The following is a 56,421-nucleotide window of genomic DNA, read 5'->3' on the forward strand; positions in this document are numbered from 1 at the left end:
GGGCTTACGGGTACCGCGACGACGAATACTTCTTCCTCAAGATCCGCGCCGCGTTCCCCGGTAATCCTCGATGAACCAATTTTTTTGCTAGGCGATCGGGTCAAACTCATGGTGGCTGATGGCAATGCCAATGGTCAAAATTCGGTGGCCGTGCGTCCAGCTGACGACGATCCTGACGTAGAGCAGGGCGTTCCCGATGAAGAATGGAACTATGAGTATCCGAAGGGTGTGAAGCGGGGGCTGCAGTAATGAATATGAAATGTCCGGAGCTGATGTCGGTGGGCGGGTACTCAAACGACGCATGGGCAACAAGATATTGCAGCGTGACTGATCAATGAATGTCGTACCAGAAGACGCTGTATATCTCGCTGTTCTTTGATTGTGCGAACACTACTGATACAGGTGGCGAATGAAAAAGAATCGACTGAATGGGCTGGTTCTGGTGTTGCTAGTGCTTTTCGCGGGATGTACTGGCTTGCGAGCCGATGAGTCATCCACGGTCGAGATACCGAAGAGAGTTGAACTCAACAGCGGTGATTCCCATTCGATGAATTACACGCCGTGGTACATCCATACATTCTCGATTTCTGGGCCGAGGGGAACAAGAGTCGGCGGCGGAGGCGGGAACATGCCGCCGATGGATGAGGACGGTAGCCCAGGGCAGACCGGAGGAAAATGCTGTACGCGCTACCCGAGAGAATGGCAGGGGGATTTGCGAGTGACGGTGCGATGGGTGGTCGACAAGAAGATGGATGGTAAAACGCTGGGCTATTGGTACAAAGCCGAAAATGTTCGAATTGAACCATATATCACCGATCAGACTGCAGGTGTGTGGGCGATTTTCTTGCCCGGCGACCGAGTGAAGCTCGTAGTCGGCAACCCGAATGCGCGTGATCTTGCACCCAATGCAGGACCGCCTGCGGCTAGCGATCCTTACGTGGTACAGGGCGCGCTCGATGACGAATGGAATCGTTTGTATCGAAGGGGACCGAAGAAATGAATGTGCAATGGCCGGAACCAATGCCAGAGGGTGGACGTTTGAAGAGCCGGGAGGTAGATGATGCCTGGGCAACGGGATACTGTAGCGCGGTGGATCCATTAATGTCGTGTCAGCAGACCTTGCATATCTCATTGTTTTTTGATGGTACGAATAATAACGACGATGAGGAAAATGCGAGGTGGAGGGATTCAATTACAGATCATCATACCAACGTTGCGCGACTCTATAACGCAGCGTTGTATAAACCGAAAGGTGGTGTATACAAATATTACATTCCGGGTGTGGGCACCCCCTTTGAGAAGATCGGCGAGAAGACGTATTCGCAAGACGGAAAGGCACTTGCGAAGGGGTTCAACCAGCGATGTGTCTGGGCGTACACGCGCGTTCTTAATGCAGTTTGCGACGCAATCATCAGAAATCCAGTTTGGACGCTGATTCCGGACAGTGACGCAAAACTGCTGAGCAACATCGGTTCTTTCTGCGATAAAGCGACGTTCGACCTGTACTTCGATGATCGACTGGACATACTGCGGGATGCGCATGCCAACGCCAAAACGGAAAACACGATCAAGAAGATCTGGATCAACGCGATCGGTTTTTCCCGTGGCTCGGCTTCGGCCCGGGCATTCGTGAACAAGCTCGTCAACGAATGGGCGCCGCACGGCACGCTTGGGAAGCCGAAGGGAGGTCGAGCGCTGTCCTATCAGGTCAACTTCGTGGGACTGTTTGACACGGTCGCATCCGTAGGCTTGCCGGACTCGTTTCGCACGGCGCTGAATCTGGATGTCCTCGATGGGCATTCGCATTTCGCCAACAACGGTGGCCTGGCGATTCCCGACTCGGTTCGCAGTTGCGTCCACGCGTTCTCGATCCACGAGCAGCGCATGAGTTTTCCGCTTGACTCGATTCGTCAGGGCGATAGTTACACCGGCGGTGAAGTGCGTCGAGAGATCGCATATCCAGGCGTGCATTCCGACGTGGGAGGTGGATACGGGCCGGGAGAGCAGGGCAAGGGTTGCGATGAGCGCGGAAATGGCATGGATGAACGAAAGCTCAGCCAGATTGCTCTGCATGACATGTATATCGCAGCGCTTCGGTATGGCGTGCCGATGATGAAAGCCGACGTGTTGCTCAAAAGAGCGGACCTGTCGGAGGATTTCAAACTCCACGCCGACACCATCGCAGCGTTCAACGCCTGGCTGAAGACAACCCCCCCCCCGATCAGCAGCGTGGAGGAGGCCATGTCTTTCGGCATGTCACAGATGTTGAGCTGGCGTGCGTTGCGCGCGCAGTTCGCAATGGGCTCCTATGTTACGAACCAGGGTTTCTATAAGCGTGCACGGGAGGATCGACTGACGCCACGCAAGATGATGCAGGCAGTCGAGAAGGCCAAGTCGGACGATTCGCGCCTTCGGGAGTTGAACGCCAAGCGCAATAAGGCATTGATAGAGTTGTCTCGTGCGAAAACGAGCCAACCTTACCCGGAGCATATTCCTGCGGTAGATGCTGCACAGAAAGAAGTCGATGACGTCGATCTCGAGATTCAGACCCGGATGGAGGAGATATACGCGGAGATCGCCTACGCCGACGTCGCCGCGGACAAGCGCCCGCAGTCTGGCCGCCCAGGAGAAGGGGAAGGCGATATCACGGTCAACGACAAGACGGATTTGCTTCAGGGCGCGGAGGAAATGCGTTTGTTGGTGGCGCACCTGCACTCTGAACAGCGTGCACATCTGTCGGTCGATGTATCCGACGCGACGGTTATACCGCTGAGCCACGACGTGAATACCCAGCCGAAGCCGATTCTCTCGGTGCGGCACGCACGCCCCCTCGGCGATTCGTCCGGCGCGGCTTCGTCGGACGTTGATGCGCCGCGAATGTCGTTGGTAGACGTCGGCGTGATCAAGTTTCATGCAGCGCGTACTTCGTTGATGCAAACGTACAACGTTGCCGACGACGTGCTGCCTAAGCCGGTCGCGGAAGTGGAGTCGTTTCTGAAGAAACATACGTCTGAGCAGGCGTTCAATTCGTTACCCGAAGGGGCAGTCAAACTGTTCGACGACTACGTTCACGACAGCCGGTGCTGGTTCCGCGTGCCGTATTTCCACGAATACTCGCCTGGCGGATACGGATGGCCGCGCGTGGTGTTCGTCGGCAAGAAGCGCCTGTCCTGGCTCGGCCAGGATCCGCTTGCGGTCGCACTCCACATGTTCGATCGGGTAGAGACAGCGATTGCTTGACGTGGTTTCCGCGTCGCATGCGTGACCGAAGCAAATCTATTCGAAACAGCAATATCGGCAAGATACATGCAATCCCATATCAACGAGAGACACGTTCGTCTGTTCGCGCTGATAGATGGCGCGGCAGCGCCTGAACCACTGCAAGCAGTGCGCGAGCAAGCCGGCGTGGAGTGCATGAACGTCTATGAGGGGCTGCCCGAGGCAGAGTCGGGTTTGGCGTCGCTCTTTCTCATGCCCGTGCAGGACCCGGACGCGGCCTGGGTGACCGAGCTCGATCGCATCGATCGGCATTCGCCTTGCCTGTCGCTTGCCTGGGGGCGAGTTCCGATCGATCAATTGGCGGCTCATCTTCGCGCCTTCCTGTTTGCGGACATTGGAGACGGTGTGGCAGCCATGGTGAGGTTCTTCGATCCCCGTAACACCGGTGCGGTGTTCGACGTATGGGGTGAATCTATTCGCGACATTTTCATGGGGCCGATCGATCGATGGATGTATCGCGGCCGGCATGCGGACTGGCAGCATGTCGAGAACGATACGCTGCATGGCGCAAAAATCTGCCGATCCATCCTGATCGAACTCGAACAGGGGGATATCGATTCGTTGACCGCGCATACGGAGCCGGACGAATTGCTCGCGGTGATGATCGACGCTGGTTTGGTCGATGGCGCGCTTACCTATCTCGATCGACTCGCCGACTTCATGCCGCGCTATGAACGAGCGCTGCATTGGGGGTTGACTGAACCGTCCGACAAACTCGGCTTCTGCCGGAAAACGTACCTGTACGGAATGGAGTTCGACCGGAACCCGGAAATTGCAGAAGCGCTGGGCAAGCGGAAGCGGCTTGATAAGACGTTTCATTCGGCGATGGACGGCGTGCCATCCCACGTGTGGCGTGAACTGGTCCGCAATGGTCGTGCACGCGCCTGATCCGTTGGCAATATTTTCTCGCGAGAGAGCGAACAGTATGGCACTACAAATTATCGTCGTCGGTGACGCTACATCACACGGCGGACGCGTCGTGACCGGCTCTGAAACACATCAGATCGGGGACAAGGGAATCGCGCGTCTTTTCGATTTGGTCGATTGCCCAATGACGTATCCCGACGGACGCCCGCACGGCATCAACAAGATCGTCGAAGCCCATCCGACTTTCACGATCAATGGCAGGCGAGTCGCGCTGCACGGCCACCGGTCCGAATGCGGTTGCACGCTGATCGGTAGCGGTACGGCAAGCATTGGAGACTAAGGTATGGCAAGAGTGAGCGGACCCGTGGAGTCCACCGTGTTGGATGAGGAACCGGGCAATACCCCTGAATCGGCATCGTCCACAACTGTGAAAGAGGCGGTCAAAAATTCTGCTGCGCGTCCGGCGTCGTTGCGGGAGGGGCCACCGCCAGAGCCGTTTGTCGAACGACTGGCGGCAGTGAGCCGGGCGAAAAATCCATTGCTCGAAGCATCCCGCGTCCTGCTGCGCGCACAGGCCGACATGCCGGAGAAATTTGCATCGAAGAACGCGATCGCGTCGTTACGCGCGCTTCTCGAGCAGGAGGTTCGGGTATTCGAGCGGCTATGCGAGCAAGCCAATATCCGACGCGACCACATGATTGGCGCCCGATATTGCCTGTGCACGGCGCTGGACGAAACGGTAACGCAAACCGCATGGGGCAAGGCCGGTTCGTCGGGGATTGCATGGATCAAAGAGGGGCTGGCAACCACCTTCCACGGCGACCTCGATGGAGGCGACAAGGTCTACCTGCTGATCGGTCGCTTGCTCGAAGACCCTCACGAGCACCGAGACCTGCTCGAAGTGATTTACCGGATTCTCAGTCTCGGCTTCGAAGGGCGCTACCGCGGTGCGGCCGATGGCGCGCGCAAGCACGACGCGATTCGCCAGCGGCTCTACAACGTCATCACGTCGCAACGCGAACCCGTGCCACTGACGCTGTCTCCCCACTGGCAATCCAACGCAAAGGGCAAGCGTCCGTCGTTCTACGATTTCCCGGTGTGGATTACCGCAACTGTTCTATCGGTGGTCCTGCTCGGACTGTTCGGATGGTTCAAGTACGAACTGTTCAGTCGCAGCGCGGACGTCCAGAAGCGGATTGCCGACATCGCCCGCATGACGCCGCCGCCTGCACCGCCGCCGCAACTGCACCTCAAGCAGTTGCTCAAGGATGAAATCGCTACCGGCACCGTCAGTGTCGAAGAAGACGCTCGCCGCAGCGCCGTCACGTTCCGCGGCGACGCGATGTTCCGGCCCGGTGGCGCTTCGGTTCGGGCATCGATGAATCCGCTGATTGCGAAGATCGCGGCCGAGATCGCCAAGGTGCCGGGCAAGGTCACGGTTCTCGGCTATACGGACAACGTGCCGATTCGCAGTCGCCATTTCGCGTCGAATCAGGTGCTGTCGGAAGAGCGGGCCACCCAGGTCATGCAGATGCTGCAAGCCGCCGGGGTACAGACTAACCGCCTCGAAGCCGTCGGCAAGGGCGATGCGGATCCGGTCGGCGACAACCGCACCGCGCAGGGCCGCGCGCAAAACCGCCGCGTCGAGATCGACGTCGCACGATAAGCGAGATCCGTTTCCGGAATAACACATGAAGAAGTTCCAGTTCCTGTCGTTTTTGGCCTCGCGCCAGTTCCTCGCGTTCCTCGCACTGGTTGTCGTCTCACTGGTGATCTGGTTCGTCGGTCCGTTCTTCGCATTCGGCGGGCTCAAGCCGCTCGCCGGGGCCGGCGTGCGCGTGCTGATGATCGCGTTGCTGCTCGTCGGCGTGCTGCTCTGGCTCGTGGGGTGGTCGATCAGCATCGTATGTGCCGCGTTGCTTTGCTTGCTGATCTGGTACGCGGGGCCGCTGCTTTCGCTGGGGCACATGGCGCCGCTTGAATCGGCGTCGGCCCGGCTTACCGCGATCGCACTGGTGGCGGCCGTTTTCGTCCTCGTCGGAATGTTTCGCCTTTGGCAGAAAATGCGTGAAGACGATGCGTTCATGAAAAAGATGCTGCGTCTGGATCGCAAGAAGGAGGATCCGCTCGCAGCTTCCCGTCTTCGGAAAGTCGAAGGGGGTGTGACGAGCGCGCTCGCGCGCCTGAAATCGATGCGTACCGGTGCGCGCGGTCTCGGCAAGCTGTTCCAGGGCAAGCGCTATTTGTACGAGTTGCCCTGGTACATCACACTTGGTTCGCAAGGGTCCGGCAAGACCAGCATGCTGATGAACGGTGGGCTGGCGTTTCCAGTTGCCGAGCAGATGCAGCGCGCTGCCGGGAAACCTGCTGCCGATGCTGCCGCGGTGGACTGGTGGCTGACGAACGATGCGGTGCTGATCGACACGACCGGCTACTACACGCGTCATTGCACATCGATGGTCGGGGGTGCCGACGCACTCGTCGCTGAACCGAACAAGCCGGCCGCCGATGCATCCGGCAAGGATGCCGCCAACGTGTCGACGAGCACGGAACGTTCTGCCGGTGACACGCAACAGGACGCCCCCGGGAAGTCTGAAGCGGTCGCCGCCTCGAAATTGAGCGTCGATGTCGTTCCGAATCGTCCCGACGCGCGCGACCGTCCACAGGAGATCGATCGCGCGGAATGGCTCGGGTTTCTCGGCATATTGCGCCGGAACCGGCCACGCGCGCCGATCAACGGCGCTTTGCTGACGATCGACCTTGCGACGCTGGCAAGCGCGGATGAACAGGCACGCGTCGCCGAGGCTACCGCATTGCGCGCACGGCTGGCCGAGTTGAGACAGGAACTGGGCATCCGCTTCCCCGTGTACCTGATGGTCACGAAGATGGACCGCCTCGCGGGCTTTGCCGAGTACTTCGGGGCACTCACGTCGGAGGGGCGAGCGCAGGCATGGGGTTTCACGCTTCCATACGGCAAGGAAACGGTTGCGAAGGAAGGGCTGCGTGCGCGTTGTCACCACGAGCTCACCCAACTGGCGGAGCGGCTGAAGGGTTCGATCGATACGCATCTGCAGGATGAGTACGATTTGCACAAGCGGCGAAAGCTTGCCGCAGTGCCAGAGGAGTTTTCCGCGCTGCTCGGGCCGCTGCTCGACCTGATCGACCGGGTATTCCTTGATTCTCGCTACGACGACACCCAACTCCATTCGACGTTGCGCGGCGTGTACTTCACGAGTGCCCGGCAACGGGGCAGCGAGATCGTGGCGGAGCGCCATACGGTTGTTCAACGTCTTCTGTCGACTCAGGACCACGTCCCTGTCGCACCGGCGCGTGCCGAGGGCAATCAGGGGTTCTTCCTGCACGATCTCCTGACCCGTGTCGTGTTCGCGGAGGCGCATCTCGTGAGTCCCAACCTGCGTTGGGAATATCGCTACCGGCTCTTGCGCCTGATCGGTCATGCATTGGCGCTGATGTTGTTCGTATGGCTGGCGATTGGTTTGCGCGTGAGCTTCGGCAACAACAGCGACTATCTCGACACGATTGGCAGCAAGGTGCAGGCGCTAACCGCCCGCGTCACGACGTTGTACAAGACGCCCAAATTGCAAGCCGTGCCCGACACGCTGACGGAGGCGCGCAATCTGCCTGCTTTCCCGGGGCTCGACCTGTCCGATCCGGACAGCGCGTGGCGCTACGGTCTCTACACGCCGACGGACATTGCCGCTGAAAGTCGTCACACTTATGATGCGCTCGAAGACAATCTGCTGTTGCCGCAGATCGTGCATCGCCTGGAAGAGATTATGTCCGGTGCAATTGCCAACAAGGATCCGAAGGCGGCCTACGATGCGCTTCGCGTGTACCTGATGCTGTACGACAAGGCGAAGTTCAATGCAGGAGACGTCAAGGCATGGGTGCTCGACGACTGGGCGAAGACCGACAGCGCCGCTGCTTTTGGTGGAAGGGCGTCGATGATCGACCACGTGCAGCAGCTCTTCTCCGGCGAACGTGTCGTGCAGTCTCCGCTGATCCGCAACGACACTCTGGTACAGCAGACACGTGCCTTTCTTGACGGCAGCAATGCCACCGACCGCCTTTACCAGCGCGCGAAGGTGGCCATGCTCAAGGAAGCACCGGACGAGTTCACGTTGCTGCGCGCGGTCGGCCCGCAGGCCGGCACGGTGTTCACGCGTGCGAGCGACGCACCGTTGTCGCGCGGTGTGTCGGGTCTGTTCACGTTCGACGGTTATCGGAATCTGTTCGACAAGCGGCTGCCTGAGTTCGTGCAGATCGCGCGCGACGACGACGCATGGGTGATGGGGCGCTCGTACTTGGGCGAGGCTCAAAAAAAAACGGCTGAGATTGTAAGTAATACTGCCGGCGCGGACGATGCGTTGACCGACGCCGTTCGCCGCGAATACCTGATGGAGTACGCGCAGCAGTGGGAGGCGTTTCTAAACGATATCCGGACCGTGAGCGGCACGAGTCTCGCGTTCGATCTGAAGGTGCTGCGCAGCTTTGCGGCGCCCGATTCGCCGCTCGCACGTCTTGCCCGCGCTGCGGTACGCGAGACGACGCTTACGCAGCAATCGCTTGCGTCGAACGGTTCACTGCTGCAAAAGGCCGCCGATCAACTGAACCAGAAAGCCGACAAGGTGCTTGGAATTCGAGCATCGGAGCGTGTCGAGCGGGAACTCGTCGACAATCGTTTCGCGGCGTTGCGCGAGGTCGTAACGGGAAACGCGGATGCACAGCTTGATGCGCAATCGGCCGGCACCCAGGCGGACAAGACGGCACTGGACGGCGTCGCCAGCCTGCTGAACGACTATTACACGGCGCTTACCGTCGCTGATAACGCGCTGTCGAACAACAGCATGCCGCCGGCGAGCGACACGGCGGCAAAACTCAAGATGGCCGCGGATACGATGCCTGCGCCGTTCCGCGCAATCTTGCTCAAGCTTGCCGCCGATGGGTCGCGCGAGGTCAATCAGGGGATCGGTCAACTGCTATCGCGCCAGATGCAGGCGGTGGTCGGCGACGCCTGTCGACTGACGATCGAGGGAAACTACCCGTTTTCGCCCGACAGCAAGCGCGACGTCGGTATTGAGGACTTCACGCGCGTGTTCGCACAGGGCGGTGTGATCGACGATTTCTTCGTGAAGACGCTGGCACCGTTTGTCGATACGTCCGCAAAGCCATGGCGCTATCGAACGCTGCCGGGTGCGACGGAACCCGTGCAGGGGCCGAACCTCGAACCATTCGAGCATGCGAAGGCGATTCGCGACATCTTCTTCAACGATCCAGGCCACAAGCAGATGACGTGGAAGGCCGCCATCCGAATTCCGGAGCTTGCGCCGACGGTCATGAGCCTCTCGCTCGACATAGACGGACAGACCACGCTTTACCAGCATGGTCCGGTCGCACCCTTCACGGTTACGTGGCCAGGGCCGCGGGGCGGCGTCCACGCAGAGATCACGGCCAGTCCGCGCATCCGGCCGGACACGTCCACGATCTCGACTGACGGTCCGTGGGCATTGATGCGACTGCTTCAGAAAGGCCAGGTGGTCGGCGCGGCCACGCCGGGCCGCACAAGAGTCGCGTTCAGTTTTGACAGTCGTGAGGCGGTACTCGACATCGCGAGCGTTGGCGTTGTCGCGAATCCGTTGACGAGCGACGTGTTGAAGACATTCCGGTGCCCGACCTCGATGGCGATGTTCAAATTGCCGGATAGCGGCCCCCCGCCGGGATTGCCTCGGGGCATGTTGCCGATAAGCGCCGGAAGCGTTTCCCGTTGAATCGAAGAGGGGCGATCAAGATGAGTCTCTTAACAGCCGATTCGCGAAACCATGGCGGGGTCCTGGCGTCGCCATCTGTCGCTACCAGGCTCAAGATGGTGGAGCAGTCGGTCAACCCGCTGCTCGAGGCAGCGCGCACCCTGCTGGGCGCGTTGGCCGATAGGCCCGAAATTCTCGATGCCGATTCGGTTGCGCGGCGGCGGCGGTGGCTGGAGCATGAAATCCGGCTGTTTACGCGGATTTGCGGTGAACTCGACCTCCGACCGGAGCATGTCAGAAGCGCAAGCTATTGCCTGTGCTCGGCGCTCGATGAGTCTGCGATGCAAACGCGTTGGGGAAAAGGAGAGACAACCGGTGTCGAATGGCAAGTCAACGGACTGGCTACTGCGATGGGTCACGATCGTCAGGGCGGTGACCGTATATTCCAACTGATCGATGAGTCGTTACACAGCCCGCGCGAGAACCTCGATCTGATCGAGTTGTACCAGAACATACTCGATCTTGGATTTCGCGGGCGTTACCGATTCGAGCGTGACGGCCAGAAGCGCTTGAAGGTCATTCGTGAGCGCGTGCACGACGTGGTTGTGACGGGTGGGTTGGGCATGACCCACGTAACGGAGCCGGTCAGGCAAATGCGACGGACGGTCGATCCATGGGTGCGTCCCTTGGCTATGCGCCGGTCGTCGCGCATTCGGGCTGTTGTCGGTATGGCCGCTGCGTTGCTGTTGGGCGCTGCGGGATATGCCGTGGTGGGCCATTGGGCCGGATCGAGAGAGGTGCAACGCGTGTCGCCGTTTGACTCGCTGGCTCGCAATCTGGAACAGCGGCTCCGTGACGAAATCGCAGCAGGCAATGTCGAACTGATCCGGGATCCGGCGCGCAATACCTTGACGCTTCGCTTTGGCGGCATGTTTGTGCCGGGCGGTGTGGTGGTGGCGCCTTGGGGGGCTTCCGTCGTGGCCTCGGCCGGACGGGAAATCGCGGTGATGATCGAAGGCGCGGTTGTCCGCGTCGTGGGATATGCGGACAGCGCGCCGGCCAATTCGGCACGTCAGGTCTCCAACCAGGCGCTTTCCGAAGCGCGCGCGCGACATGTTGCCCGGATTCTAGCCGCGGCTGGCGTACCGGTGCCGAGCATCAACGTGGAAGGACGCGGAGATGCCGATGCATTGGCGGACAACAGTACCGAGTCGGGAAGGGCCAGGAATCGACGCGTCGAAGTGATCGTTTCGGAATAAGGCGGGAAAACGTCGCTCCGGCGGTTTTCCCCGACGAATACCATATGCCCCTCATTCCGGCAAATCCCACTGATTCGCATCCTGCTCGATCCCGCCCGTACTAAGCCCCTCGATCTTCTCCATCCTCTGCCGCGCCAGTTCGGGAAGCCGGTTCGTCACGCCGATCACCAGCGCTTCGGCGAGCGCCAGCGCCGGCACGTTGGTCTGCAGCATCGCGAACGGGCGCCCCTGGATCCGCAGCACGATCTCGGCGAACGCGCTGATCGGCGAGCGCCATTCGTCGGTGATCAGCAGCACGCGCACGCCGAGCTGGTGCGCGGCCTGCGCGAACCGGATGCTGTCCTTCTGATAGCGGCGAAAATCGAAAATGACCAGCACGTCGCCGGGCCCCATGTCGGTCAGCGACACCGACGCGAGATTCAGGTTCGGCTCGACGTACTGCACATGCGGGCGCGCATACGCGAGCGTGAACGAAAACAGCGACGCGAGCGGCGCGGTATAACGCCCGCCGCCGCAGAACACGCGGATTTCCGGATCGGCCAGCAGCGTCACCGCTTCGTCGAACGCCGCCGCGTCGAGTCCCTCGATCGTGGTGGCAAGCGATTGCGAGAGCCGCTGGAAGATCGCCGCATGGCTGTCGCGCATCCCCGATTCCGAGTGGAACGCATCCATCCGCGCGAGCGGCGAATTCATCGCGGTATCGATCTCGTCGTGCAGCGCCTGCTGGAACGACGAGTAGTTCGGGAAGCCGATTCGCACGACGAAGCGGAACACGGTCGGGTCGCTGACTTCGGCTTGCTTCGCGAAGCTCGCGATTGGCCCGAGCCCGAGGCTCGGATAGCGCTCCAGCAGCGCGTGCGCGACCTTCTGTTCCGACGGCGTGAAGCTATCCATCTGGGATAGCAGCAACGCCCTGATGCTTGTCCCCATCGGGCACTCCGGCTTGTTTTTATCTGAATGAATGACAAACGGCAGGCATGCGTCTGCCGGCGACGCCGTGCATGTTAGCCGATCGCCGCGCCGCGGACCGTGTGAGGCCACAGATTAGAGGGGCGCATCATTCGGGCCGTCAATCGGCTGATTATGTAATGTATTAAACATTATCGTTCGGAACCTTTCCATAAATTCATCGAGAATTCAGTAATTACCCTAGGTTTTGACATGAAAATGCCGATGCTATGATCGCGGCCTCGCCGGAATGTATGGTTTATTACATGCCGGATCAGCAGCGTCGTCCGGCCTTCCGAGTCGGTTGCGCATCCCGGTATGGCCCGGTCATTCGTCTGGAGGATTTCGTCATGAGGCGGCTCGTCGTACTCACCCTGTTGTCGGCCATCAGCGCAGGCGCGCTCGCCGCTTCGGAACCCGCGGTGGAAGCGAAGAACGGCATGGTCGTGTCGTCGCAGCACTTCGCGTCGCAGATCGGCGTCGACATCCTCAAGGAAGGCGGCAACGCGGTGGACGCCGCCGTGGCGGTCGGCTACGCGCAAGCGGTGACCAATCCGTGCTGCGGCAACATCGGCGGCGGCGGCTTCATGACCCTGCACCTGGCCGACGGCCGCGACCGCTTCATCAACTTCCGCGAGACCGCGCCGGCCGCGGCGTCGGCGAACATGTATCTCGATGCGAACGGCAACGTCATTCCGGACGACAGCCTGTACGGCTATCGCGCGGTCGGCGTGCCGGGCACGGTCGCGGGTCTCGACCTCGCGCAGCGCAAGTACGGCAAGCTGACGCGCAGGCAGGTGATGGAGCCGGCGATCCGGCTCGCGCGCGACGGCTTCGTGCTGACGCGCGGCGATACGGACATCCTCGACACGACGATCGAGCGCTTCAGGAAGGACCCGGAAGCCGCGCGCATCTTCCTGCGCCCGGACGGCACGCCGCTGCAGCCGGGCGACCGCCTGGTGCAGAAGGACCTGGCACGCACGCTCGAGCGCATCGCGGAGCAGGGCCCCGACGCGTTCTATCACGGCGAGATTCCGAAGGTCGTCGAAGCCGCGGCGAAGCGCGGCGGCGGGGTGATCACGGCGGCCGATTTCGCGTCGTATCGCGCGCAGGACATGGCGCCGCTGACCTGCACGTATCGCGGCTACGAGTTCGTGTCGGCGCCGCCGCCGAGCTCGGGCGGCGTGACCATGTGCGAGACGCTGAACGTGCTCGAAGGGTATGACCTGCGCAAGTTCGGCTACCAGTCGGCGTCGGTGGTCCACTACATGACCGAGGCGATGCGCCACGCGTACGAGGATCGCAACACGCTGCTGGGCGACCCGAACTTCATCGACAATCCGGTCGCCAAGCTGACGAGCAAGCAATATGCGGCCGAGATCCGCAAGCAGATCAGCGGTGACTTGGCGACGGCATCGGTCGACGTGCAGCCGGGTATCGGCGTGCACGAGAAGCCGGAGACGACCCACTACTCGATCATCGACCGCGACGGCAACGCGGTGTCGACCACGTACACCGTCAACGGCCGCTTCGGCGCCGTGGTGATCGCGCCGGGAACGGGCTTCTTCCTGAACGACGAGATGGACGACTTCACGGTCAAGGTCGGCGCGCAGAACCTGTTCGGCCTCGTGCAGGGCACGCGCAACTCGATCGCGCCGGGCAAGCGTCCGCTGTCGTCGATGGCGCCGACGATCGTGAAGAAGGACGGCAAGGTGTTCATGGTGGTCGGCTCGCCGGGCGGCTCGCGCATCATCACGATCACGCTGCAGACCGTGCTGAACGTGATCGACTACGGGATGACGCCGCAGGATGCGGTCGGTGCGCCGCGCATCCATCATCAATGGCTGCCGGACCAGGTCTATTACGAGACCCGTGGCCTGTCGCCCGACACGCTCGCGATCCTGCGCAACATGGGCTACAAGATGGTCGAGCAGACGCCGTGGGGCGCCGCCGAGCTGATCATGGTCGGCCTGCCCGGCACCGAGGCGGTGAGCCATCAGAGTTCCGGCAACGATTCGTCGGTGTCGGGCAACGTGCGCGTCGGCTACATCTACGGCGTCAACGATCCGCGCCGCCCGGCCGGTTCGGCGATCGGCTACTGACCTGAGCTGATTTGATCTGATTGCACCAGGCTGAACGGTTGCCCCGGCGTTCGCCATCGCGCGAGCGCCGGGGCAGCGACAGCGCGTCCGTTCGCGGACGTCCGCAGTATCGGGCGGGGCGGGTGCCCGGAATGCCGGGCCCGACCGACCCGCAATGCGCGCCGTGGCACGGCACTGACGCGCGCATTTTTTTTCATTCCTGCTCCGTGCATCGAGTTCCGTTATGAACAAACGAATGTCTGCGGCAGTCTGGATCCTGCTCGCGATGGCGGCCGGCATCTTCATCGGCTACATGATCTATACGCAGTTTCCGGACAAGCAGTCCGCGACCGAGATCGCCGGCTACATCTCCCTCGTGTCCGACGTGTTCCTGCGGTTGATCAAGATGGTGATCGGCCCGCTGGTGTTCTCGACGCTCGTCGTCGGCATCGCGCACATGGGCGACGCTTCGTCGGTGGGACGCGTGTTCGTGAAGGCGTTCGGCTGGTTCGTCACCGCGTCGCTGATCTCGCTGCTGCTCGGGCTGTTGATGGCGAACCTGCTGCGCCCGGGCGAGAACCTCGGCCTGCCACTGCCGGATATCGGCGCATCCGCGCATCTCGCGACCTCCAAGTTCACGCTGAAGGATTTCGTCAGCCACATGGTGCCGAAGTCGATCGCCGAGGCGATGGCGAACAACGAGATCCTGCAGATCGTCGTGTTCTCGATGTTCTTCGGCGTCGCGCTGTCGGCGCTCGGCGAGCGCGGCAAGATCCTCGTCGCCGCGATCGACCAGCTGGCGCACGTGATGCTGAAGATCACCGGTTACGTGATGAAGCTCGCGCCGCTCGCGGTGCTGGCGGCGATGGCCGCGACCGTCGCGGTCAACGGGCTGTCGGTGTTGTTGAAGTTCGCGGTGTTCATGGGTGACTTCTACGTGAGCCTGTTCCTGCTGTGGAGCACGCTCGTGATCGCCGGCCTGCTGTTCCTCGGGCCGCGCGTATTCAAGCTGCTGGTGCTGATCAAGGAAGCGTTCATGCTGTCGTTCGCGACCGCGAGCTCCGAAGCCGCGTATCCGAAGATCCTCGACGCGCTCGACCGCTTCGGCGTGAAGCGCAAGATCTCGAGCTTCGTGATGCCGATGGGCTATTCGTTCAACCTCGACGGCTCGATGATGTACTGCACGTTCGCGTCGCTGTTCATCGCGCAGGCGTACAACATCCACCTGTCGCTCGGCACGCAGGTCACGATGCTGCTGGTCCTGATGCTGACGTCGAAGGGGATGGCCGGCGTGCCGCGCGCATCGCTCGTCGTGATCGCGGCGACACTGCACCAGTTCGACATCCCGGAAGCGGGGCTGCTGCTGATTCTCGGCGTCGACACGTTCCTCGACATGGGGCGCTCGGCCACCAATGCGGTCGGCAATTCGATCGCCAGCGCGGTGGTCGCGAAGTGGGAGGGCGAGCTGATGTCGGAGTCCGAAGCACAAGCGCATGCCGCGCATCTCGACGCGGAACTGGAACGGCAGAACCGCGATCCGGCCTATGGTGCCGGTCAGGCGACGTCCGTTTAAGCGGCACACGCCTCGTCGATGCACGCCGCCAGCACCATCGCGGCGGCGTTGCCCGGCGCCGAGCCGAGCAGTTGCGGCGCGTAGACGCTGTCGCCGCGCGCGATCGGCCGCCCCGACAGCGCGCAGACGCCGCGCTTGCGCGTCGTGAACAACCGCCACTTCTGGTAGCCGTAGTGGCCGGTGCACGCGTCGCACCACGAAATCATCACGGTGTCGGCCGTGGGCCGCTCGAGCACGCTGATCGACGGCTGGCTCGTCGCATCCCACGACGGCAGGCGATCGCGCGTGATGCTGCGCCGTCGCGGGGCGGCCCATGAAACGGACGGCATGTCGAAGCTGCCGATCGCGGCGACGGTCCTGAGCCAGGCAACTGCACTGTTGCTCATCTTTGCTTTCCTCGAAACGTTGGGCGACGCCGCGAAACGCGGCGTCACGACAGGCGGATGCGCGGTTGCACGCAGCCGTTGATCCGTTCGGCGAGCCACAGCAGCGTCGCCTTGGAGAATCCGTGCAGCGCCTGCTGGTGGCGCCGGTACAGCATCAGGTGGCTGAATTGCGCGAAACGCCCCTGGATGAAGCCGCCGCGGAAGAACCCGAATTGGCCGAGCGTGCCGAACGCGTCGTAGTCGCTGATCGACACGAGCGCGCCGAAATCGTGGAACGCGAACGGCGGCAGCGGCTTGCCCTCGAGCCAGGCGGGCAGGTGTTTCGCGAGATGTTCGGCCTGCTGGGTCGCCACCTGCGCGGTGGGCGGCAGCGGCCGTTCCTGGCCGTCGGGCTGCAGGCTCGCGCAATCGCCGATCGCGAACACGTGCTCGTCGGCCGTGGCCTGCAGCGTGGGCCCGACCAGGATCTGGTTCGCGCGGTTCGTGTCGAGCCCGCCCAGTGCCTGCATGAAATCGGGCGCCTTCACACCCGCCGCCCACACCATCAGATCCGCTCCGGCGAACGAACCGTCGCCGTAGTGGAAGCCGTTCGCATCGGCCGCCGTCACGCGCGTGGACGTCAGCACGTGAAAGCCGATCTGCTCGAGCCGCCGCTGCGCCGACGCGGAAATCCGCGGCGGAAATGCGGCGAGGATGCGCGGGCCGCTTTCGAGCAGCGTGAGCCGCAGCCGCTCGCGCACCGTCGCGTCGCCATACGCCTGCGCCACTTCCAGCAGCCGGCTCAGCTCCGCCGCCAGCTCCACGCCCGTCGCGCCCGCGCCGACGATCGCGACGCGAAACGGCTCGTCGCGCGCGATACTGCGGAACACGCGCATCCGCAGCGCTTCGTTGAAGGTTTCGGCCTGCCGCTGGCTGTCGATGAAGTAGCAGTGCTCGCGCACGCCCGGCACGCCGAAATCGTTGGCCTGGCTGCCGAGCGCGAGGATCAGCACGTCGTATTCGAGTTCGCGCGCGTCGACCACGCGTTCGCCGTCCTGCGAGCGAATCTCGCCGAGCTGCACGCGACGGCGCGCGCAATCGAGCCCCGTCAATTCGCCGGGCTGGTACGTGTAGCCGTGATCGCGCGCATGGGCGAGAAAGATCACCTGCTGTTGCTGCACGTCGCGCGTACCGGCCGCGATCGTGTGCAGCATCGGCTTCCAGACATGGGTCGGGCTGCGGTCGACCACGGTGACCTGGGCGCGCCCGGTGCGGCCGAGACGTTCGCCGAGGCGGGTTGCGAGCTGCAATCCGGCGATGCCGCCGCCGACGATCACGATGCGAGTAGGCGTTGTCATGAATAAATCATCACGTGATGAATAAGGTATGATCCTAGCGCTTCCCGGCTTCGCGTGTCAACGGAGCGGGCAGGCAACCCGGTTCCGCGGACGCGAACCGGGGCCCGGACACGGGCATTCGATTCATTCAACGGGAGCAGGTAAACGTGGCTGAAGTCACTGAGCGCGCGCCGTCGAAGCGGCGTACGCGCGGGCGGCCGCTGGCGGAGGCGTCCGTCGGACCGGACGTGATATTGCGGGCCGCGCGCCGCACGTTCGCGAAGCGCGGCTACGACGCGACGAGCGTGCGCGAGGTCGCGCGCGAGCTGGGCATCGACGCGGCGCTGATCGCCCATCATTTCGGCGCGAAGGAGACGCTGTGGCTGGCTGTCGTCGAGCAGATCGTCGACCTGGCCGAGCCGCTGTTCGACGCGTTGCGCGCGCTGCGCACGTCGTCATTGCCGCATCGCGAGCGCGTGCGGCGCGCGATCGAGCTGTGCGTCGATCACGAGTTCGCGGAGCCGGACATCGGCATGTTCTTCTCGACGGCAGCGACCGAGGAGGGCGGGCGGCTCGACTGCCTGCAGCAGCGGATCGTGCGCCCGTATCACGACGCGATGTTTCCGCTGCTGGCCGACGCGGTCGAGGCCGGCGAGATCCGCCCGGTCGATCCGAACGTGCTGTTCTTCATGATCGCGAGCGCGGTCGGCACGACGGTGTCGTACAGCCACATGATGCTGGAGTTCACGTCGCTGCCCACGCGGCAGGAGGCGTTCCGGCAGGCCGTGCTCGACGTCGCGCTCGGCATCCTGAGCGTCTGAGCGCCGCGCGCGACGCGAAGCCGGCTGGCGCGCCGGCGCGATTGACCTTACGCCGGGCAGGGCCCGGACTGCCATTGCTGCCAACCGGCAACGTCTGGGCAGACTGGCGCCCTCACGGGCACGGCGATCGCGGTGAGCGGCGGGGCGGGCGGGTCGGGTGACGCGGGACGCCGGCGCGGCATCGTGCATCGCGCCGGCCGCCGCGCATGCGTCAGTCGAGATCGGGCGGCGTATCACCGAGCCAGCGCCGTGCGCCCGGCCCGTTGCGGCCCGCGCGGTCCTCGGGATTGGTCAGCTTGCAGCGCTTCAGCGACAGGCAGCCGCAACCGATGCATTCGTCGAGATTGATGTAGAGCCGCTGCAGTTCCTCGATCCGGTTCGCGACGCGCTGTTTCCAGCCGCGCGACAGCCGCTGCCAGTCCTTGTTGGTCGGCGCGGTGTCTTCCGGCAGGCTCACGAGCTGTTCGGCGATCTCGTCGAGCGAATAGCCGATCTTCTGCGCGAACACGATGAACGCGATCAGCCGCAGCACCGCGCGCGAATAGTGGCGATGGCTCGAGCCGTTGCGGTGCGACTTGATGAGCCCGCGCGTCTCGTAGAACCGCAGCGTCGATGCCGGCACGCCGCTGCGCGCGGCCACTTCGCGGATCGACATCAGCGGCCATTGCGGGATTTCGTCGATACCCATGACGCCCTCCGGGAAAGCTTGACTTGAAGTTAACTTCAACTTTTATGCTACGCGGCAGTTTAACCCGTCGCGAGGCATCATGCTCTCCTTATCCCTACGCAGGACCTCGCCTTTGGGCGCGGCCTGCGCACTGCTGCTGGCGTTGTCGGGCTGTCACGACGGCAAAGGCGAAACGGCGGCCCAGCCGCTTCCCGAAGTCGGCGTGACGACCGTCGCGCCGCGCACGATCCGCCTCGCGGACGAATTCAACGGACGCGTCGAAGCAGTCGACGCGGTCGAGCTGCGGCCGCGCGTGAGCGGCTATCTGCAGCGCATCGCGTACAAGGAGGGCGACCTCGTCGCACAGGGCGCGGTGCTGTTCGAGATCGATCCGCGTCCGTACCGGATCGCGCTCGACCGCGCGAACGCACAGCAGCAGCGGGCGCGCGCGGCCGCGAGCCTCGCCGATGTGCAGCTCAAGCGCGTGCGGACACTGATCGATGCGCATGCAACTTCCCAGGAGGAACTCGACAACGCGCGCGCGACCGCCGAGCAGGCGCGCGCCGACCTGCGGGCGGCCGACGCGGCCGTCGCCGACGCGAAGCTCAATCTCGGTTTCACCGAGGTGCGTGCGCCGATCGCGGGGCGCGTCGGCCGGGCGATCGCGACCGCCGGCAACCTCGCGCGCGCCGACGACACGCTGCTCACGACCGTCGTGTCGCAAGACCCCGTCTACGTGTATTTCGACTGCGACGAGCAGAGCTACCTGCGCTACAACGCGCGGCGCGCCGACCCGAAGCATCGCGCGATCGGCGCCGATCCGGTGCGCGTGGGGCTCGCGAACGAGACGGGTTTCCCGCATGCGGGCACCGTCGATTTCCTCGACAACCGGCTCGATCCGCAAACCGGCACGATCCGTGCACGCGTGCGGCTGCCGAATGCGGACCACACGTTCACGCCGGGCCTCTATGCGCGCGTCCAGCTCGTCAGCGGTCGCGACCAGGATGCGCTGCTCGTCGACGACAAGGCGGTGCTCACCGACCAGGACCGCAAGTACGTGTACGTGATCGGCGCCGGCGACAAGGCGCTGCGTCGCGACGTCACGATCGGCCGTGCGCTGGACGGCGAGCGGATCGTCGAGAAGGGGCTGGAGCCGGGCGATCGCGTGGTCGTCGACGGCGTGCAGCGGATCTACTATCCGGGTGCGCAGGTGAAGCCGAAGGTGCTGCCTGCACGCGCGGATGCGGACACCGCCACCGGCCCGGGCAGCGGCACGCAGGCCGCAGCGGTGGCCGTGGCCGACGCCGGCGCGCCGGCCGCGCGGTAACGGGAGGCCCGCAATGGATTTCTCCCGCTTCTTCATCGACCGGCCGATTTTCGCGGTCGTGCTGTCGATCGTCATCTTCGCGATCGGCCTGATCTCGATCCCGATGCTGCCGGCCGGCGAATATCCGGAAGTCGTGCCGCCGAGCGTCGTCGTGCGCGCGACGTACCCGGGCGCGAACCCGAAGGAAATCGCCGAATCGGTCGCCGAACCGCTGGAAGAGGCGATCAACGGCGTCGAAGGCATCATGTACATGAAGTCGGTCGCAGGTTCGGACGGCAGCCTGCAGGTCGTCGTCACGTTCCTGCAGGGCGTCGACCCCGACACGGCCGCCGTGCGCGTTCAGAACCGCGTGAGCCAGGCGTTGTCGCGCCTGCCGGACGAGGTGCGCCAGTACGGCGTGACCACGCAGAAGCAGTCGCCGACGCCGCTGATGTACGTGAGTCTCTATTCGCCGGACAACAGCCGCGATTCGCTGTATCTGCGCAACTACCTGACGCTGCACGTGAAGGACGAGCTGTCGCGCCTGACCGGCATCGGCGACGTCGGCGTGTACGGCTCCGGCGACTACGCGATGCGGCTCTGGCTCGACCCGAACCGGCTGGCGTCGCGCGGGCTGACCGCGAGCGACGTGATCGCCGCGGTGCGCGAGCAGAACGTGCAGGTGTCGGCCGGCCAGCTCGGCGCGGAGCCGACGCCGAAGAAAAACGACTTCCTCGTGTCGATCAACGTGCGCGGCCGGCTGCGCACCGCGCAGGAATTCGGCGACATCGTGCTGCGCAACGGCGACGACGGCCAGGTCGTGAAGCTGTCCGACGTCGCGCGCATCGAGCTCGGCGCGGGCGACTATACGCTGCGCTCGTACTTCAACGACAAGCATTCGTCCGTGGTCGGCATTTTCCTGTCGCCTGGCGCGAACGCGCTCGACGTCGCGAAGGCGGTGTATGCGAAGCTCGACGAACTGTCGAAACGTTTCCCGCCGGGCGTCGCCTATCGTCCCGTGTGGGACCCGACCGTGTTCGTGCGCGAATCGATCCGCGCGGTGCAGCACACGCTGATCGAGGCCGTCGTGCTGGTCGTGCTCGTCGTGATCCTGTTCCTGCAGACCTGGCGCGCGTCGATCATTCCGCTCGTCGCGGTGCCCGTGTCGGTGGTCGGCACGTTCGCGTGGCTCTACCTGCTCGGCTATTCGATCAACACGCTGACGCTGTTCGGGCTCGTGCTCGCGATCGGGATCGTCGTCGACGATGCGATCGTGGTGGTCGAGAACGTCGAGCGCAACATCGCACAGGGTTTGAGCCCGCGCGACGCCGCGCACCAGGCGATGCGCGAGGTGTCGGGGCCGATCGTCGCGATCGCGCTCGTGCTGTGCGCGGTGTTCGTGCCGATGGCGTTCATGTCGGGTGTGACGGGCCAGTTCTACAGGCAGTTCGCGGTGACGATCGCGATCTCGACGGTGATCTCCGCGGTGAACTCGCTGACGCTGTCGCCCGCGCTCGCCGCGAAACTGCTGCGTCCGCACGGCGCGCCGAAGGATGCGTTGACCCGCGTGCTCGACCGCGCATTCGGCTGGCTGTTTCAACCGTTCAACCGCTTCTTCGAGCGCAGCTCCGATCGCTATCACGGCGTGGTCGCGCGTACGCTGAAGCGGCGCGGCGCAGTGTTCGCGGTCTATGCGACCTTGCTCGCCGCGACCGCGCTGCTGTTCAACGCGGTGCCGGGCGGCTTCATCCCCGTGCAGGACAAGCTGTACCTGTTCGCCGGCGCGAAGCTGCCGGAGGGCGCGTCGCTCGCCCGCACCAGCGCGGTCACCGAGCAGATGACGAAGATCGCGCTCGGCACCGACGGCGTCGAGATGGTGCCGGCGTTTGCCGGGCTGAACGCGCTGCAAGGCGTGAACACGCCGAACATCACGAACTCGTACGTGATCCTGAAGCCGTTCGACCAGCGTCACCGCAGCGCCGCGCAGATCAACGCGGACCTGAACGCACGCTTCGCGGCGATCGGCGGCGGCGTCACCTATGCGCTGATGCCGCCGCCGATCCAGGGCCTCGGCAACGGTTCGGGCTACTCGCTTTACCTCGAGGATCGCGGCGGGCTCGGCTACGGTGAATTGCAGAAGGCACTGACGGCGTTTCAGGCCGCGGTCGCGAAGACGCCGGGGATGAGTTATCCCGTCAGCTCGTACCAGGCGAACATCCCGCAGCTGGAAGTGAAGGTCGACCGGCTGAAGGCGAAGGCGCAAGGCGTCGCGCTCACCGACCTGTTCAACACGCTACAGGTCTATCTCGGCTCGATGTACGTAAACGACTTCAACGCGTTCGGCCGCGTGTACCGCGTGATGGCGCAGGCCGATGCCGGTCACCGGCAGACGGCCGCGGACATCGCGAACCTGCGCACGCGCAACGCGAAAGGCGAGATGGTGCCGATCGGTTCGATGGTGACGGTCGCGCCCGCGTATGGGCCGGACCCGGTCGTCCGCTACAACGGCTATCCGGCCGCGGACCTGATCGGCGACGCCGATCCGAAGGCGATGTCGTCGTCGCAGGCGATCGCGAAGCTGCAGCAGATCGCGAAGGACGTGCTGCCGCCGGGCATCACGCTCGAATGGACCGATCTCAGTTACCAGCAGGTCACGCAGAGCAACGCGGCGATCGTCGTGTTCCCGCTCGCGGTGATGCTCGTGTTCCTGGTGCTCGCGTCGCTGTACGAGAGCTGGACGCTGCCGCTTGCGGTGATCCTGATCGTGCCGGTGTGCATGTGCGCGGCGCTGTTCGGCGTGTGGCTGTCCGGCGGCGACAACAACGTGTTCGTGCAGGTCGGTCTCGTCGTGCTGATGGGGCTCGCGTGCAAGAACGCGATCCTGATCGTCGAGTTCGCACGCGAACTCGAAATCCAGGGCAAGGGTGCGATCGCAGCGGCGCTCGAGGCATGCAGGCTGCGGCTGCGCCCGATCGTGATGACGTCGGTCGCGTTCATCGCGGGCTCGGTGCCGCTCCTGATCGGCGGCGGCGCGGGCAGCGAAGTGCGCGCCGCCACCGGCGTCACCGTATTCGCGGGGATGCTCGGCGTCACGTTGTTCGGGCTGTTCCTGACGCCCGTGTTCTACGTGGCGATCCGCAAGCTCGCGCGCGGCACGCCGGCCGTGTGGAGCGAACAGCACGGCACCCTCGAAGGAGAAAACCGATGAGCGCCGCATTCCGTCTTTCCGCGCTCGCGCTGTCGATGACGCTCGCCGCGTGCGCGGTCGGCCCCGATTTCAAGCGGCCCGCTACGGCGAGCGCCGCGCGCTTCGCGCGCGACGCGCATCCGGCCACGCCCGATGCGTCGTCGCCAGACGCGTCGGCCGCTGCCGATGCCGCGTTCTGGCGCGGCTTCGGCGACCCGGCGCTCACGCAGCTGATCGATGCGGCGCTCGCCGCGAACCAGGACCTGCAGGTCGCCGTATCGCGCTACGACGCATCGAACGCGCTGCTGTCGCAGGCCGCGTTCGACCGCTATCCGACGATTACCGCGAGCGGCCGGATCGGCCATCAGCTGACGAGCAGGGACCAGGCGTTCGGCGCGCCGCGCAGCCAGCGCGATACGCCGATCTCCAGTGTCGGGATCAATGCGGCGTGGGAACTCGACCTGTTCGGCGGCGTGCGCCGCTCGATCGAGTCGCAGCGGGCGGAAACGGCTGCGAGTGCGGCCGACGTGCGCGCGGTGCGTGTCGCGATCGCGGGCGAGGTCGCGAGCACGTACGTGGATCTGCGCGGCTCGCAGGAGCGGCTGCGGATCGCACGCGAGAACGCCGACAACCAGAAGCAGACGCTCGCGCTGATCAATGCGCGCGTCGGTGCGGGACGTGGCTCCGAGCTCGATGCGGCGCGGGCGCGCGCGCAGTACGAATCGACGACGTCGCGGATCGCCGTGTACGAAGCGGCGATCGGCGTCGACGAGCATCGGCTCGCGGTGTTGACCGGGCAGACGCCGGATGCGCTGATCGGCCGGTTCGACATCCCGAGCGCTGCCGCATCGAAAGGCGTGCCGGTACCGTTGCCGGCGCTTGCAGCCGACATCGATCCCGGCACGCCGGGCGACCTGCTGCGCCGCCGCCCCGATGTCGCTGCCGCCGAAGCACGACTGCACGCGGCGACCGCGCGCGTCGGCGTCGCGACAGCCGACCTGTTTCCGCGCTTCACGCTGTCGGGGCTGCTCGGCAGCGCGACGAGCAGCTACGGATTCTTCCGTGCGGGCAGCGATACGAACCTGATCGCGCTCGGCATCGACTGGTCGTTCCTCGATGTCGGCCGCGTGCGCGCGCGGATCGCGGCGAGCGACGCGGACGCGGCCGGCCAGCTCGCGCAGTACCGGCAGACCGTGCTCGGCGCGCTGGAGGAAACGGAGAACGCGCTGCTGCGTGTCGCCCGCACGCGGGAGGAGACCGCGCACCTCGTGCGCGCGGCGGACGACAGCGCTCGCGCGGCACAGCTTGCACAGACGCGCTTCTCGGCCGGTGCGATCGACTACTACGAAGTGCTCGACGCGCAACGGACGCTGCTGCAGGCGCAGGACGCGGCGGCCGACGGGCGGATGCGCAGCGCGGCATCGACGGTCGCGCTGTACAAGGCGCTCGCGGGCGGCTGGCCGTCGGAAACGGCGCAGCGGGCACCCGGTCCGCTCGCGCGATCGGGGGAGTAGGGCGAGGGCGCGGGTCGCGCGGCGGGCAGGGACGTCGGGTTCGCCCGCCGGGCGATCGACTTCGCATCGCCGGGTAGGCGCCTGCGTCCCCGTTGCCGGCCCGCAACGGCGTCGCACGGACTGACGACGGTCGATGCCGCGCCGGTCTCGTTGATCGGCATGGCACTCCGTGCGCCTGCCTTGCAGCGATGCCGGCCGTTCGGCGGGGCCGGATCGCCGGCCGGCTCGCGCGCCGGCGGCGGCCCGGCGCATCGGTCGGCGCACCTTGCATCGCCCGGGCCGCCCGCGCGGCGCGCCAACCGGTCGATTCCCCGTCGCGAAACATTGTTCTGCCTCGTCGTAAACGTCTCGAATGCGTGATATTTGCGCTGCCCGATCCGGTTTAGAGTGGCCGCAAATCGATGACGATGTGTCGTATGGCCGCAGTCGCGGGCCGTACCGACGCGCCAGAGGAGCTGGAGACAAATGACTGAAGGCAGGATTACCCAAGTCGAATCGTTCGGTTTCGAGCGTATTCCCGACGTATCGCGCTATGCGCGTCCGATCGATCTGTTCCGGTTGCTGTTCGGCGGCTGCAACACGTTTTCCACGTCGGTGCTCGGCAGCTTTCCCGTGCTGGTCGGGCTGTCGTTCAAGGCCGGCATGTGCGCGATCGTGCTGGGCGTGCTCGCCGGCACCTGCATCCTCGCGCCGATGAGCCTGTTCGGCCCGCGCAACGGCACGAGCGACCCCGTGTCGTCCGGCGCGCATTTCGGCATTCACGGCCGGATCGTCGGGTCGTTCCTCGCGCTGCTCACGTCGATCGCGTTCTTCTCGCTCGCGGTGTGGAGCTCGGGCGATGCGCTCGTCGGCGGCGCGCACGACATGGTCGGCGTGCCGGTCAACGGCTTCACACTCGGCGCCGCGTACATGGTGTTCGCGGTGCTCGTGCTGATCGTCTGCATCTACGGCTTTCGCTTCATGCTGTGGGTCAACAAGATCGCCGTGTGGGCGGCGAGCCTGCTGTTCGTCGCCGGCCTGTTCGCGTTCGCGGGGATGTTCGACCTGAACTACGCGGGCACGCTGAACCAGGGCAGCGCAGGCTTCTGGGCCGCGTTCGTCGGCGCCGTGCTGGTCGCATTGAGCAATCCGGTGTCGTTCGCGTCGACGCTCGGCGACTGGGCGCGCTACATTCCGCAGCAGACGCCGAAGCGGCGCGTGATGGCCGCCGTGTTCGCCGCGCAGATCGCGACCTTCGTGCCGTTCTTCTTCGGGCTCGCGACCGCGACCATCATCGCGTCGAAGGCGCCCGCGTTCATCGCGTCGAACGACTACGTCGGCGGGCTGCTCGCCGTGTCGCCGCGCTGGTTCCTGCTGCCGATGTGCCTGATCGCGATCATCGGCGGGATGTCGACCGGCACGACCGCGCTGTACGGCACGGGCCTCGACGTGTCGAGCATGTTCCCGCGCTTCCTGAACCGTGTGCGCGCGACGCTGCTGATCGGCACGATCGCGATCGCGTTCATCTTCGTCGGCCGCTTCTGGTTCAACCTCGTCGAAAGCGTCGCGACGTTCTCGACGCTGATCGACACGTTCAGCTGCCCGTGGATGGCGATCATGGTGATCGGCTACGTGACGCGCCGCGGTTTCTATCTCGCGGACGACCTGCAGGTGTTCAACCGCGGGCTGCGCGGCGGCCACTACTGGTTCACGCACGGCTGGAACCTGCGCGCGATGGGTGCGTGGCTGCCGGCGGCCTTCATCGGACTGTCGTTCGTGAACCTGCCGGGCCAGTTCGTCGGGCCGCTCGGCAACCTCGCGGGTGGGCTCGATCTCAGCGTGCCGGTGTCGCTGGCGGTCGGCGGGCTGCTGTATTTCGTGCTGCTGACGGTGTATCCGGAAGCGGAAGGCGTGTACGGCGCGCGCGGACGTTTCCTCGTGCGCGGCGGCAGGCAGTCGGCGCGCGGTGTCGGCGCCCCGGCGATTCAGCCGAAGGGGTATTGAGCGCAGCATCGCGCGTCGCTGCGCGCTGGAAATACCGGTGCCGCCGCGCGGGAGATCCGCCGGCGGCATGGTTGTTTCAGGATGCTGGGTTGTATGCGCGTATGGAAGGCCGCCCCTGACTTCTCCTTCGCGCGGCTGAAAACGAAAGCGCCCGCCGGGCAGGCGGGCGCGTGTCGACTCCGCTGCGGATCAGTGGAACGTGCTGCCCGCGAGCATCCCGCCGTCGACGATGAATTCCGAACCCGTGCAATACGCGGATTCGTCGGACGCGAGGAACAGTACGAGGCTCGCCACCTCGTCGGGTTTGCCGATACGCGCGATCGGCAGCCCGCTGTAGATCGATGACGAATCGAAATCCGCGTATTCCGGCGGGCGTGCCATCACGGTGTCGATGCCGCCCGGATGGACCGAGTTCACGCGGATCCCGTAGCGGCCGAACTCGAGCGCGGCGGCCTTCGTCATCCCGCGCACCGCGAACTTGCTCGATACATACGCGCTGCCGCCGGCCACGCCTTCCATCCCGGCCGTCGACGACACGTTGACGATCGAGCCGCCACCCGCAGCCTTCAGCGCGGCCAATGCCGATTTCATGCCGAGCCAGCAGCCGACCTGGTTCACGTCGATCACCTTGCGATAGTCGTCGAGCGAACAGGACTCGATCGGCACGAGCTTCAGGATCGCCGCGTTGTTCACGAGGATGTCCAGCCGGCCGAATTGCGCGAGCGCCGCGTGGACGGCGGTGCGCCAGTCGTCTTCGTTCGTCACGTCGAGATGCTGGTAGCGCGCGGCGTCGCCGAGTTCGGCCGCGACGCGCCGGCCCGCGTCGTCCAGCACGTCGGCGATCACCACGCGTGCGCCCTCGGCGACGAACCGGCGTGCCTCCGCCTCGCCCTGGCCGCGGGCGCCGCCCGTGATCAGCGCTACCTTGCCTTCGAGTCGTTTCATCCTGTTTGCTCCTGTGAGTGAAGGGGGACGCGCGCGGGCCCGCTCAGGCGGCGGCCGACGCGTCGATGATGCGGACCGGATCGGCGCCGTCCCAGGTATGCGCTTCGGCGATGCCGTGCGCGATCATCGCGCGCATGCCTGCACCTTCGATTACTTCGACGCGCACGCCTGGATCGTCGGCGTCGTCGAGATAGGCGACGCGCGTGGCCGGGTTGTGCGCGTCGAACACCACGCGCAGCCCGCGTGCCGTAAGTTGCGCGACGGCGGCATCGAGATCGTCGACCACCCATGCGACGTGATGCAGGCCCGCGAACAGTTGTCCGTGCGCATCGCGGTACGGCGACGGCGCGTCGTTCGTCACGTGGATCAGTTCGATCTGCAGATCTGCGCGATACGCGAGCCCGACATCCATCGTGACCGTCGTCGCTTCGCCGAGGCAGCGGCCGTCGAGCCGCACGTTGCGGAACACGGTCCATGGGCCGACATCGTGGCGGGCGCGCCAGCGCGCGATGCTGCGGTCGAGATCGGCGACCACATAGCCGATCTGGTCGATGGGGCCGAGGATAGGGTCGTTCATGGTGTCTCCGTGGCGGGCGCGGCGCCGTTTCGTGCGGCATCCGGCGCGCGATGAGTGACGGTCATGATGGCAACAAAGGCGGCGCGGCGTGCCGTCCAAACGGACTAGCTGCACGCTATGCGGACGGCGCTCGGCGCTGCATCGCTGACGACGGATTTGCGTACAGGGCAGGACGAGCGAGGAAGGCGAGGAAAGCGCGGAAGCAGGAAAGCGGCAAGCGGCAAGCGGCAAGCAGGGAAGCAGGGAAGCAGGGAAGCAGGGAAGCAGGGAAGCAGGGAAGCAGGGAAGCAGGGAAGCAGGGAAGCAGGGCGGAGCCGAAGCTGACGAAGCGCGTAAACCGGACGAGATCGACCGGCGTCGCGCTCGCGTACAACGTTGCCGTGATGGTGTTCGGCGGTTTCGCGCCACTCATCGTCACATGGCTGACGCGTGCGAGCGGGTCGCCCGTCGCGCCCGCGTGGTACGTGCTGTTCGCCGCGTCGTTCGGGCTGGCCGCAAGCGTGTTCATGCACGACGGCGCGCCGTGCGTGCTCGCGCGCCGGCAGTTCTCGGGCGAGCCGCTGAGCGCCAAATAGTCGTTCGCCACTCGGGGCGATCAGCCATCGGCCCGGGCGGCATGCAACGTATCGGCGCCGCCGATGGTTAGCATCGCGGGCGGCGGCCTACCAGGGGCGCCGCCCGCTCGTTACGCTTGCGCGATCATCCACTCTGTCCGGAAGGTCGCCATGTCCCGGCTCGACTACACGCTGCTCGGCCCCTGCCTGCTTGCCATCGCGATCGACGCGATGGGGTTCGGGCTCGTCTACCCGATGATGTCCGCGATCTTCAGCGATCCGCACGCGGGCATCCTGCCGGCCGACGCCGGCGAACACGCGCGCAATTTCTACCTCGGTGTCGGCTACGGGATCTATCCGCTCTGCATGTTCTTCGGCTCGTCGCTGATGGGCGAGTTGTCGGACCGTTACGGCCGCCGCCGGATCCTGCTGCTGTGCGTGCTCGGCCTTGCTGCCGGCTACGCGCTGATGGCCGCCGGCGCGTGGCACGGGAGCGTCGCGCTGTTGCTGGCCGGCCGCGGGCTCACCGGTTTGATGGCAGGCTGCCAGGGCATCGCGCAGGCGGCCATCACCGACCTGAGCACGCCCGGGAACAAGGCGTACAACATGAGCATCATGTCGCTCGCGTTCAGCGCCGGCGTGATCGTCAGCCCCGTGCTCGGCGGCGTCACGTCCGACCGGACGATCTCGCCGCTGTTCGACTACGGCACGCCGTTCGTGCTCGTCGCCGCGCTGTCGCTCGTGTGCGCGTTCTGGACCTCGGCGTCGTATCGCGACACGGCCGCGCCGCGCAGCGACACGCGCATCGATCCGCTGCTGCCGCTGCGGATCATCGGGGAAGCCGCACGTCAGCGCAACGTCGCGTTCCTGTCGGTGGTGTTCTTCCTGATGCAGGTCGGCTATGGACTCTACCTGCAGACCATCATGCTGCTGCTGCAGGCGAAGTTCGGCTATACGAGCGCGCGGCTCGGGCTGTTCAGCGGCGTGATCGGCATCTGCTTCGTGTTCGGCCTGCTGTTCGTCGTGCGGCTGATGCTGCGCGTGTGGCGTGTGGTCGACATCGCGAAGACGGGCCTGCTCGTCGCGGGCCTCGGCCAGATCGCGTCGGCACTGTTTCCGCACGAGCCGGTGCTGTGGGTGCTCGCGATGGTGGTCGGCTGTTTCGACATGGTCGCCTACACGACCATGTATACGGCGTTTTCCGATGCCGTCAGCGAGGACCGGCAGGGCTGGGTGCTCGGCGTCGCGGGCTCGGTGATGGCCGTCGCATGGGTCGTGACGGGCGCGCTGACGAACCTGCTGCCGGTATTCGGCGAGAGCGGGCTGCTGCTGATCGGCGGCGCGGGCTTCCTGCTCAGCTTCGTGATGATGGTGGGCTACGGGCGCAAGCAGGCCGGCGGGCGCACGGCCGCGCTGTCGTAGACGGTTGCGCGCAGGTTGGCCCGATCCTGTCGGACGTTGTCCTGCGGGCCGCTGTCGCGCGTGACCGCGCGGCCCTGCACTGGCGCCTCGCGGTCACGACGGGTCAGCCCACGGCGGCAATCTGGCGCGGGGCCGCGTGCGGCGACGTGCTGACGGCCGGGCAGGTGCTCGCGCTCGATGTCGCACGACGCATGCGTGGCCGGTGCGCTGGCCGCGTTCAAGCGTGCGAAGCGGTCGGCCGCGCATCGGCGCGCGGCCCGCCCGGTCAGAACATCGTGTTCCCGTTCGCGGCTTTTTCGGGCACCGGCTGGATCACGTCCCAGTGCTCGACGATCTTGCCATCCTTCACGCGGAAGATGTCGACCACCGCTTCGCCGCGATCGCCCGGGCGCTCGGTCGCATGCACGTGCAGATAGACGAGGTCGCCGTCGGTCGCGCTGCGGACGATCTGCGCGCGCGATCGGGGGTTCTTCTGGAACGCGCCGACGAAGTACGACACGAACGGCTTCTTGCCGTCGGGCACGTGCGGGTTGTGCTGCTTGTAGTCGTCGGCGACGACGGCGGCAGCCTCGAGCGCTTCGTGCTTGTTGAAGAAGCGGTCGTAGAACGTCAGCACGAGCTGGCGGTTGGCTTCCTCGGCGGCCAGGTCGCGCGCGGCCGGGCCGGCGGCCGGCGCGGCGGTCGATGCGGCAAGCAGGACGAACGCGGCAACGGTGCGGACGGGCGAGCGGAGCGATGACATGCGGCAGATTCCTTGTCTGGAGATGCGTGGACGGACGCGCGGTGCGTGGTGTGCGACTGCGGATGACGCCGATCGTCGTCATCGGCGGCGACGGGGTGCCGGTGGTGCGCGTGCGCATGCTTCGTAGAACTGGCAAGTCCGCTCGGCCATCGAGTCGATCGAATGGTACAGTTGCCGCGAACCCGTCACAAGAAGTCACCGCGGTGTGAACAGGTCACACCGCGGTGACCGTGCATTGCCCGTGAAAGAGAATCCCGTCATGTCGTTTCCGTCCGCCGACGAATCCGTCGAACTCGATCAGCCGTGCCCGATCCGCGATGTGCTCGACCGCATCGGCGACCAGTGGAGCCTGCTCGTGCTCGAGGCGCTGTCCGGCGGCACGATGCGTTTCAACGAACTCGCCCGTGCGATCGGCGACGTGTCGAAGCAGATGCTGTCGCGCACGCTCAAGCGGCTCGAGCAGGACGGCTTCGTCAGCCGCACGCTGTATGCGGAGGTGCCGCCGCGCGTCGAATATGCGTTGACGGACCTCGGGCGTTCGTTCCTGACGCCGATGCACGCGCTGATCCGCTGGGCCGACGAACATCATCGTGCGATTTGCGCGGCCCGTCGCCGCGCGCGCGAGCAGGAAAGCAGCGGGCGTTGAGCAGCGTGCGTCGTGTGGTCGCGTGACGACCGGCGACAGGATGCGTGCGTTGCGGCAGCAACAGATGATTTCGTTATCCGAACGTTTCGAGGGCGCTGCTTTCGCGTGCGGTGTCGCGAAGGGCGCAACGCACGCGTGGCGATCGGCGTTTGAGGGGGGCCGACGACCGTCGTGACCGGGGCGAGCGCGATCGGCATCCGCCCGGTCGGTCAGCTCGAATGCAGACAGGGCGGCGTGTCGATCGGCAAGGGCGCGGAAGCGGCGGCTTCGCGCCGAGCCACGGCCGCCGCGGACGACTTAACGCCAGGTGCCGTCGACGTAGACCCACACTTGACCCTGGCGCCGCCAGTATCCAGGTACCCACCTGCGCCCGGGGCGGCGGGCGACCCAGCGTCCGGACACCCATATATAGTGGCCGCGCTGCCAGCGCCAGTAGCCGTCGGTCCAGACATAGCCGTGCGGCCGTGGAGGCGGCGGCCGGCGATCATGCCGCGGCGCAGGCGGCGCGAAGCCCGGGCGATCGGAATAAGGCGGCCTGCCGTGGCCGGGAGGCGGTCCCGGCGGCCGGTACCCGGGTGGGGCGGGCTGGGCCGAGGCGGTACGCAGCCAGCCGCCGGTGGCGGCGAAGGCGGCGGTCAGTCCGACGGCGCGCAGCAACGAGCGTCGATTCATGGCGGGTCCTCTATATATGTTGTCGGAGCCGCCTTACATTAGCCTGCCGGTCCCGGAGCAGGGTTACGCGGGCCGTTAAGGCTGTTACCGCATGTCACGGCGGCCCGGCGGCACCCGGGGTGCCGCCGCCGATCTCCCCGTTGCAGTTGGCGCCGACGGCCAATGGGGTCGGCTACGGCCGCGCGGCCGAATGTTTACCGTTCAGTCGCTGCGTTTTAGGCGGCCAGGCCCAACATTTGAGATTGTTTTGGGTAAAAATTACCGTTTTCGTGTGGTTCCATCGATTCCGTTTGTTGTTTCTATGCAACCGTCAAGACGATGACACGAAAGAATGGTGGGATGAAAGCCTCCAAAAAACATCCGTCAATAGGTCAAAAAAAGACGTTAAAACAAATACTTATAACGCGTCCCCACTTTCATTATTTCTAGTTCTGGAAAAGCTTATTTCTTTATTTGCAGATCGCGCCCCTAGGGTACACCCCTAAACTCACGGTTCCCAAACGGGCAACTATCCGGGCGCGGCCAGAAGGACCGATGGCGCTCCCGGGCGGTTGCAGACCGTTTATGAACAAGGTCGCGAGACCTGCCTCTTTTTAGAAGGGAGCTCCACGAATGAACAAGACTCTGATCGTTGCAGCAGCTGCAGCATCGTTCGCTACCGTCGCTCACGCGCAAAGCAGCGTCACGCTGTACGGCGTGCTGGACGCAGGCATCACCTACCAAAGCAACGTCCAGAACGCAGCTGGCCAAGGCAAGTCGCTGTGGTCGATGGGTTCGGGCATTGACCAGAGCCGCTTCGGTCTGCGTGGTTCGGAAGACCTCGGTGGCGGCCTGAAGGCAATCTTCACGTTGGAAAGCGGCTTCAACATCGGCAACGGCAAGTTCGCGAACAACAACGGCATGTTCAACCGCCAGGCTTTCGTCGGCCTGTCGAGCCAGTACGGCACGGTTACGCTGGGTAAGCAGTACGACTCCGTCCAGGACTACCTGGCACCGCTGACCGCAACGGGCTCGTGGGGCGGTACGTACTTCGCTCACCCGTTCAACAACGACAACCTGAGCACGAACGGCGGCTACTCGGCTAACAACACGATCAAGTTCGCAAGCGCGAACTACGCTGGCCTGCAATTCGGCGGCACGTACTCGTTCTCGAACAGCACGAACTTCGGCAACAACCGTGCTTACAGCGGCGGCGTGTCGTACCAGTACCAAGGCCTGAAGCTGGGTGCAGCTTACTCGCAAGCGAACAACCCGAACAACAACGGCACGGGCGCAGTTGACTCGTCGTCGGCTCTGTTCAACGGCCAAGGCCGCCTGCGCACGTACGGCGCGGCTGCTGCATACGCATTCGGCCCGGCGCAAGTTGGCGCAGCATGGACGCAATCGCGTGTCGACAACCAAGCTAACGGCGCGGCTACGTTCCACGCTGACAACTACGAAGTCAACGCGAAGTACAACCTGACGCCGGCTCTGGGCCTGGGCGCAGCGTACACGTACACGAACGCGAAGGTTGCTGGCGAAAGCACGCACTGGAACCAGTTCGGCCTGCAAGCTGACTACTCGCTGTCGAAGCGCACCGACGTCTACGCACAAGCTGTGTACCAGCGCGCTGCGAAGAACGGCGTTGGCGCATCGATCTACAACGGCGACGTCAACACGCTGCCGAGCTCGTCGATCAACCAAACCGCAGCAACGGTTGGTCTGCGTCACCGCTTCTAAGCGTGACGGCTGGGTAACCAGCTTCGCAGTATCGAAAAAGGCGCCTTCGGGCGCCTTTTTTTTCGCCCGCCGCATCGGCGATGCGGGCTGCGATGACGCTGCGTATCGTCCGGCCGCAAAAAAAAGCGAGGCGCTGAGCCTCGCTTTTTGCTTGGTGTGCCGACGTGTGCGCTGCCGGCCGGCAGCATCAGCGCGTGTATTCGCCGTTGGCTTCCGGCTGGAACACGATCGCGGCGACCTTCATCAGCCTTTCGGCGCCGCTCGGCTGCAGCACTTTCACCAGCTGACCGCGTTGCGTGCCGAGCAGCGCCATGCCGACCGGCGAGAACACGTTCAGGCGGCCGAGCTCGAGATTGGCGGCGTCCGGATAAACAATCGTCCAGGTGGCCTGTTCCTGGGTCGCTTCGTCGAGCAGTGTGATCTGCGAGTTCATCGTGACGACGTTTGCCTTGATGGCGTCCGGTTGCACGATGTCTGCGCGCTCGAGCAGCGTGTCGAGCATCGTCTGGAAGCGCGGGTTGTGTTCGGCGTGCTTCTCGAGGCGAGCAACGTCGAGTTCGGTCAACTGGTAAAGGTGTTGTTTCATGGCAGTTCTCCAAATGATCGGCATGGGGCAGGCGGGGCGTGCCTATGGGGATCGCCCGGAGCCTGTCTGACCTGGCTCCGGGAAGGAGACCGAGCCGTCAGATCAGGCGCCGGGCAGGCGCGAGCGGCGCCTGGGCCGTGCGTCGAGCGAGGGGATGCGCCGGCTGGCCGGCGCGCACGCGCACGCCGACCAGGCCAGGCGGCGAAACCGAAGCGAGCATGGGTGCGTGCATGGTGAATGGGGTATCGAGAGGTGAATAAAACCTTACGATTCTACAACACAACCTTCCGGATCGGTGCTTCGACTGTCGGCCTTTCGTCAGGCATTGTTGTGAAAATGATTTAAGTAATAGCGATCGCGCACGGTGACAGCGGTCGATTTTTTCCGAAAATGCAACGCTGTATGTTCAAACCAAGGGTTTCCCCTTGGTATCGCCAGCACTACACTTGATCCATCGCTTCAGACAGTCCCGCCGGGAGCGACGTCAAAAGAGAACATATTTCGGAGGTCCACCATGAAGTCGATCATCTACGCAGCGATCGCTGCATCCGTTCTTGCCGCCCCGATCGCATCGTTCGCACAGTCCGAGCAGGGCTTGACTCGCGACCAGGTTCGGGCCGAGCTCGTGCAACTCGAACAGAACGGCTACAAGCCGCTCGCGAGCGATTCGCAATATCCGGACAACGTCCAGGCCGCGGAACAACGGGTCCAGCCGAACCAGCCGATGCTCGCCCAGGCCGATACGAGCGGTTATGGTGCGGTGGCGACGGGCGCAGGCCAGTCGGGCCGCCGCATGACGCATGAAGCCCCGAATCCCGTGAATTCCGTCTACTTCGGCAACTGAACATTCCCGGGTCTGCCCGAGCACAGCATGTGACCGACGGGACGCGCGCCGCTTGCGCGCGTCTGCGTCAGCAGAGCAGAACCTCCGTCGCCGCATTCCGGCGGCTTTTCCGCCCAGACGCTCGCGCGTTTGGGCCTTTTTCGCTGGGACGGATCAGGCGGACGTGACCGTCGGGGTGCCGTGGATATAGTGTTCCAGTTGGCTGATCGTGAATTGCTGGTCGGCAATCACGCTCTTCACGAGGTCGCCGATCGAGATCAGGCCGATCAGCTTGCCGTCCTGGATGACGGGCAGGTGGCGCATCCGGTGCTCGGTCATCAGTGCCATGCACTCGTCGGTGGATTGCGACGGTTCGACGTAGCGCACCTTGGCCGTCATGATTTCCTCGACGCGGGTGGCTTTCGACGAACGGTCCTGCAGCACGACCTTGCGCGCGTAGTCGCGCTCGGTGACGATGCCCGCGATGTCGTCGCCGTCCATGACCAGCAATGCGCCGATTCCCTTTTCCGCCATCAGCTTGATGGCGTCATAGACGAAATCGGCTTTCTTGACGGTGTAGATCGTGCGGCCGGAATCCGGCTTGGCTTTGAGAATTTGCGCGACAGTCGTGCTCATTTGCTTTCTCCGTGTGCGGGACGATGCAGGGAAGGCAGGGCGTGATGCGCGGCACCCGACGGGCCCAGTATAGCCGGGCCTGCTGCGGCAGTCGCGTGACGTTTCCAGATTAGCGGTAAACTCCGGTCACGCACTATCCACACAACTCCTACATTCCAGATCGTTTCGATTGAATTCATGATGTCTTCGCGTCCCCAATCGCCCACGCAGGGCAATGGCCAGGCAGACGAGTGCGTGACGCTCGTCGCCACCGCGTCGCTGCCCACGCGCTACGGTACGTTCACGTCGTACGCTTTCCGCGTATCGGGCAGCGATGCCGAACATCTTGCGCTCGTGATGGGCGACGTCACCGGCGAGCAGTCCGTGCTCACGCGGCTGCATTCCGAATGCCTGACCGGCGACGTGTTCGGCTCCTTCCGCTGCGATTGCGGCGAGCAGCTCGATCTCGCGCTGCGCTACATCGCGGCGGAAGATCGCGGTGTGCTGCTGTATCTGCGCGGCCACGAGGGGCGCGGCATCGGCCTGAGCAACAAGATTCGCGCATATGCGCTGCAGGAGCAGGGGCGCGACACCGTCGAGGCGAATCTCGACCTCGGCCTGCCCGACGACGCTCGCGAATACGATTCGGCCGCCGCGATCCTGCGGATCCTCGGCGTGACGTCGGTGCGCCTGATGAGCAACAACCCGAAGAAGTTCGACACGCTCGTGAAGCACGGCATTCCCGTGTGTGAACGCGTGGCGCTCGCAGTACCCGTGCGCGAGGAAAACGAGCGTTACATCCGGACCAAGCAGGTCAAGTTCGGGCATTACTTCGAAGAGAACGAGTAATCGCGTTCGACGCGGGGGCGCCCGATCGGGCGTCGCGCTCATTCCGTGAACGCCGGACGGGACGATGCGTCCCGCCGCATTCAATTCCCGTCGCCGGTTCTCGTGACTGTCGCCGCTGGTTGCCGGCGCAGCTGACGAGCGCGATTGCTTCATCCCTCCGCTTCGCCTTCGAGCTCGCTCCTGCGTTACGAGAACGGTGTACGCGGCCCGACGCACCCCATGCCTTCTGCACCTCCCGATCACGGTTGATCCGCCATTGAAGATAGAAACCGAACGTTTGACGTTGCGTCGCTGGCGGCCGGGCGATGCCGGTGCGCTGGTTGCGATGCACGCGGATCCCGATGTGACCGCGTGGCTGGCGCGTGGCCCGATGTCCTTCGATGAGGCGGAGGCCGTCATCGCACGCTTCGAAGCGCATTTCGACGCGCACGGTTTCGGTGTGTGGGCGATCGAGCGCCGTGCGGATGGCGCGCTGATCGGGCTCTGCGGGTTGTCGCGTGAAGTTCGTGACGAGCATCCGATGGCGCCGTGCGTCGAGATCATGTGGCGCCAGGCCCGCACATCGTGGGGGCATGGCCATGTCGCGGAAGCGGCCGCTGCGGTATTGGTCGACGGGTTCGGCCGAGTGGGGCTCGGCGAGATCTTTGCATGGACGGCTGCTGCCAACCAGCGATCGCAGCGTGTTGCGCAGCAACTCGGGATGGCGCGGCAACCGATGCGCGATTTCGAGCATCCTGCGTTGCCGCCGGGGCATGCGCTGCGACCGCATGTGGTGTTTGTCGCGCACGCAACGCCCGTTCGTCCGGATGACTACGTCGGCGCGTAACGCGCCCCGGGCACGCGGCCGTTAATGCCGCCTCGCGTTCTGCAGCACGATGCGGTAGCCGTCGGCGTCCTCGAACGTCTGTCCTGACGCATTCCAATATGGATTGAACGATGTCGCCCGCATGAAGCCGTGCGCGACTGCGCGTGCGTACGCGGCTTCCCATGCCGGGCGGTCGGGAAGATAGAAGACGATCAGGTCTTCGGGGTGGCGACGGGGCGACCGGATGCGCCGGACAGTGCGTGAATTCAAAGTGGTAATCGAGTCCTTCGCGTCCCAGTATCACGCCGGAGAAACTGTCGTGATCGTCGAAGCGCACGAGCACTGCTGGCTCGAATGCGGCGCGGTACATGTGCTCGGTTCTGGCGAGGTCGGCGACGGGGCGCGCGATGCGCAGGTGGGCGTGCATGACGATGTCGGCTAGGGGGAGCGATTCGCCGATGCCGCCGGGCAGGCGCGGGCGCGCTGCTCGCAGGGGGCTTTGATATGTCCCCGATAAATTATCGCAGGCAAGAAAAAGCCCGCTACTGGAGCGGGCTGAATCCATGTTTGGAGACATGGAGGAGACGGATGTAACTTTAAGGGAAAACCCGAGGGATGGCAAGCCCTAGTTGTAATTGTGCAACGCAGCGCGCCTCGAGCTGTCCTGACCAGGCTGGTGCCGCACGCCATCCAGCTGTCGCGGGCGTTCCACCGTGTCCTGCCGAACAGCCGACGCGCCGTCGGTGCGGCGGCCGTCGCGTATCCGCGTATCCGTCGCTCCTACATTGCGCCTGCCCGCGCGTGCGCGGCAAACGCGCCGAACCGCTCCTGCGCAACCGGCACCGCGTACTTGTTGCGCATTTCCGTCTCGATCCACGCGCAGGCCTCGCGCGCGCAGTCGGTCAGCGCATGCCGCGTCGCGTGTCCGTCGATGTCGTAGACGAAGCGCACGCCCACCTCGTCGTCGGCGACTTGCCGTTGCAGCTGATTGAGCTGCAGTTGCGGCCCGTGTCGCTGCGACAGCGCGCGCAGCTCGTCGAAGTGATATTCGAGCCAGTCGGCAAAGAACAGCGCGTCGCTATGGCAGCGCAGACGGAACGCCGCACTACGCGACGGACGCTGCGCGCCGCCGCCGCCCGCGGCCTGCGGCTCGCCGTTCGGCGCGATGGCCGCATCGACGGGCGCAAGCGGCTGCCCGGTCTGCCGGTACGGTTTGCGGTCGCGCAGTGCGTGCCACAGCAGTTCGTCGCCGGCGGCACCGGACGGCTGCATCGTCAGGTCGCGCCGGCCGTCGCCGACAGCGGCGACGTCGCGGATCACGAGGCGCAGCGAGCAGAGCGGCTCGTCCGCCACCAGCAGCGTCGCCGTGCGCGGCAGCCCGCACACGAGCGGCGCGGCGCCGGCGGCCCGGAACACGAGCCCGCGGCGATCGAGCCGCACGAGCGGCAGCGGCCGCGCAAACGACGGGTAGGCGACTGCGACGCGGGCGCCGCCGGCGCCCGTCAACCCGGGCATCATCGAGCGAAAGACCTGAGACTGGTCCACGGTGGTTCTCCTTCGTTACGGGTGCCGCCCGGCCGGACTACGCGCGTTCCGGCTCAGGCGGCGATGGCTTGCCGGGCAGCCCGTCCCGGCTCGATTCCTAGTGCGGCAAACGTTTGCGGATCGATGTCGATCCAGCACGCGACAACCAGACGACCGTCCACCTGTTTCGGGGGACCTGCCCGGTGCGCGTGCACGCCGATCCGGCGGAACAGCCGCTCCATGCTCGCGAACGTCACGCCGATCAGCTGCCGCGCGCCCCGTTGCGCCGCGCATTCGACGACCGCGGCGAGCATCGGGCGGACGGCCCACTCGGCATTGCCGGGACCGCCTTCGTCGTCGCCGGTCGCCGCGAACCGCGACAGCTCCCAGACGGCAGCGGATTGCGGCAGTGCGACGTCCGCGGCGATCAGGTCGGCGAACAGCGACTTCAGCAGATACGGGCGGGTGGTCGGCAACAGGCGCGCACATCCGCACACTTCGCCGCCGGCGTTTCTCGCGAACACGTAGACGGTATCGTCGCGATCGAACTGGTCGCGCTCGAAACATTCGTTCGCCGACGGGAGCGCCCAACCGAGCTGTTCGACGAACACATGGCGCCGATAGCGCCCGAGATCCGCTGCAAGTTCGTGTGGTAACCGCCCTTCATCGTGAACGAAGGTCCGCATGGTGTCCTCGGATCGGTACTTTGGTATGCCCGCATTACATCGCGCGTCCCGAGGAGGCGGTAACTGGTAACTCTTACAGGGTGAGGCCGCGCCGACACCATTCGACCGGTGGTAACGGTTTCTTGATCGGCGGGATTGAAATACCGGCGGCTTTTGCTTATAAAGAGCGCCAGTCTTGCGGAAATGTCAGACGAAAGTGCGGCCGGTTGTCACTGGAGCACGGGACCGGCATGATAGACGTCGTTGCGACCGAGCAATGCCGACGCAACCGCGGCCGGCCAATCGATGTGTGCGAGCCGCGCGGCCAGCACGGCGGCGGTGCGGAACATGCCGAGGTCGGCGCCGGTGGCGTCGACGGCCATGATGTTGCTGCGGACGTCGCCGCCCGCGATCGCGAACGTGCCCGTCGCGCGCTCGAGATACCAGTCCCAGCCGACCGTCAGGTACGCGAGGCCGGCACTGGCCGGGCGGTGCCATTCGGTGTAGCCGGCCAGACGCGCGTCGACGGCGCTGTCGCGCAGTTCCGCGAGCAGCGATGCATCGAGGCCGCTCGCGACATGGTCGAGCGCGAGCGCGGCCAGCGCGCTTTCGGACAGGCGCACATAGCCGTCCGGAGACGGGCCGCGGACCGGGTGCAACAAAGGTGAAGTCATGCGCGGAATGTATCAGCCCCGAACCGGCGCTGGCACCTGACAGGTATGACAGCGTAACGTTGTCGGAGAATGAATGGAACTGCGCTGGCAGGATGCCTACCAACAATTCAGCGCCGCTGAAGACGAGCAGCAGCTCTTCCAGCGGATCGCCGCTTATTCTAAACGCCTCGGCTTCGAATATTGCTGTTACGGCATTCGCGTGCCGTTGCCCGTGTCGAAGCCGGCCGTCGCGATCTTCGATACCTATCCGGACGGCTGGATGGCCCACTACCAGGCGCAGAACTACATCGAGATCGACTCGACGGTGCGTGACGGCGCGCTCAGCACCAACATGATCGTCTGGCCGGACGTCGACCGGATCGATCCGTGTCCGCTTTGGCGGGACGCGCGCGACCACGGGCTGTCGGTGGGCGTCGCGCAGTCGAGCTGGGCGGCGCGCGGCGCGTTCGGGCTGCTGAGCATCGCGCGTCATGCGGACCGGCTCACGCCGGCCGAGATCAACATGCTGACGCTGCAGACCAACTGGCTCGCGAACCTGTCGCATTCGCTGATGAGCCGCTTCATGGTGCCGAAGCTGTCGCCCGAGGCGAGCGTCACGCTGACCGCGCGCGAGCGCGAGGTGCTGTGCTGGACGGCCGAAGGGAAGACCGCGTGCGAGATCGGCCAGATCCTCAGCATCTCGGAGCGCACGGTCAACTTCCACGTGAACAACATCCTCGAGAAGCTCGCCGCGACCAACAAGGTCCAGGCGGTGGTCAAGGCGATCTCGGCCGGGCTCATCGATACGCCCTGACGCAAAACTGGCGGCGGGGCGGTCGTGCCGAGCCGGCCGCCTTTGCGCTCACTCCATCATCGGCTCCGCTTCCTTCGCGGTCCAGCTCACGCTGGAAATGCTCTTCTCCATGCTCATCCGGCTCGCGATCTGCTCGAGCTTCTGCTGATCCTTCGGATGCAGCTTCAGCGTCGCGGTCACCTTCAGCCGGTCCGGCTGCTCGGGCACGTCCTCGCTCGTCAGGCTCTGGAACGACAGCGGTTTCGCATACATCGCATTCGACAGCAGCGTGCGGATGTGCACTTCGTCGGCGGCGAGGCAGATCACGGTGATCTGGTATTCGCGCACGAGGTCGGCATTCGACACGGGGGTCGCGTTGATCGCCTGGCTGACGCCTCGCAGCACCGTGTTGGTGAGCAGCACGACGCCCGTGCCGGCCAGGGCCGGCACGTAGTGGCCGGAGCCGGCCAGCACGCCGACGGCGGCCGAACACCACAGCGTCGCGGCCGTGTTGATGCCCTGGATCGAACCCTTGTCGCGCATGATCACGCCGCCGCCGAGAAAGCCGACGCCCGACACGACGTAAGCGGCGATCTGCGTGACGCCGGCCACGCCGTTGCCGGTCAGCACGCCGAGCGTGACGAACAGGCAGGCGCCGCTCGCGACGAGCGTGATCGTGCGCAGCCCCGCCGTGCGTTGCCGCATCTGGCGTTCGAGGCCGATCGCGACGCCGCAGGCGAACGCAGTGAAAAGACGGAGTGCGAAATCGAGAGTCATGATGGTCCTGCCGTGCCAAGTGCGCATGCCGGCCCGCGGCGCGGCGGCGCGAAGCCGAACGCGGCACGATGGCCGTCATCGCGCGGTACTGTACCGCGCGGATGCGTCATTCAATGTGAAACGGATGGCGTGCGGGCTCGCGGAACGCGAGCCGCGGCAGGAGAACTGCGTCGGACAGGCGTTCAGGCGGCAAGCGGCGCACGCAACGGAGTGCTGCAACTGTCCACGATGGTTCCTGAAGGAAGAATGGGCGGCATTCTAGTGGGCCGCGCGCGCAGGCGTCAACCCGTCTGGCGGCCGGCCGCGAACGGCCGGTGGTCACTGCGACGGTGACTGCCACGCGCCGATCGTCCCCGTCGCGAGCGCGAGCGCGGCGGCGGCCGACAGCGCGCCGGCGTAGCTGTCGACCTCCGCGTTGCGGGCCGCGAGCAGCTGGCTTTGCGCGATCGTCGCATCGGTGACCGAGCCGACGCCGTTGCGGTACGCGGTCAGCGCCGCGTCGTAGCTCGTCTGCGCGGCATCGACGAGCGCCTTCGCCGCGTCGTGCGACGCGAGGCTCGTCTGCACCGCGTTCTGCGCGGCGACGACCTGGCGGACGGCTTCCTCCTTGGTCCGCGTGAGGCGCGCGGATGCGCTCTGCGCATTGTTGCGCGCCTGCATCAGCACCGCCGAGCGCAGGCCGCCGTCGTACAGCGGAATCGTCACCCCGAGGAACACGCCGCCGCCGTAGTGGCTGCCGTTCAGGTTCACGGTCGGGGCCTGGTCGCCGATCGCGGGCAGCGCGGTGATCGCCGTGCCGCCGCTGGCGTAGGACGTCGACGCCGACAGGAAGATCTTCGGCATGAAAGCGGCTTGAGCGGCCTTGATCTTCGCGCGGTTGGCCTGCTCGAGCGCATAGGCGCCCTGCAGGTCGGGGCGGCGCGCGATCGCGTCCGACACGATCGCGTCGACCGACGACGCGAGCGCAGGCGGCAGCGCTCGCCTGGGCAGCGCGGCGATCGACGGTTTCGACAGCGGCGAGATGCCGAGCGCGGAAACCAGCGCGAGGTAGCCGTCGCTTTCCGTGCCGTTCGCCTGGACCAGCGCGAGGTTCGCCTGTGCGCGATTCTGCGTCGCCTGCGCGAGTTCGACGACGGTGCCGACGCCTTGCCTGAGCCGTGCGCGCGACGCCGCGAGAATCGCGTCCGCGTTCGCCAGGCCCTGCTGCGCGCTGACCGCGCGCGAGCGGGCGGCTTCGTAACGGTAATACGCGACGGTCACGTCGTGGATCACCTGCTGATGCACGGCCGTGAACGCGACGTTCGACGCGACCGACGCCTGTTCGGCCGCCTCGACGCGCGCCGCGCGGCCGCCGAAATCGAACAGCAGCCATTGCAGCGACAGCGCCGAGATCGTGCCGTGCACGGTCGTGTTGCTCGACGAGTCGCCGAGGATCGTCGACGTCGAGCCGTGACTCGTCTGGTACGCGCCCATCGCGGTCGCGGACAGGTTCGGCAGGTATGCGGCCTTCGCGATGCCGACCGCGAGCGCCGCGTTGCGCGCGTCGTTCCATGCGATGCGGGTCAGCGGGTTCGTCGATTCGGCGAGATCGATCAGCTCGGGCAGCGTGTACGGATGCGCGGCATCGAGCGCGGCCGGCGGCGACACCGATGCGAGCGCGGGCGAGGCCGGAAGCGTGTAGTCGTGCGGCGCACGCTGCGCGGATGCAAGCGGTGGCGCCGGCACGATGTCGCCGGCGGCCGACGTTTGCGGCTGCCACGGACGGTCGGGGGCCTGCGGCGCGAGATCGACCGACGACGTGGCGCAACCGGTCAGCGCGATGGCGGTCGCGAGCGCGGCGGCGGCGATCGATGCGGCCGGCGGTTCAGGGACGCGCATGAGGGGCAGGCTCCTTCGGGGTGTCTGGGCGCGCGGCGTCGGCGATGTGCGCGAGCCGCGTGTCGATCAGGTTCAGCAGCGCGTCGCGTGTAGGGTCGGTGGAGGTGGCGGCCGGCGGCGGGGCCGGCTCGGCTGCCGCGCCTGCCGTCGACGACGGCGGCGCCGAAGCGGCGTCGGCGGTCGGGGCGTCGTCGCGCAGTTCGACCACGCGCGCGAGGTGCGCGCCGATCGCCGCATCGCCCGGCGTGCGGTCGGCGAGCAGGAACAGCGGGCCTTCGAGCGCGCCGAGTTCCGCGAGCGCGCGTCGCCGGGTGGCGAGCCACGTGGCGGCCGGCCGCACCCACGACGGTTCGTAGTGGATCAGGCCGAGCTCCTGCGCGATCGCGCCGTGGCGCGCGAACGCTTCGGCGGCGAGCGTGCGGCGTTCGGCCGGCTGCACGACCTGCGCGATACGGCGCCATTGATCGAGCAGCGCCGCGAACGCGACGTCGATCTGCTTGCCGATGCTGACGGGCCAGATGCGCGTGAACACGAGATACACGACGACGTTGCCGAGCAGGATGCCGATCGTGCGATCGCGCGCGAGCGTCAGGTCGAAGCCGGGGCCCGCGCCCTGGATCACGCACAGGAAGAACGCGAACGCGACCTGGAAGCCAGCGTACGCAATGCGCGGCGAACCGAACGCGACCCACGCGGACAGCCACGCGCCGACGAACACGAGCGCCATCAGCTCGCCGATCGACGACAGCGCCGGCACGACGAACACGAGCGCCGCGGTGCCGATCAGCGCGCCGACGATGCAGCCGGCGATCCGCAGCGTGAGCTTCTCGACCGTTTCGGCCGTCGAGCCGAGCGACACCATGTAGCAGGTGATGAAGCAGGTATGGATGCCCGACCAGTCGAGCTGCGAGTACAGCAGGTAGCAGAACATCGCCGCGACGGTCGTCTTCAGCGCGTAGCGGATGTGGTCGGGGTTGGTGCGGGCGTCCGGCAGGAAGAAGCCGCCGCGCGGCGCGGCGGGTGCGTTGGCGGTTGCAGCCGATGCGTCGGGCGGAGTCGCCGTCGGTGCGGCAGATGCGGCCGATGCGGCCGGTGCAGTCGCTGCAGTCGATTCAGCAGGTGTGGCCGGCTCGGCGAACTGCGTGATGGCCGCGTGCAGATCGGTTGCGACGACGCGCGCGAGCGGCGGCAGCGTATCGGCCGGCGGCAGCGCAAGCGTCACGTCGACCGGATAACCGCCTTGCTCGAGGATGCCGGCCATCTCGTCGAGTGTCGCCGCAGCCGGTTGCGCGAACGCGGCGGGCAGCCGCGCGTCCGGCTCGCGGTCGGCGAGCGAGACCGCGACGAGCAGCGCGGTGCTCGACGCGATGGCTTGCCGTATCGCGGGTGCGTCGGCGGCGGGCGTCGACCCTTCGAGCGTCGACAGCTTGAGCCACGTGAGGAGCTGCTTGTCGCCTTCGCGCAGGCTCGCGTCGAAGGCCGTGCGCGCATCCTCGTCGCCGCGCAGCCGCTGCGCGGCGAGCCGCAGCCGTTTCGCGAGCTGCGCGAGCGCGAGCTTGCGCGGCGAAGGCGCGATCAGCAGGTTGACGACGATCGCGACGCCGACCGGAATCGCGACCATCAGCCATGCGTAGAGCAGCGCACGCGTCGCGGCTTCGCCGACCGGCGCGAGGCCGAGCTGGTCGAGCCCGAAGCCGACGATCATCGCGAGGATCGCGCCGACCGGGCGCAGCTTGCTCGCCGACGTGAGGTACAGCAACCCGGCCGACAGCACGGCCATGCACGCGACGCGCAGCACCGAATAGTCGATGCTGAAGATCGCGACGCCGATCACGAGCGCGATCACGAGCGTGATGAGCAGCAGCATCGCGACCGCGAGCACGACGCTCGTCACGCGGTCGGCGCGGTTCAGGAAGAACACGACGTACGCGGAGATCGCGGCTTCCGGCGTACCGTAGCCGCTCGTCACGAGCACGACGAGCGCGCAGATCAGCGCGACCCGCGCGGCCATCGCGGCGCGCCCCGGAAACGGCGCGAGCAGTCGCAGGACTTCGCGCGGGCCGGGCGAGCGGACTTCAGCGGCAGGCTGAACCATGCCGGACCTCGACGATCGCGCTCGCGCCGACGCGCACGAGCTTGCCGTCGGGTTCGTCGAGCTTCACACGCACCGGGAAGCGCTGTGCGACATGTACCCAGTTCACCGAGCGCTGCACGATCGGCAGTGCGCGCGGCAGGTTGATGCGGTCGCTGTCCGCGATGCCCGCGCCGATGCCGACGACCTTGCCCGTCAGCGGCCGGCTGCGGTCGATCATCGAATAGACGGTCGCGCAGTCGCCGACCGTGATGCGGTTCAACGACGTTTCGCGGAAATTGCCGACGGCGAACCATTCGCTCGCATCGATCAGCGTGAAGATCGACTGGTTCGGCGCGAGGGTCTCGCCGGCAAGCACGGTCAGGCCCGTCACGAGCCCGTCGTGCGGCGCGCGCACCACCGTGTCGTCGAGCGCGTGCTGCGCGCGGGCGAGTGCGGCTTCGCGTGCATGGAGCGTGGCGATCGCATCGGCGTCGTCGCCGATCGTCTGCGCGGACGCTCGCTGTTGTTCCTGCGCCTGCGCGAGCGACACGGCCGCGTCGCGCTGCCGGACCTTCGCCTGGTCGAACTGCTGTGCGCTGACGTAGCCCTGCGCCGCGAGCGGCGCGAGCCGGTTCACGTCGCGCGTCGCGAGATCGTGATTCTGCGACGCGCGCTTGACCTGCTCGGCGGCGACGGCTGCGTTCGAGCGCTCGCCGATCAGCGACCGGCGGCGAGTGTCGAGCGACGCGCGCGCGAGTTCGAGGTCGGCCTGCGCCTGCGCGACCGTCAGCCGGTACGGCACCGGATCGATCTGATACAGCAGGTCGCCTTTTACAACGCGCTGGTTCTCGTGCACGGCAAGCTGCACGATGCGGCCGCCGACGGGCGACGCGACGTGCACGACGTCCGCGTCGATCGACGCGTCGTCGGTGGACGGGTAGGCCGTCGTGCGGTGGTACGCGTACGCGAGCGCCGCGATGCCGAGCGCGACGATCGCCAGCGCGATCACGCGGCCTTTCGTGGACGGGCGGGCGGTGCCGGCGGCCTTCATGCGAACGGCCCCGTGCCGGTGAGCCACACGATCACGGCGACCACGAGCCCGATCGCGGTGCAGACGGCGAGCTGGTAGGGCACCGTGGCGGCCCAGCCGGTCGCGACGAACACGCGGTGCGCGACGATCGCGCCGACGATGCCGACGATCGCGCTGACGAGCCAGAGCGGGAAATACGCGCCGAACAGGACGTACGACGGTGCGCCGCGCGACGTGCAGCCCGCGAGCGGCAGGGCGGGCGCGAGGACGGCGGCGACGCGCAGCGGCGCGCGCGGCGTTGTTTTTCTCATGGTGTGACGAGCTCGACGTTGGGGGTGGATGCCGGGCGCGGCGCAAGGCGGCTCGTCGTCGCGACGACGATTCCGCGATACGGAGCCGATCATAAATCAGCGCGATGCGGACCGCCAGCGATGCCCGGCGTGCCTGCCGCACGCACGGGGCTGGCCGGTGGCCGCTTCGGTGCGATCGATGGCGGCTCGCGATTCTGCCAGCACATGCACTGGCAGGGTTGCTGACGGACTGTAAAGGATCGTCAGACGAAACCGGGCCGATGTCGTTTGTCTGCCGATGAAGCGGGAATCGGCGAGCCGAATGCGGAATTGACGCGCAGTCGCGGATGAATCCGCGTTCGGGCCGCGCGGTGCGTCCGCCGTGGCCGTGACCGTCGTGCCGGCCGGTATCTGTGTACCATCGTGCGAAGAGCGCGACGCGTGAAGAGGCTTGACGGCACGGTCCCGTCCGACGCGCGGCGCGGAAGCGGTATCGCAACGAGGACGAGTATTCCATGCGAAGTTTCTTTGTCCGGTTCATCGCAATCGGCGTGGTGTTCCATTTGTATGTCGGGCTGCGGATCATTCCCGACGCCTTCACGTCGCCACTCGCGCGCACGATCGCGGCGCTCGTGCTGGCGAGCTTCGTCGTGCTGATTCCGGTCGGCATGTTCTCGCGCCGCTTCGACGAAGGCTGGGCCGCGACTCTGGTCGGCTGGCTGGGTTCGATCGCGATGGGTTTCTTCTCGTCGCTGCTGGTGCTGACATTCCTGCGCGAGCTGGTGCTGCTCGGCGTCGTCGTCTGGCGGCATCTGGGGCACGACGGTGCCTGGAGCGGCGCGGCATCCGACACGGCGCTCGGCGTGCTGGCGGGCGCGGTGCTGGTCAGCGCGCTCGGATTCGTCGGTGCGCGCCGCACGGCCGCGGTCAAGCGCGTGTCGATTCCCGTCGACGGGCTGCCGGCCGCGCTCGACGGCCTGACGATCGTGCAACTTTCGGACATTCACGTCGGGCCGACGATCAAGCGCCCGTATATCGAGCGGATCGTGCGCGCGGTCAATGCGCTCGAGGCCGATCTCGTCGTCGTGACGGGCGACGTGGTCGACGGCTCGGTCAAGCGGCTGCGCGAGCACACGGCGCCGCTCGGCCGCATGCAGTCGCGGCACGGCAGCTTCCTCGTGACGGGCAACCACGAGTACTACGCTGGCGCGCACGCATGGATCGACGAGTTCCGGCGGATCGGGTTGACGGTGCTGCTCAACGAACACGTGCTGATCGAACACGACGGCGCGCGCGCGGTGCTCGCCGGCGTCACCGATTTCACGGCGGGCGGGTTCGATCCCGCGCATCGCAGCGATCCCGAGCAGGCGCTGGCGGGCGCGCCGCACGACGTCGCCACGAAGATCCTGCTCGCGCACCAGCCGCGCAGCGCGGAAGCGGCGAGCCGCGCCGGTTTCACCGTGCAGCTGTCCGGCCATACGCACGGCGGGCAGTTCCTGCCGTGGCCGCCGTTCGTGCGCCTGCAGCAGCCCGTGATCGGCGGGCTGAACCGGTTCGGCACGATGTGGCTCTATACCAGCCGCGGCACCGGCTACTGGGGGCCGCCGAACCGCTTCGGCGTGCCGTCCGAGATCACGCTGATCCGGTTGACCCGCGGCCGCTAGCGCGCCGGAATGACAGCGCATGGCGTCGCGCGTCGCCGTTGGCTACCATGCAGACGTGGTTTCCCCGCACCGTTCATTTGCTGCCTGATCGCGACATGTCGACGCCCGATCTTTTCGCCGATTCGCCCGTGCCCGACGTGGACTGGTACCCGGACTGGCTCGCGCCGGCCGACGCCGATCGCGTGCTGGCCGCGCTGATCGACGAGGTCGCGTGGCGGCAGGACACGATCCGCACGCCGCGCGGTCGCATTCCGCTGCCGCGGCTCACCGCGTGGCAGGGCGAGCCCGACGCCGTCTACGTGTATTCGGGGATCCGCAACGTGCCCGCGCCGTGGACGCCGGCCGTGCTCGACCTGAAGCGCGCGGTCGAGGCGACCTGCGGCGCGCGATTCAACAGTGTGCTGCTCAATCGCTATCGCAACGGGCAGGACAGTCTCGGCTGGCATGCCGACAACGAGCCGGAGCTCGGCGACGCGCCGGTGATCGCGTCGGTGAGCCTCGGCGCGATGCGCGTATTCGACCTGCGTCATCGTGCGACCGGCGTCGTGCACGCGTACCGGCTGACACACGGCAGCCTGCTCGTGATGCGCGGCCGCACGCAGGCCGAATGGCAGCACCGCGTGCCGAAGGCGCCGGCCGTGCAGGGTGAGCGCGTCAACCTGACGTTCCGGCGGGTGGTGTCGGCGGGAAGCGGCCGGTAGCGGCCGGAGATGCCGACCGGCGGACGCCACGGGCCGACGTAGGTGATGGTCCGGCGCACGCGTGCCGGTCGCACCCCGTTTTTCATCCGGGCGAAGCTGGCCGCCGTCGATGCGGCACGTTGCCGCACTCAGGTGTCCGGGGCGGCTTGAACCGGGCTGCGAGGCCCGTCCCATAAGGGTTTCAGGTGGTTTTGATTGACCGCCCGGTTCTGATAGGCAGGTGTAAGCCCTGATGGTGCGTCGCAACATTCATTGACTAGACTGTCGAATGGCTGAAACGCGCCGGACGCCGGCGCATTTTTTCGACATGCCTGACGCGTCGCCGACGTGATGCGCAGTGCAGGAGCATAAAACCCGTGACCGTACTGGACTCATCCCTCGAACCCTCGCTGCACGTCTTCGAACAAGACGGCGGATGGCAATGGGCGCTGACGGTGAAGCGGGCGTCGGGTGTCGGTGTGAAAGTCGTCGCATTCAGCACGGACGGCTTTCGCGGTGAAGCCGACGCATACGCCGCTGGCCAGCTCGCCCGTGCCGAGTACGACGCTGCCGTGACGGCCTGACGTCGCGTCGCGCCGATCCCGCTCGCGGATCGGTGCGGTCGTTTGTTTCCTCGCGTTTCTTCCCCCTTTCGTTTTCTAGTCGCACATCGGCCGTGATCGTGCCGGCCGGTACCGCACGTGAGGCATCCCGATCGCGGATGAGCAGGGCCGGCGGCCCGCCTTGCCTAAGGCGACGTTCCGATGGGCAGTCCTGTCTATCGCTGTTATCCTTTCGATCGCATCAGGCTATATGAGTCCGGCTACCCGATCGGGCGCGCCGGGCCATCGGCCGCCTGCGCCGGATCGTGTTGATCCGGTCCGGTCGAAATTCCATAATCAAGCATTGCGGGTCATTCGTGAACGCTTCCATTCCGTCCATGTGCACAGGATCAATCCAACGATGAGCGGCGCATCGAAACCGCCGGCGAAGCCGGCAAGCGCGCCGCGCGCGACAGCCGGCGACGACGTCGACCACGACGCGTCGAAGCAGGGCGCGGGCGACGACGAATCGTCGGGCGGCGCGTCGTCGTATCTGGTGCCGGGCCTCGAGCGCGGGCTGCGGATCCTCGCCGAATTCTCCGCGCGCGAGCCGGTGCTCGGCGCGCCCGAGCTGTCGAAGCGCATCGGCATTCCGCGCACGACCACCTTCCGCCTGCTGCAGACGCTCGAAGCGCTCGGCTTTCTCGAGCGCGTGAACGGCGACCGCTATTTCCGGCTCGGCGTCGGCGTGCTGCGGCTCGGCTTCGAATACCTGAATTCGCTGGAACTGACTGATCTCGGCACGCCCGTGCTCGAACGATTGCGCGATGCGACCGGCCTGTCGACGCACCTGCTGATCCGCGACCAGCGCGATGTCGTGTTCGTCGCGAAGGCGCAGAGCAACACGTCGATGTTCGGCTCGGTGAAGGTGCACGTCGGCACGCGGCTGCCCGCGCACGCGACCGTGCACGGCCATGTGCTGATGGGCGACCTCACGCGCGACGCGCTGCGCCAGCTGTATCCGGAGAAGCGCCTCGAACAGTTCACCGAGCGCACGCCGGGCACGGTGGACGAGTTGTACGAGCGTGTGCGTCATTACGCGCGGCTCGGCTACGCGGTCAGCGAAGCCGCGTTCGAGAGCGGCATCTCGGCCGTGACGGCACCCGTGCGCGATCATTCGGGCGCGATCGTCGCGGCGATCACCGCGACGGTGCCGCGCTCGGAAATCGGCGAGGCCGGCGAGAAGGAGCGGCTCGTCGAAGCGGTATGCGGCGCGGCGGTCGACCTGTCGCAGCGGTTGAACTACCGGCCGCTCGAAAGCGACCCGACGTTCGCGCACGCGCGCCATCGCGTCGCGATGTTCTGATTCGCGGCATGAGCCGCGTCGCGCGGCTTCGTCAGTAGCCTGTCGCAAGTAGCCAAAAAAAGAGCAGCCCCCGGGCTGCTCTTTTCGTTTCCGCCGTCGGGCGCATCCGCCCGCCGCCGCTCAGAACGAGTGATGGATGCCGGTCAGCACGATCACCTGGTTCGCGGTGCTCGACGCGCCGGCCGTGAAGAACGCGGCCTTCGCGCCGCCCGAACCGTGCTCGTACAGCACGTTCGCATACAGCTGCGTGCGCTTCGACAGCGCATAGATGTCGCCGAGCTCGACCTGCGTCCAGCGGCGGCCGGCCAGCGTCGTGGTCGCCGCGCCGCCCGCGATCGTGTTGAACGCGCTGCTGCGGTAGTTCACGCCCGCGTCGTAGCTCTGGAACGTGTCGGAAAACCCGTTCGACTGCATCTTCACGCGCGTATAGAGGCCGTGCACGAGGAAGTCGCCGATCTGGTAGGACGCGCCCGCGCCGATGTTCTCGACCTTGTTCGCGATGTAGCCGGTCGCGGTGTTCTGCCCCTGGAACGACGTGATACCCGTCTGGCTGATCAGGATCGAGCGGTCGTGCTCGTTCGAGTAGACGGCCGATGCCTTGAACGGCCCGTTCGCGTAGTTCAGCGCGACCCCGACCGACTTGCCGGTCGAGAAGTTCGTCGTGTTGCCGAGCGCCATCGCCGCCGCGGCCGAGAAGCCGGCGAAGCTCGGCGAACGGTACTTGACCGCGTTGTTGTACGGCACGTTGCCGGTCGCGGCGAGCCCGTCGATGTTGCCCGGATGGAACGCATACCAGCTCAGCGCGAGATACGCGGTGCTGAGCGGATCGAGATAGTCGAACGTCAGCGGCGTCTGGCGGCCGAGCGTCAGCGTGCCGTAGCGGTCGGAGCTGAGGCCGACGAAGGCCGCGCGGTTCCAGATCGTGTTCGCGGTCGCGAACTGGCCGTTGTTCGTATAGAAGCCGTTTTCGAGCTGGAAGATCGCCGACAGGCCGCTGCCGAGGTCTTCCTTGCCTTTCAGGCCCCACCGGTCGGGTTGCGTGTTGCCCTGGATCATCGCCCACTTCGCGTGGCCGCCGACGTTGTTCACATAGGCGACGCCGGCATCCAGGCTGCCGTACAGCACCACGCTGCTTTGTGCCCAGGCGCTCGACATCGCGCCCATTCCGATGATTGCTGCTGCTACCGCTTGCTTGACCATTTGATCTCCTGACTCTCCAAACCTGACGGGAAACGTGCCGTGGCGGCGGGCGCGGGGGGACGGCCGGCCGTCGCGCGTTCTTCACCACCGGGCGGGCATTTTTAATGTTCCATATAAGGAACAATGTGCCTCTGATGGAATGAAGTATAGAGGTGTCGCGCGCCGGATCAAAAATAAATTTATCGGGCCGGATGCGGGTGGTGACGATCCGCAACACGGGACCGAGCGTCCTGAAAAAAGGACTTAAATCCCCGCCACTAAACAAAAAATCACCTTTTGGAAGATGAGTGGCGGCGATCGTCGACCCGGCGGTCGGTGTTTTCCCTAGGACGTGCAGCTTTTTGTTTTACTCGTGGGAAGTCACTTCTATAATCACCATCCATAAACTGCTGTTCCGGGTATGGAACAAACCCGGGGCGAACCGAGAGTCGATCAGAAGGAAGGGTGTGAGATGTCTGAACAATGGGTTTGTGCCGGGCACGCCGGCGCGCTGTCGGAAGACACGCCGATCGAGTTCAAGCGGACCGACGGCGTCGAAATCGGGATCTACCGCGTCGGCGACGAGGTGTATGCGCTCGAGAACGTGTGCCCGCATGCCTACGCGCTGCTGACGCAGGGGTTCGTCGACGAAGGCACGGTCGAATGTCCGCTGCACGAGGCCGTGTTCGACATCAAGACGGGCGAATGCCTGAAGGGCCCGGGCGGGCGCGCGCTGAAGCAGTACGCGGTGCGCCTGGCTGGCGAGGAAATCCAGATCAAGGTGGAGTAACCGATGAAAGAAGCGACCGTCAACTTCAATCCGTTCCTGAAGCCGTGGGTGGCGCCGCAGCCGAACAACGTCGCCGGCAAGGGGCAGATCGAGATCCCGGGCCAGGTCGAGAACCGCATCTGGCAAAACCGCAAGGCCGAGCCGACGCAGTACGAGAACGATCTGGGCGACGCGCTCGAACGCGTGTTCGAGAGCGGCGCGACCGAGCTGGACGAGGTCGTCGCGGGCCTGAACCGCATCGGCTTCCGCGCGCCGGACGGCACGGCGTGGACGCCCGAGCGCTTCCGCGCCGAAATGGCCTCGCTGGCGGAATGAGCGCACCAACCGCGCCGCACGCCTGAGCGCCGACCCGACAACCGCATCCGGAGCACACTGATGACGTCCCCCGCACAACACGAAACACAACACGACCCGGTCCGCGACTACCTCGACCGCGGCATCAAGAACTACTGGTATCCCGTCGCCCCGAGCTGGCAGGTGTCGAACGCGCCGGTCGGCCTCACGCGCCTGTCCGAGCAGATCGTGCTGTGGCGCGATCACGAAGGGAAGGTCCACGCGCTGGAAGATCGCTGTCCGCACCGCGGCGCGCGCCTGTCGCTCGGCTGGAACCTCGGCGGCAGCATCGCGTGCTGGTATCACGGCATCGAAGTCGACGGCGGCGGCACGGTCAACCGCGTGCCGGCCGTATCGAACTGTCCGCTCGAAGGCACGAAGTGCGTGAAGTCGTATCCGGTCGAGGAGAAGGCCGGCGCGATCTTCCTGTGGTTCGGCGACGAAGCGCACGGCGAGCCGGCGCCGCTGAACCTGCCGGAAGAACTGGTCGCCGACGAATACGCGCACTTCCTGTGCGTGTCGAACTGGAAGTGCAATTACCAGTACGCGATCGACAACGTGATGGACCCGATGCACGGCGCGTACCTGCACGCGACGTCGCACTCGATGGCCGAAGGCGACAAGCAGGCCGACATGCGTGTGCGCAAGACGGAAACGGGCCTGATGTTCGAGAAGATCGGCCAGCGCGACGTGAACTTCGACTGGGTCGAGCTCGGCGAAACCGGCTGCCTGTGGATGCGCCTCGCGATTCCGTACAAGCAGAAGTTCGGCCCGGGCGGCAACTTCGGGATCATCGGCTTCGCGACGCCGGTCGACGGCGACAACTGCCAGGTCTACTTCTGGCGTACGCGCAAGGTCAGCGGCTGGCAGCGCGACGTGTGGCGCTTCATGTACCGCAACCGCCTCGAGGGCCTGCACTGGGACGTGCTCGAGCAGGACCGCTACGTTCTCGAAAGCCTCGCGCCGCACGCGCGCGATCACGAATACCTGTACCAGCACGACGTCGGCATCACGCGCGTGCGCCGGATGCTGCGCCAGCGCGCGCAGGAACACCTGTCCGCGCTCGACGCGCATCGCGCGGCGCACGCCGCGGCGGAGCCCGCGAATGGCTGAGTTCGCTCCGGTCGTGTCGCTGCCGGGGCGCCGCGTGCTCGTCACGGGCGGCGCGCGCGGTCTCGGTGCCGCGTTCGTGAAGGCGCTCGTCGAAGCGGGCGCGCAGGTCGCGTTCGGCGACGTGCTCGCCGAAGAGGGCCGCGCGCTGGCCGCGCAGCTCACGCAAGCCGGCCACACCGCGCATTTCTTCACGCTCGACCTGGCCGATCCGGCGAGCGTCACGGCTTTCGTCGCGCAGGGCGCGGCGGCGCTCGGCGGCATCGACGCACTGATCAACAACGCGGCGATCACGAACTCGGGCGGCAAGCTGTCGACGGAGCTCGACGTGTCGACCTGGGATGCCGTGATGAACGTGAACGTGCGCGGCGTCTGGCTCGTGAGCAATGCGGCGCTGCGATACCTCGCGCAATCGGGCCGCGGCGCGATCGTGAACCTCGCATCGGACACCGCGCTGTGGGGCGCGCCGAAGCTGCTCGCGTACGTCGCCAGCAAGGGCGCCGTGATCGCGATGACGCATGCGCAGGCGCGCGAGTTCGGTGCGCACGGCGTGACGGTCAACGCGATCGCGCCGGGGCTCACCGAAGTCGAGGCGACGGCCTACGTGCCGGCGGAACGCCACGCGTTCTACATGCAGGGCCGCGCGCTGACGCGCGCGCAGGTGCCCGAGGACGTGACGGGCCCCGTGCTGTTCCTGCTGTCGGACGGCGCGCGCTTCGTGACGGGTCAACTGCTGCCGGTAAACGGCGGCTTCGTAATGAATTGAATTGAAGTTTTCACTCTGATGAAGGAGAGGACGATGGCGGACGCCGATCTCGAACGCAAGTCGTGGGACCAGCCGGAAGGCGCAAGCTTCAACGACTGGATGGAAGGGCGCGTCGCGCGCTACGCGACGCGGCGCTACGACTGGGACGCACTGAAGTTCCAGGCCGACTACGACCCGAAGTACCGCCGTGCGCAGATGCGCTACGTCGGCACGGGCGGCACGGGCGTCGCGAAGGACGTCAACACGGTGCCGGCCGGCAACTTCACGTTCTCGACGATGGTCATTCCGGCCGGCAACATCGGCCCGAGCCACATCCATATCGACGTGGAAGAAATCTTCTTCGTGCTGCGCGGCAAGATGAAGGTGATCTGCGAGCGCGACGGCGAGACCTGGGAAG

General features: G+C 65.8%; 50 protein-coding genes and 3 pseudogenes (1 of these 53 only partly in view). 33 read left to right on the forward strand and 20 right to left on the reverse strand.

What is annotated here, in order from left to right:
* The 8 genes and pseudogenes from DIE16_RS36895 to icmH all read left to right on the forward strand — a co-directional run.
* A pseudogene (locus tag DIE16_RS36895) lies at window positions 1-249 on the forward strand (hypothetical protein); the annotation flags it as partial.
* 160 nt (window positions 250-409) lie between these two features.
* On the forward strand, window positions 410-1,000 hold the full coding sequence (locus tag DIE16_RS16030; protein ID WP_124892720.1) for a DUF3304 domain-containing protein: 591 nt from the start codon (window positions 410-412) through the stop codon (window positions 998-1,000).
* A complete protein-coding gene (locus DIE16_RS16035) occupies window positions 964-3,240 on the forward strand; it encodes a DUF2235 domain-containing protein (RefSeq protein ID WP_260434399.1) in 2,277 nt (758 codons plus the stop codon). Before DIE16_RS16030 ends, DIE16_RS16035 begins: the two co-directional genes overlap by 37 nt.
* A gap of 66 nt (window positions 3,241-3,306) precedes the next feature.
* Window positions 3,307-4,167 (forward strand): DUF4123 domain-containing protein, encoded by an 861-nt coding sequence (locus DIE16_RS16040; protein ID WP_124892721.1) that lies wholly within the window; start codon window positions 3,307-3,309, stop codon window positions 4,165-4,167.
* A 37-nt stretch (window positions 4,168-4,204) separates the two neighbouring features.
* Window positions 4,205-4,486: a PAAR domain-containing protein gene (locus tag DIE16_RS16045; protein ID WP_124892723.1), complete on the forward strand. Its 282-nt coding sequence runs from the start codon at window positions 4,205-4,207 to the stop codon at window positions 4,484-4,486.
* Window positions 4,487-4,489: 3 nt separating this feature from the next.
* On the forward strand, window positions 4,490-5,812 hold the full coding sequence (gene tssL, locus DIE16_RS16050; protein WP_185735475.1) for a type VI secretion system protein TssL, long form: 1,323 nt from the start codon (window positions 4,490-4,492) through the stop codon (window positions 5,810-5,812).
* Between the two features lie 25 nt (window positions 5,813-5,837).
* A complete protein-coding gene (tssM, locus tag DIE16_RS16055) occupies window positions 5,838-9,935 on the forward strand; it encodes a type VI secretion system membrane subunit TssM (RefSeq protein ID WP_124892725.1) in 4,098 nt (1,365 codons plus the stop codon).
* Between the two features lie 20 nt (window positions 9,936-9,955).
* On the forward strand, window positions 9,956-11,173 hold the full coding sequence (gene icmH / locus DIE16_RS16060; protein WP_124892727.1) for a type IVB secretion system protein IcmH/DotU: 1,218 nt from the start codon (window positions 9,956-9,958) through the stop codon (window positions 11,171-11,173).
* A gap of 51 nt (window positions 11,174-11,224) precedes the next feature.
* Here icmH and DIE16_RS16065 read toward each other — a convergent pair whose 3' ends face one another.
* Entirely contained in the window at window positions 11,225-12,103 is an 879-nt protein-coding gene (locus DIE16_RS16065) for a MurR/RpiR family transcriptional regulator (protein ID WP_124892729.1), read from the reverse strand.
* 368 nt (window positions 12,104-12,471) lie between these two features.
* Between DIE16_RS16065 and ggt the strand changes: the two genes are divergently transcribed.
* Together ggt and DIE16_RS16075 are read left to right on the forward strand one after the other, a co-directional pair.
* On the forward strand, window positions 12,472-14,223 hold the full coding sequence (ggt, locus tag DIE16_RS16070) for a gamma-glutamyltransferase (protein ID WP_124892731.1): 1,752 nt from the start codon (window positions 12,472-12,474) through the stop codon (window positions 14,221-14,223).
* Window positions 14,224-14,446: 223 nt separating this feature from the next.
* The gene (locus DIE16_RS16075; protein ID WP_044846692.1) at window positions 14,447-15,775 is read left to right on the forward strand and encodes a dicarboxylate/amino acid:cation symporter; all 1,329 of its coding nucleotides are present in this window, start codon (window positions 14,447-14,449) and stop codon (window positions 15,773-15,775) included.
* Here the strand turns inward: DIE16_RS16075 and DIE16_RS16080 are convergent.
* Both DIE16_RS16080 and DIE16_RS16085 read right to left on the reverse strand, forming a co-directional pair.
* Window positions 15,772-16,161, reverse strand: coding sequence for a DUF3331 domain-containing protein (locus tag DIE16_RS16080; protein ID WP_044846693.1), 390 nt, complete (start codon window positions 16,159-16,161; stop codon window positions 15,772-15,774). The two genes, DIE16_RS16075 and DIE16_RS16080, sit on opposite strands and share 4 nt — an antisense overlap.
* A gap of 44 nt (window positions 16,162-16,205) precedes the next feature.
* The gene (locus DIE16_RS16085; protein ID WP_124892733.1) at window positions 16,206-17,498 is read right to left on the reverse strand and encodes an NAD(P)/FAD-dependent oxidoreductase; all 1,293 of its coding nucleotides are present in this window, start codon (window positions 17,496-17,498) and stop codon (window positions 16,206-16,208) included.
* Between the two features lie 146 nt (window positions 17,499-17,644).
* Between DIE16_RS16085 and DIE16_RS16090 the strand changes: the two genes are divergently transcribed.
* Entirely contained in the window at window positions 17,645-18,298 is a 654-nt protein-coding gene (locus DIE16_RS16090) for a TetR/AcrR family transcriptional regulator (RefSeq protein ID WP_124892734.1), read from the forward strand.
* Window positions 18,299-18,509: 211 nt separating this feature from the next.
* On the opposite strand, the gene soxR is transcribed toward DIE16_RS16090, so the two are convergent.
* Window positions 18,510-18,986: a redox-sensitive transcriptional activator SoxR gene (soxR, locus tag DIE16_RS16095; RefSeq protein WP_044846696.1), complete on the reverse strand. Its 477-nt coding sequence runs from the start codon at window positions 18,984-18,986 to the stop codon at window positions 18,510-18,512.
* 79 nt (window positions 18,987-19,065) lie between these two features.
* Between soxR and DIE16_RS16100 the strand changes: the two genes are divergently transcribed.
* From DIE16_RS16100 to DIE16_RS16115, 4 genes are all read left to right on the forward strand, one after another.
* Window positions 19,066-20,292: an efflux RND transporter periplasmic adaptor subunit gene (locus tag DIE16_RS16100; protein ID WP_124892736.1), complete on the forward strand. Its 1,227-nt coding sequence runs from the start codon at window positions 19,066-19,068 to the stop codon at window positions 20,290-20,292.
* A 13-nt stretch (window positions 20,293-20,305) separates the two neighbouring features.
* Entirely contained in the window at window positions 20,306-23,479 is a 3,174-nt protein-coding gene (locus DIE16_RS16105) for an efflux RND transporter permease subunit (protein ID WP_124892738.1), read from the forward strand.
* Entirely contained in the window at window positions 23,476-24,972 is a 1,497-nt protein-coding gene (locus DIE16_RS16110) for an efflux transporter outer membrane subunit (RefSeq protein WP_124892740.1), read from the forward strand. Before DIE16_RS16105 ends, DIE16_RS16110 begins: the two co-directional genes overlap by 4 nt.
* A 465-nt stretch (window positions 24,973-25,437) precedes the next feature.
* Entirely contained in the window at window positions 25,438-26,955 is a 1,518-nt protein-coding gene (locus DIE16_RS16115) for a cytosine permease (RefSeq protein WP_124892742.1), read from the forward strand.
* A 189-nt stretch (window positions 26,956-27,144) separates the two neighbouring features.
* Here the strand turns inward: DIE16_RS16115 and DIE16_RS16120 are convergent, their stop codons facing one another.
* Both DIE16_RS16120 and DIE16_RS16125 read right to left on the reverse strand, forming a co-directional pair.
* Window positions 27,145-27,900: a glucose 1-dehydrogenase gene (locus DIE16_RS16120; protein ID WP_124892744.1), complete on the reverse strand. Its 756-nt coding sequence runs from the start codon at window positions 27,898-27,900 to the stop codon at window positions 27,145-27,147.
* Between the two features lie 43 nt (window positions 27,901-27,943).
* Window positions 27,944-28,477 (reverse strand): VOC family protein, encoded by a 534-nt coding sequence (locus DIE16_RS16125; protein WP_124892746.1) that lies wholly within the window; start codon window positions 28,475-28,477, stop codon window positions 27,944-27,946.
* A 338-nt stretch (window positions 28,478-28,815) separates the two neighbouring features.
* Here DIE16_RS16125 and DIE16_RS16135 point away from each other — a divergent pair.
* Window positions 28,816-29,052 (forward strand): annotated as a pseudogene (locus DIE16_RS16135) (MFS transporter); the annotation flags it as partial.
* Window positions 29,053-29,202: 150 nt separating this feature from the next.
* Complete coding sequence (locus DIE16_RS16140; protein WP_124892748.1) at window positions 29,203-30,453, forward strand: MFS transporter; 1,251 nt, start codon at window positions 29,203-29,205, stop codon at window positions 30,451-30,453.
* Between the two features lie 265 nt (window positions 30,454-30,718).
* Here the strand turns inward: DIE16_RS16140 and DIE16_RS16145 are convergent, their stop codons facing one another.
* A complete protein-coding gene (locus DIE16_RS16145) occupies window positions 30,719-31,195 on the reverse strand; it encodes a nuclear transport factor 2 family protein (RefSeq protein WP_124892749.1) in 477 nt (158 codons plus the stop codon).
* A gap of 259 nt (window positions 31,196-31,454) precedes the next feature.
* Here DIE16_RS16145 and DIE16_RS16150 point away from each other — a divergent pair, with 259 nt between their 5' ends.
* On the forward strand, window positions 31,455-31,841 hold the full coding sequence (locus tag DIE16_RS16150; protein ID WP_124488215.1) for a helix-turn-helix domain-containing protein: 387 nt from the start codon (window positions 31,455-31,457) through the stop codon (window positions 31,839-31,841).
* Window positions 31,842-32,138: 297 nt separating this feature from the next.
* Here the strand turns inward: DIE16_RS16150 and DIE16_RS16155 are convergent, their stop codons facing one another.
* Complete coding sequence (locus tag DIE16_RS16155; protein WP_124488197.1) at window positions 32,139-32,513, reverse strand: YXWGXW repeat-containing protein; 375 nt, start codon at window positions 32,511-32,513, stop codon at window positions 32,139-32,141.
* 612 nt (window positions 32,514-33,125) lie between these two features.
* Here DIE16_RS16155 and DIE16_RS16165 point away from each other — a divergent pair.
* Window positions 33,126-34,232: a porin gene (locus DIE16_RS16165; RefSeq protein ID WP_044846708.1), complete on the forward strand. Its 1,107-nt coding sequence runs from the start codon at window positions 33,126-33,128 to the stop codon at window positions 34,230-34,232.
* Between the two features lie 187 nt (window positions 34,233-34,419).
* Here DIE16_RS16165 and DIE16_RS16170 read toward each other — a convergent pair whose 3' ends face one another.
* Entirely contained in the window at window positions 34,420-34,818 is a 399-nt protein-coding gene (locus DIE16_RS16170; RefSeq protein WP_124892751.1) for a GreA/GreB family elongation factor, read from the reverse strand.
* A 514-nt stretch (window positions 34,819-35,332) separates the two neighbouring features.
* Between DIE16_RS16170 and DIE16_RS16175 the strand changes: the two genes are divergently transcribed.
* Window positions 35,333-35,662, forward strand: a complete 330-nt coding sequence (locus DIE16_RS16175) for a DUF4148 domain-containing protein (protein ID WP_124892753.1) — start codon at window positions 35,333-35,335, stop codon at window positions 35,660-35,662.
* 153 nt (window positions 35,663-35,815) lie between these two features.
* Here DIE16_RS16175 and DIE16_RS16180 read toward each other — a convergent pair whose 3' ends face one another.
* Window positions 35,816-36,277, reverse strand: coding sequence for a CBS domain-containing protein (locus tag DIE16_RS16180; RefSeq protein WP_044846711.1), 462 nt, complete (start codon window positions 36,275-36,277; stop codon window positions 35,816-35,818).
* 177 nt (window positions 36,278-36,454) lie between these two features.
* On the opposite strand from DIE16_RS16180, the gene ribA reads away from it, so the two are divergent.
* Both ribA and DIE16_RS16190 read left to right on the forward strand, forming a co-directional pair.
* Window positions 36,455-37,105, forward strand: coding sequence for a GTP cyclohydrolase II (ribA, locus tag DIE16_RS16185; RefSeq protein WP_044846712.1), 651 nt, complete (start codon window positions 36,455-36,457; stop codon window positions 37,103-37,105).
* A gap of 196 nt (window positions 37,106-37,301) precedes the next feature.
* Window positions 37,302-37,931 carry a GNAT family N-acetyltransferase gene (locus DIE16_RS16190; RefSeq protein ID WP_260427876.1) on the forward strand — a complete coding sequence of 210 codons (630 nt, stop codon included), beginning with the start codon at window positions 37,302-37,304 and terminating at the stop codon, window positions 37,929-37,931.
* A 21-nt stretch (window positions 37,932-37,952) separates the two neighbouring features.
* Here DIE16_RS16190 and DIE16_RS37535 read toward each other — a convergent pair.
* Window positions 37,953-38,280 (reverse strand): annotated as a pseudogene (locus tag DIE16_RS37535) (VOC family protein).
* Between DIE16_RS37535 and DIE16_RS37115 the strand changes: the two are divergent.
* Complete coding sequence (locus DIE16_RS37115; RefSeq protein ID WP_260434400.1) at window positions 38,230-38,352, forward strand: hypothetical protein; 123 nt, start codon at window positions 38,230-38,232, stop codon at window positions 38,350-38,352. The pseudogene DIE16_RS37535 and the gene DIE16_RS37115 overlap by 51 nt on opposite strands.
* A gap of 338 nt (window positions 38,353-38,690) precedes the next feature.
* Here DIE16_RS37115 and DIE16_RS16200 read toward each other — a convergent pair whose 3' ends face one another.
* From DIE16_RS16200 to DIE16_RS16210, 3 genes are all read right to left on the reverse strand, one after another.
* Window positions 38,691-39,455, reverse strand: coding sequence for a hypothetical protein (locus tag DIE16_RS16200; RefSeq protein WP_185735476.1), 765 nt, complete (start codon window positions 39,453-39,455; stop codon window positions 38,691-38,693).
* 53 nt (window positions 39,456-39,508) lie between these two features.
* On the reverse strand, window positions 39,509-40,120 hold the full coding sequence (locus DIE16_RS16205; RefSeq protein WP_124488193.1) for an acyl-homoserine-lactone synthase: 612 nt from the start codon (window positions 40,118-40,120) through the stop codon (window positions 39,509-39,511).
* A gap of 209 nt (window positions 40,121-40,329) precedes the next feature.
* Window positions 40,330-40,773 (reverse strand): DUF4902 domain-containing protein, encoded by a 444-nt coding sequence (locus DIE16_RS16210; protein ID WP_044843158.1) that lies wholly within the window; start codon window positions 40,771-40,773, stop codon window positions 40,330-40,332.
* A gap of 73 nt (window positions 40,774-40,846) precedes the next feature.
* On the opposite strand from DIE16_RS16210, the gene DIE16_RS16215 reads away from it, so the two are divergent.
* Window positions 40,847-41,566 carry an autoinducer binding domain-containing protein gene (locus tag DIE16_RS16215; RefSeq protein WP_124488191.1) on the forward strand — a complete coding sequence of 240 codons (720 nt, stop codon included), beginning with the start codon at window positions 40,847-40,849 and terminating at the stop codon, window positions 41,564-41,566.
* A gap of 48 nt (window positions 41,567-41,614) precedes the next feature.
* Here DIE16_RS16215 and DIE16_RS16220 read toward each other — a convergent pair whose 3' ends face one another.
* The 5 genes from DIE16_RS16220 to DIE16_RS16245 all read right to left on the reverse strand — a co-directional run bounded on the left by DIE16_RS16220 (window position 41,615) and on the right by DIE16_RS16245 (window position 47,615).
* Complete coding sequence (locus DIE16_RS16220; RefSeq protein ID WP_044843160.1) at window positions 41,615-42,322, reverse strand: MgtC/SapB family protein; 708 nt, start codon at window positions 42,320-42,322, stop codon at window positions 41,615-41,617.
* 318 nt (window positions 42,323-42,640) lie between these two features.
* Window positions 42,641-44,200 carry a TolC family protein gene (locus tag DIE16_RS16230; RefSeq protein ID WP_124892755.1) on the reverse strand — a complete coding sequence of 520 codons (1,560 nt, stop codon included), beginning with the start codon at window positions 44,198-44,200 and terminating at the stop codon, window positions 42,641-42,643.
* Window positions 44,187-46,295 (reverse strand): FUSC family protein, encoded by a 2,109-nt coding sequence (locus DIE16_RS16235; RefSeq protein WP_124892756.1) that lies wholly within the window; start codon window positions 46,293-46,295, stop codon window positions 44,187-44,189. Before DIE16_RS16235 ends, DIE16_RS16230 begins: the two co-directional genes overlap by 14 nt.
* A complete protein-coding gene (gene mdtN, locus DIE16_RS16240) occupies window positions 46,276-47,325 on the reverse strand; it encodes a multidrug transporter subunit MdtN (protein ID WP_124892758.1) in 1,050 nt (349 codons plus the stop codon). Before mdtN ends, DIE16_RS16235 begins: the two co-directional genes overlap by 20 nt.
* A complete protein-coding gene (locus tag DIE16_RS16245; protein WP_124488186.1) occupies window positions 47,322-47,615 on the reverse strand; it encodes a hypothetical protein in 294 nt (97 codons plus the stop codon). Before DIE16_RS16245 ends, mdtN begins: the two co-directional genes overlap by 4 nt.
* A gap of 494 nt (window positions 47,616-48,109) precedes the next feature.
* On the opposite strand from DIE16_RS16245, the gene DIE16_RS16250 reads away from it, so the two are divergent.
* The 4 genes from DIE16_RS16250 to DIE16_RS16265 all read left to right on the forward strand — a co-directional run bounded on the left by DIE16_RS16250 (window position 48,110) and on the right by DIE16_RS16265 (window position 51,846).
* A complete protein-coding gene (locus DIE16_RS16250; RefSeq protein ID WP_124488185.1) occupies window positions 48,110-49,258 on the forward strand; it encodes a metallophosphoesterase in 1,149 nt (382 codons plus the stop codon).
* A 95-nt stretch (window positions 49,259-49,353) separates the two neighbouring features.
* Window positions 49,354-49,959 carry an alpha-ketoglutarate-dependent dioxygenase AlkB gene (locus tag DIE16_RS16255; protein ID WP_044843167.1) on the forward strand — a complete coding sequence of 202 codons (606 nt, stop codon included), beginning with the start codon at window positions 49,354-49,356 and terminating at the stop codon, window positions 49,957-49,959.
* Between the two features lie 356 nt (window positions 49,960-50,315).
* Window positions 50,316-50,522, forward strand: a complete 207-nt coding sequence (locus DIE16_RS16260) for a hypothetical protein (protein WP_044843168.1) — start codon at window positions 50,316-50,318, stop codon at window positions 50,520-50,522.
* 379 nt (window positions 50,523-50,901) lie between these two features.
* Window positions 50,902-51,846 carry an IclR family transcriptional regulator gene (locus DIE16_RS16265; protein WP_124666746.1) on the forward strand — a complete coding sequence of 315 codons (945 nt, stop codon included), beginning with the start codon at window positions 50,902-50,904 and terminating at the stop codon, window positions 51,844-51,846.
* A 120-nt stretch (window positions 51,847-51,966) separates the two neighbouring features.
* On the opposite strand, the gene DIE16_RS16270 is transcribed toward DIE16_RS16265, so the two are convergent.
* Complete coding sequence (locus DIE16_RS16270; RefSeq protein ID WP_124892760.1) at window positions 51,967-53,046, reverse strand: porin; 1,080 nt, start codon at window positions 53,044-53,046, stop codon at window positions 51,967-51,969.
* Between the two features lie 451 nt (window positions 53,047-53,497).
* On the opposite strand from DIE16_RS16270, the gene DIE16_RS16275 reads away from it, so the two are divergent.
* The 5 genes in view from DIE16_RS16275 to DIE16_RS16295 are tightly spaced (at most 60 nt apart) and all read left to right on the forward strand, a layout consistent with a single transcriptional unit that may run on beyond the window.
* Window positions 53,498-53,815: a non-heme iron oxygenase ferredoxin subunit gene (locus DIE16_RS16275; protein ID WP_006758060.1), complete on the forward strand. Its 318-nt coding sequence runs from the start codon at window positions 53,498-53,500 to the stop codon at window positions 53,813-53,815.
* A gap of 3 nt (window positions 53,816-53,818) precedes the next feature.
* On the forward strand, window positions 53,819-54,130 hold the full coding sequence (locus DIE16_RS16280; RefSeq protein ID WP_044843171.1) for a recombinase-like helix-turn-helix domain-containing protein: 312 nt from the start codon (window positions 53,819-53,821) through the stop codon (window positions 54,128-54,130).
* Window positions 54,131-54,190: 60 nt separating this feature from the next.
* Complete coding sequence (locus DIE16_RS16285; RefSeq protein ID WP_124488182.1) at window positions 54,191-55,261, forward strand: aromatic ring-hydroxylating dioxygenase subunit alpha; 1,071 nt, start codon at window positions 54,191-54,193, stop codon at window positions 55,259-55,261.
* Complete coding sequence (locus DIE16_RS16290) at window positions 55,254-56,024, forward strand: SDR family oxidoreductase (protein WP_124892762.1); 771 nt, start codon at window positions 55,254-55,256, stop codon at window positions 56,022-56,024. Before DIE16_RS16285 ends, DIE16_RS16290 begins: the two co-directional genes overlap by 8 nt.
* Before the next feature lie 33 nt (window positions 56,025-56,057).
* Window positions 56,058-56,421, forward strand: the 5' portion of a protein-coding gene (locus DIE16_RS16295) for a cupin domain-containing protein (RefSeq protein WP_034180369.1). It continues 164 nt past the right edge of the window; the window shows 364 of its 528 coding nt (coding positions 1-364); its start codon is at window positions 56,058-56,060; its stop codon lies beyond the right edge, outside the window.

Origin of the sequence: Burkholderia sp. Bp9090 (assembly GCF_003857985.1) — a bacterium.
In the GTDB taxonomy this organism is placed as follows: Bacteria; Pseudomonadota; Gammaproteobacteria; order Burkholderiales; family Burkholderiaceae; genus Burkholderia.

Coding starts and splice junctions, on each gene's coding strand:
- DIE16_RS16285 (WP_124488182.1), top strand. CDS start 54,191: ATGACGTCCCCCGCACAACACGAAACACAACACGACCCGGTCCGCGAC.
- DIE16_RS16145 (WP_124892749.1), bottom strand. CDS start 31,195: ATGTCATCGCTCCGCTCGCCCGTCCGCACCGTTGCCGCGTTCGTCCTG.
- DIE16_RS16125 (WP_124892746.1), bottom strand. CDS start 28,477: ATGAACGACCCTATCCTCGGCCCCATCGACCAGATCGGCTATGTGGTC.
- DIE16_RS16085 (WP_124892733.1), bottom strand. CDS start 17,498: ATGACAACGCCTACTCGCATCGTGATCGTCGGCGGCGGCATCGCCGGA.
- soxR (WP_044846696.1), bottom strand. CDS start 18,986: ATGGGTATCGACGAAATCCCGCAATGGCCGCTGATGTCGATCCGCGAA.
- DIE16_RS16110 (WP_124892740.1), top strand. CDS start 23,476: ATGAGCGCCGCATTCCGTCTTTCCGCGCTCGCGCTGTCGATGACGCTC.
- DIE16_RS16120 (WP_124892744.1), bottom strand. CDS start 27,900: ATGAAACGACTCGAAGGCAAGGTAGCGCTGATCACGGGCGGCGCCCGC.
- DIE16_RS16230 (WP_124892755.1), bottom strand. CDS start 44,200: ATGCGCGTCCCTGAACCGCCGGCCGCATCGATCGCCGCCGCCGCGCTC.
- DIE16_RS16065 (WP_124892729.1), bottom strand. CDS start 12,103: ATGGGGACAAGCATCAGGGCGTTGCTGCTATCCCAGATGGATAGCTTC.
- DIE16_RS16220 (WP_044843160.1), bottom strand. CDS start 42,322: ATGACTCTCGATTTCGCACTCCGTCTTTTCACTGCGTTCGCCTGCGGC.
- DIE16_RS16205 (WP_124488193.1), bottom strand. CDS start 40,120: ATGCGGACCTTCGTTCACGATGAAGGGCGGTTACCACACGAACTTGCA.
- DIE16_RS16105 (WP_124892738.1), top strand. CDS start 20,306: ATGGATTTCTCCCGCTTCTTCATCGACCGGCCGATTTTCGCGGTCGTG.
- DIE16_RS16100 (WP_124892736.1), top strand. CDS start 19,066: ATGCTCTCCTTATCCCTACGCAGGACCTCGCCTTTGGGCGCGGCCTGC.
- DIE16_RS16080 (WP_044846693.1), bottom strand. CDS start 16,161: ATGAGCAACAGTGCAGTTGCCTGGCTCAGGACCGTCGCCGCGATCGGC.
- DIE16_RS16115 (WP_124892742.1), top strand. CDS start 25,438: ATGACTGAAGGCAGGATTACCCAAGTCGAATCGTTCGGTTTCGAGCGT.
- DIE16_RS16290 (WP_124892762.1), top strand. CDS start 55,254: ATGGCTGAGTTCGCTCCGGTCGTGTCGCTGCCGGGGCGCCGCGTGCTC.
- DIE16_RS16245 (WP_124488186.1), bottom strand. CDS start 47,615: ATGAGAAAAACAACGCCGCGCGCGCCGCTGCGCGTCGCCGCCGTCCTC.
- DIE16_RS16045 (WP_124892723.1), top strand. CDS start 4,205: ATGGCACTACAAATTATCGTCGTCGGTGACGCTACATCACACGGCGGA.
- mdtN (WP_124892758.1), bottom strand. CDS start 47,325: ATGAAGGCCGCCGGCACCGCCCGCCCGTCCACGAAAGGCCGCGTGATC.
- DIE16_RS16040 (WP_124892721.1), top strand. CDS start 3,307: ATGCAATCCCATATCAACGAGAGACACGTTCGTCTGTTCGCGCTGATA.
- DIE16_RS16140 (WP_124892748.1), top strand. CDS start 29,203: ATGTCCCGGCTCGACTACACGCTGCTCGGCCCCTGCCTGCTTGCCATC.
- DIE16_RS16280 (WP_044843171.1), top strand. CDS start 53,819: ATGAAAGAAGCGACCGTCAACTTCAATCCGTTCCTGAAGCCGTGGGTG.
- ribA (WP_044846712.1), top strand. CDS start 36,455: ATGATGTCTTCGCGTCCCCAATCGCCCACGCAGGGCAATGGCCAGGCA.
- DIE16_RS16180 (WP_044846711.1), bottom strand. CDS start 36,277: ATGAGCACGACTGTCGCGCAAATTCTCAAAGCCAAGCCGGATTCCGGC.
- tssL (WP_185735475.1), top strand. CDS start 4,490: ATGGCAAGAGTGAGCGGACCCGTGGAGTCCACCGTGTTGGATGAGGAA.
- DIE16_RS16165 (WP_044846708.1), top strand. CDS start 33,126: ATGAACAAGACTCTGATCGTTGCAGCAGCTGCAGCATCGTTCGCTACC.
- DIE16_RS16235 (WP_124892756.1), bottom strand. CDS start 46,295: ATGGTTCAGCCTGCCGCTGAAGTCCGCTCGCCCGGCCCGCGCGAAGTC.
- ggt (WP_124892731.1), top strand. CDS start 12,472: ATGAGGCGGCTCGTCGTACTCACCCTGTTGTCGGCCATCAGCGCAGGC.
- icmH (WP_124892727.1), top strand. CDS start 9,956: ATGAGTCTCTTAACAGCCGATTCGCGAAACCATGGCGGGGTCCTGGCG.
- DIE16_RS16155 (WP_124488197.1), bottom strand. CDS start 32,513: ATGAATCGACGCTCGTTGCTGCGCGCCGTCGGACTGACCGCCGCCTTC.
- DIE16_RS16215 (WP_124488191.1), top strand. CDS start 40,847: ATGGAACTGCGCTGGCAGGATGCCTACCAACAATTCAGCGCCGCTGAA.
- DIE16_RS16075 (WP_044846692.1), top strand. CDS start 14,447: ATGAACAAACGAATGTCTGCGGCAGTCTGGATCCTGCTCGCGATGGCG.
- tssM (WP_124892725.1), top strand. CDS start 5,838: ATGAAGAAGTTCCAGTTCCTGTCGTTTTTGGCCTCGCGCCAGTTCCTC.
- DIE16_RS16255 (WP_044843167.1), top strand. CDS start 49,354: ATGTCGACGCCCGATCTTTTCGCCGATTCGCCCGTGCCCGACGTGGAC.
- DIE16_RS16175 (WP_124892753.1), top strand. CDS start 35,333: ATGAAGTCGATCATCTACGCAGCGATCGCTGCATCCGTTCTTGCCGCC.
- DIE16_RS16030 (WP_124892720.1), top strand. CDS start 410: ATGAAAAAGAATCGACTGAATGGGCTGGTTCTGGTGTTGCTAGTGCTT.
- DIE16_RS16170 (WP_124892751.1), bottom strand. CDS start 34,818: ATGAAACAACACCTTTACCAGTTGACCGAACTCGACGTTGCTCGCCTC.
- DIE16_RS16210 (WP_044843158.1), bottom strand. CDS start 40,773: ATGACTTCACCTTTGTTGCACCCGGTCCGCGGCCCGTCTCCGGACGGC.
- DIE16_RS16270 (WP_124892760.1), bottom strand. CDS start 53,046: ATGGTCAAGCAAGCGGTAGCAGCAGCAATCATCGGAATGGGCGCGATG.
- DIE16_RS16150 (WP_124488215.1), top strand. CDS start 31,455: ATGTCGTTTCCGTCCGCCGACGAATCCGTCGAACTCGATCAGCCGTGC.
- DIE16_RS16035 (WP_260434399.1), top strand. CDS start 964: ATGGAATCGTTTGTATCGAAGGGGACCGAAGAAATGAATGTGCAATGG.
- DIE16_RS16265 (WP_124666746.1), top strand. CDS start 50,902: ATGAGCGGCGCATCGAAACCGCCGGCGAAGCCGGCAAGCGCGCCGCGC.
- DIE16_RS16250 (WP_124488185.1), top strand. CDS start 48,110: ATGCGAAGTTTCTTTGTCCGGTTCATCGCAATCGGCGTGGTGTTCCAT.
- DIE16_RS16275 (WP_006758060.1), top strand. CDS start 53,498: ATGTCTGAACAATGGGTTTGTGCCGGGCACGCCGGCGCGCTGTCGGAA.